Below are 56,961 nucleotides of genomic sequence, written 5' to 3'. Positions count from 1 at the left end.
ATACTTAATAATGAAAATAGATCTATCACTTATATTTCCTCTTTAGTAGATGCCAAACTTTACTCAAAAACGCCCCACTTAGAAGCTAAAAATTGATGGCTAAAATAGCGAGGCACAAGCAATAGCCAGCTGTTTTTTAGTCCTTTGCAGTGACTTGTTATGAGTAACTTACCTTAACTCAAAACACCACACTAATAGTAAACACCCCATTTGTAAATGAACTCTAACTTGAGCTACTAAATACACCTTTACGAACTCATGAATTTGCCTACAAGGTTTTTAAATAGGCAAATTCCATTAGTGACCTTTGATAAACTCTACCTAGCTCAATCCGTATGAAGCGTTCACAAAATTAACTTGTTACCACAACACTGTTTAAAAAATAATTACTGACAAAATTAATGTCAGGTAGCAGACTGGCCTGAACTATTGCTAATGCATCATTTTTGTCTGTTTTTTGATTCTGACGTACCGCCATAACCAAAGATGTCGATATTAATTTAGCCTCGTGACCGACTGAACGACAATACTACACCCAATAATTTGAGCCGCTACATGACTCGAATACGACCTTACATGATGTGTGTTGATATAGGAATTCACTGAATTACTTAGGTGTCAGTTACTTATTGGATTGCACCTTTTTATTGGTGTAAATACACACTTGAATAGCTTTGGTGCCGAAATCAACGCCGATAATTGTCGTATTCATCGTCTTCTCCCAGATTCATTTGCCACCTTTAAGGTTAGCTCCGTATTAGAGCGGGAGTCCAATTATCTTGTTATGTTTGTTATTGGAAATGTCAATTATATATATTGACTTTAGTAACCACAATAAATAATATAGCCAAATGGCTATACAATATAATATTCAATTAAATTATGCCTTCCATGCTCTCGGGGATGAATCTCGGAGAAAAGTACTGGAAGTAATAAACGATAAACAGCAATGCACGGCAGGTGAACTAGTTAATCTCTTTACCTTTTCTCAGCCAACCATTTCAAAGCACCTAAAAGTTTTAGAGAAAGCTAATTTAGTTAGTAGATCAATAGAAGGACGTCATCACGTTTTTTCTATCAACCCTGACGGACTAAAAAATGTAACTTCTTGGTTAGAGCGTCACCAGAATTTATGGAATAGCAGCCTAGATAAATTGGATTTACTACTTAATGAACAGCAGAGTATTAAAAAATGATTGCGGCAAATGATGACAAACCAATAATACTAAAGAAAATATTTAACCATGGGATTGAAGATGTCTTTAATGCTTTCGCTACAGGAGAATCTTTAGAGCAGTGGTTATCACCTGCTAATAATATAAAAGCGAAGACTCTTTTCCACCAATTTAAAGTTGGCAGAGGATATAAAATTTCTTTCACATTACCAGATGAACAAGAACTTATCCTTTCAGGTGAATTCCTTGAAATTAAAAAGCCGACCAAAATTATTTTTACATGGTTGTGGGAAAAACCTGATATTCATGCAGGCATTAATTCCTTAGTAACCGTCGAACTAAAAAAACAAAAAAAAGAAACAGAACTAACTATTACACATCAAAAACTCTTAACTACTGAAGCAATAACTAGGCATTCTCAAGGTTGGGAAGGCACTATTGAACGTTTGCAAAACTGGCTAAATAGGATTAGATCATGACTATATTACTACCAATAACATCAATAGTAGCTGCAATTCTAGCGATATTACTGTTTGTTCTAACACTACTAGTTTCATTACGCCGCGCCACTTTAGGTAAAGCTGCCGGAGATATCGCTAAATATGTTTTTGGCGATGGGGGTGATGAAATACTTAGAAGAAGAGGAAGAGCCTTCGGAAATTTAATTGAATACGCACCAATCTGCGTGATTATGATTGCATTGTTAGAAGGGCAAGGCGCTTCTGCTACTTTACTTTGGTGGCTCGGTGGAGCCTTCATTATTGGAAGAATTGTTCATGCAATTAGTATGCTATTTATACCCCGCAACCCTCTACCTAGGGGGCTAGCAATGATGACAACATATCTTGTGCTGTTAATTTCAGCCGGAAAAATTCTATTTAGTATGATTTAAAACATAACAGACATAATGACTCCCCACTCAGACTGCTGTTCTCCAATCAATCGTGGATGAGCTGAACACTAGAACCATAATAATTTTTATTAACGAAACATAAATTTGGTGATCAGCATGTCAAAACATAACATACTTTTCATCACGGTTTTGAGCTAATGCAGTGGTTCAAGTATCGAACGTGGCACAACCACCGACGGCATTAGGATGGTGATCACGTTTACGGTATTGAACCACGTACATAGACTGAAGACAGGTGCCACGACGGATTATGTAAGGTAGGCGCTACTTATTGAAAGATAAGTAATCCGCGGATATCAGCATGACAACCGACGAATTTACTTGCTTCATCTACTGCGTTTACTCAATTTGTTTGGGGAACAGTACAAAAATAGGCTCAAAGAATTAGGCCGAAACTTTTGCGTTCTACTTGACGTGGGGAGTTATTCCAACGCAGCGAAGCGCGCTTTAGGCAGTCCAGCCACAAAGTGGCGGTGGTTGATGGCTTTGTTATGCATTATTTGAACTTACCTTTAAGTTCTTGAAATAGATTTACTGGCTTATTTTGACTTGATAGCCGTGATAATGCGTCATTTGAAATCTTTATGGCTTCCTTTGTTGGAAGCATTAACACAGAGTAAATAGAGAACAGAAGAGTAGCCACTACGCCTGTATAAAATAACCATTCAATTGTGGATAAGCCTGCGCCCATAGTTATAAGTCCCCAATTGAGAACGACAAAGGGATGAGCCAATGGAAGTTTAGCAACGACTCTCATCAAAATTATTACCACTAAAGGATAGGCAATAAATGCTAATCCTAAGTTTTGCTGGAATTCTTCAGTCATATAATTCTACGTCTCCTTTCTAGTGAGTTGCATAACGCTTGGTTAATTGACAGATTGCTGTGGAGGTGTTTTTTCAACCGTAACAGCAGGCTGTCCTAATGAACCACTTCTTATATCTCGTGGCTCACTCTCTGTACTCTTAAGATGCTCAAATATATAAGATCCTGTGATTGAACCAGCAACCCCTAACGAAAAGGCAAACAGGCTTGAAAGAGTTAAAGCCCAAATTGGGTGGTGCTTAACCTTTTCGAGAATACAAAAGTAAAGATCTTTACGAATCTTTTTAATTTCCTTTTCAGCTGACTCTATATCGTCATTTGAAACTCGATCTCGTCTAAGTTTTTCTTTGCACTCACTACAAATGATTGGATTGTGACATGAAGCAACTAAATCTGATTTAATCCCATTCATATCGAAAATACACCCACGTGTTTCATCATGGGTAAAGTCTGTCATTTCATGAAATTCTGGGATCTTATTCTTGTTTCTTTTATATGCAAAGGTGTAGGCATTGAGGAGGCGATAAATGACATTTTCCAAAGGGACGTTAGCAGTCTGTAATATTTCATTTATTTCGTAAAATGTGAAAACTACTTGATTGTTGCCTAATCTACGGGAGTACCAATTTTCTTCTAGTGGAACATTAACAATTGCAATCATAAAGTCTGCGCCATTTAGGTCGGGCATTTGTTCTCTAACTAGATCATCAGAGAACTCCCAGCCAAAACCATCTGAATTACATCGCAATTCATGATTATCAATTTTTCCAATCACTTCAAATAATGAAGAAGAAAAGTTTTTGATTTTCTTCGATTCAAATTCCAACGGCAAATGACCTATAGATACTAACTTAATCTTAACTTTGCTCACGAACTCTCCTTAAAATATAACGGTTGTTATATGGATATTGTCGCCTAGACAGTGTCCATGTAAGTGATAATATTATTAGTTAATAAACTCTTAACTGATTGATAATAGTAGTAGAAATGAATTAATTCCACATTACCACATAAAAAATAAGGACAATATCGTTATAATAAATTCGAACCATGCTTTGATTGAATTATGTATGTTTACACAGTATAGGTTCTATTATGAAATCACTGTTTTTAACTAGCTTACAAGAACTCATGCTTACACGTCATTATGGGCGCACAACTATCAAGGCCTATCTTTATTGGACAGTTCAATACATCTAGGTAAATTAGGTAAAAGAGGAGCTGAGAGATTGGGAGATAAAAGGCAATTTTCTCGTCATCACCACTTAAATCACAAACAAGCGGCACGACGTGACTAAAATGGCGACTCGCGTCGCCATTGTTATAGCTGTTGTTCTATATGTTTCGCTAATGACAATAACGGAATATCACAACCGTTCGGCATCGTGAGTAAAATGCCTCCAATGGTATCGTTAAGTTTATGCGGTAAACTTATGCTGCAGGCATCAAATACATTCGCCACACTCGTATTACGTAAGCACAGTAAATTTATTCGGTCATAATCTGCATCTTGCTCAAGTTCTGTAAACGTCGGTGCCTGTATTGCGACAGTGGGCATCAATAGAACCGCGTTATTAAATTCGTCATTAAACTTAGCCACCAATCGCTCTCTTTCGGCAATGGTGTTGCTAAATTCTTCAATACTGACGTTCTCTCCTTTCTTAATTCGCGAGCGTACTCTTGGATCAAGCTTGTCACTGTCGAGAGCGAATTTCGATTGGTAGTAATCACGACTTTCAACCGCTGAAAAATGCCAAACAGGGACATTTTTGTAGTGTTCGAGCAGTTCAACCTCTTCTACAATGACCTCATACCCTGCCTGCTTAATCTTAGCCACCGCATTATCGAATAACGCCAAAATCTCTGCATCAATGTCGTCAAAACCAAAATTGGTCGGAACAACAAATCGAATATCATCGACCTTTGCATCACTTAGCTGATTTCCCGACAACACTTCCCACGCCAAGCAACATTCGTTAACCGTTGATGCTATTGTTCCGACGCAGTCCAAATAATCGGATAAAGGTAAGCAACCTTGTCTTGAAACGCTGCTTTGCGAAGGTTTGAAACCGGCTAAACCACAAAATGCAGCTGGAATACGAAGAGAACCTCCGGTATCCGTACCTAACGCGATATCGGCAAACCCTTTTGCGACTGAGACCGCCCCTCCACTGGTCGATCCGCCCGGTATTGTATTTGTGTCTAGTGGATTCGTAGGCGTACCGAAATGTGGGTTTAACCCTAGTCCTGAATAAGCAAGTTCCGTCATGTTAGTGTGCCCAACAAGTGTCGCCCCTGCGGCTCTTAACCGAGCAACCGCTTCAGCATCACTACTGGATGGTTCAAGGCCTAACAACTTTGAACCACCACTGGTGTGATATCCTTTCACATCGAACGTCGCTTTAATGGATACAATCGATCCAGAAAGCGATCCCTTCACTAAAGGTTTTTCCACATCAAACAATTCAGTAAATATTGCTGGGTCGTCACCTTTAATCTGCTCAATAAGTCCACAAAAATCAGTGTTGCGCTGTTGCCATTTCGATTGCACCATCATCTTATCCTTAAGCGACTACTGACAGTTCGATCGCTGTATATTCTTTAATGATACGACGATCCAAAACGGGGTCGTAAGCTTCCATCTTAAACTTAGGCGTTCGACGTACACCACCAATCGCGGCAAAAGTTCCACAAAGCAATGCACCACCATCAGGAAGCACTGATTTCTCAATCAACTCAACGAGAGGTCGAATCGAACTCAAGGTTCCTACTTGGTATTGAACCCATCCTTCGCCTTCATCTAGCCAAGACTTCAGCTCAATTTTCTCCATATGTTCATTGATTTCGCTCAATAGCCACGCTTCAGAGGCCACTGGCTTTGGGCAAACTTGCTTTGAGTGAGCCACCGAAAAAGCTTCGAGATCACGATCGGTGTGATCAGAAGCAATACTAAAGAAATAATCGTCACCATCACGCAATATAATAGGTTCAACTTCACCCGATGTACCAGCGCTTAACACTTCAACGGTACTTGTTTGAGTTAGCATCTGATGCGCGACTTGGTAGAACAGCGGGACAGTAGAAGGAGGAGCAACACCTAACTCTGCCAATTCATCAATATGCTCTTGAACCGCGGCCATATTTCGCCCAGTCCAACCAGCTACAATCAGCTTATTTACTTCAAACGTTTGGGTTTTACCGTTTACTAAAAATTTCATAATACACCTTAAAAATTATTTGGCAGATAGAGAGAAATACTTGGGAACGCAATCAATAAAATAACCATGAGAATCATCACGGCAACGTAAGGCATGCTACCCAAAATGACCTCTTTGATTTTCCCGTTTTTGCGCGCAGAATTGACGACATAAAGATTGAGCCCAACAGGAGGAGTAATCAGCGCCATTTCAACTAGTACGATCATGAGAATACCGAACCAGATTTTGTCGTACCCCAGTTCCACGATAATCGGCACGACAATAGGAATTGTTGCGACCATTAATGAAAGCGTCTCGATAAAGAAACCTAACACCACATACATCAATACGATGATCAATAGAGTCGACAAAGGATCTAGACCCAGACTGTCGATTCCCGACTTCAACACTTGGCCAATACCCGCCGCTGTCATGGCAAAATTGAGGACATAAGCACCGAGTACGATCAACATAATCATTGCGGTGATGCGAATCGTGCCTTTAAGAGCCTCAGTTAACATAACGATCGAATAACTTCGGTTGAAAACAGCAATTAAAAGTGAGAATACAACACCAACGGCTGCAGATTCTGTAGGTGTCGCCCAACCCAAATAAATCGAACCAACGATACTAAGCAGTAAAACCAGAATCGGTAATAACTGAGGCAGCGATTTGATTTTCTCTCCCCAACTACTGAACTGGCGCGGACCACCAAGCTTGGGCCAAATGACACACAATAGAATCGTCGCTAACATAAACATCAGCGCCATACCTAAGCCAGGTACGATTCCGGCTAAGAATAACTTGGGAATAGAGCTCTCAGTTAGAAAGCCATAGACAATCAAGTTGATCGAAGGTGGAATTAAAATACCTAACGTGCCACCTGCTGCAATTGATCCCGTAAACAGCTTCTGGTCGTATCCCAGTTTTGTTGCCTGAGGTGTTGCAACAGTTGCGACGGTCGCGGCAGTAGCAACTGAAGAACCTGAAGTCGCTGAAAACATGGTAGAGGTTGCGATATTGGCATGAATTAAGCCACCCGGTAACCAAGCCACCCATTTATTGAGCGCCATATAAGTTCTTTCTGCGACACCACTACGAAGCAAGATCTCTCCAATCAAGACAAATAAAGGAATCGCAATGAGTGTTGCATGGTTAGACGATGACCAAAGAACTTGCCCTAACCCTTTCATCAAAGGGAAAAAACTGTAGAACTGATCAATCCCAAATGCCAAGAGAAACAAAACAATACCGACAGGTATGGTTAAAGCGAGTAAGCCTAATAATCCGGCCGAGGTAAAAAGAATCATACTCCCGACTCCGTGCCAATAACTTCATTCGCTTTGTCAAAGCGTTGAGTCAGAAATAAAGAAAACCCAATCACAAATAACAGCGTCGAAGAGATTGCAAACCAAATCCAACCCGCAAACCAGATTGATTGAGGAATAAGGAGTGGAGTTTCTAATGCTGTATTTGCCAACGCCCCTGAGCGATAACTCTTTTCGATCACCGATACCGCTTTGGTCGAGACATAAATACCAACAAAAGAAACGGATGCAATTGAAATCAAATCAAATAAACAACGAATACTGGAATTAGCCTTATCACGTAGTATGTCGATTCGTACATGAGCCCGGTTATTTAGCGCATAGCTAATGCCCCAACTAGAAATTGACGCCATAAGGTAACCTGAAATCTCTTCTGAGCCGCTGAAGTGAATATTCATTGCACGCATTAATATTTCGATACAGATTAGGCATACGCCGGCGAGCAATGCCACGCCGGCGATGACCGCAACCCAATCATTAATACGCTTTAACGTAACAATAATAAGGTTCATGTGACTTAACCTTTTTTAGCGGTTAATCCAATGATTTTCCCTACTGAATCATTCCATTGTTTAGTCCACTTCTCTCCAGCACGTTCAGACCAATCTGGAAGTACATTGCTTTCCACCATTTGACGTGCTTTTTCTTTATCCGCATCAGAAGGTTCAACTAAAATCAAATTACGAGTGTCTCCTTTGCTACACTCCCCGTTACCGGTGAGACAAGCAACATCTTCCTTAACCGACATTGCGGCATCGTTCCAGACAGGCTCTTCAAATTTAGTCGTCACTTCTTGTTGCAAGAATGTTTGGTCTTCTTTAGACAACGATGTCCATTTATCCATATTGATTGCTGTAACAACTGGGTCCCAACCACCAACTGGTAAGGTCATCAAATGAGAAGTAACTTCCCACCACCCAGCGCTGTAACCTGAACCTGCTCCTGTTACCGCACAATCAATAACCCCTCGTTGCAATGCACCTGGAACTTCACCAAAACCAATATTCACACTCTGTGCGCCCAGTGCTTCAAGGAATTTAGCGGTCATACGGCCAGAAGCTCGAACTTTTTGACCTGCTAACCCGTCCAATGATTCGATTGGCGTTTTACAGAAAATAACTTGAGGTGGGTATGGAGAAATAGCAAGGACTTTGGAGTTGAACGTAGAAGCATAGATTTCACTTACCATAGGACGAGCGGCATCCACAACTTTCTTAAATTCTTCTACACTGGTAGCAATGAGCGGAACATCAAGCGCTTCGAGCTCCGGCGCGTCAGATACAGCGTAATCAGCCACCGTCATACCGACATCGAAAACACCATCACTAAGCATTCGGAATACATCTCCGCCACCAATTCCCATTTGGTCATGAGTGGTCATTTGAACTGCAAAGTTATTATCGCTATCAGCTGGAATCGTTTCGGTCCAGAATGGCGTTTCGAATTGTTTGTTTAACGTAAGACTGCTCCAACTTCCCACAACGGAAAGTGTTTCAGAAGCATACGTTTGATTAGCGACCCATAACGAAGAGATCGCCAAGGCAAGTACTTTAAAAGATTGTGATTTTGACATAATTTGATTCCTTTCAAATGACCAACCTCTCGTTTAGATCGGTCTGTAGTGTGCAATTTCCGTTCTTTTTTTCATCATCTTCTGAACAACTGATAATGTCCAATTATCATTTTCTTTGTTATCTTATAAAAAAAATTTATCAGCTTATGCTATTTCACATAGCAAAAAACGTAGAAACACAACAAAAACTCACTTGGTATTCATTGATACTATTGTGTTCCCGATACTCAATAAAGTGAGAATGTGGTGCTATAGCTCATATCGGCATCCATATTTGCCACCCCTATCGCGTCACGTTTACAAAAATGCAAACTCACTGTTAAGCCGGTCGGTGATCAGCATCTTGCCCGGAGCATGAGTAATACAAAAAGGAGGTTTGCTGGCTCGCATCACGTTTTGGGGCGTCACGCCACACGCCCAAAAGACTGGTACTTCGCCTGGCTCTATTTCGACGCTGTCACCATAGTCGGGGGAGTTAATATCAGTGATCCCAATAGTTTCTGGTTGGCCAAAATGTACAGGCGCACCATGGGCTTTAGGAAACCGAGTCGTAACTTGGATAGCGCGAATCGCATCCGAAGGTACAAATGGCCGCATCGACACCACCATATTGCCATGGAATCGCCCAGCCGAATGACAAGCAATATTGGTATCATACATCGATACATTGCAGTTTTGCTCAATGTTACGAATACGTAATCCTGTTTGAGTCATCGCATCTTCGAAAGAAAATGAGCACCCCAACACGAACACGACTAAGTCATTTCGCCAATGATTATCTAAATCTGACACACTGCACGAAAATTCACCATCACAGAAAACATGATACTCAGGTACATCACGAGTAATATCAATATCTAACCCTATTTCCGATAAGCGCTTGCTACCCGCTTCTGTCATTCCTATTAATGGGCAGGCAATTGGGTTTCGCTGACAAAAAAGTAGAAACTCATTCGCCCATGCCTCTGGAAGAATGACCAAGTTGGCTTGCAGATAAGATTTAGCGAGACCGCTGGTATATCCGGTGTAGTTGTTGTCACGTATCCGTAGACGTAATTCTGCAAGCGATAATTTAGATATCGGCTGAGACATTTAAACACTCCTTTGCAACCATATTATTCACACTAATTAACAATACGGTTTATAGGCATAATGTCTATTCTTGAATTTTTAGGTATATTGATAAAAATAATTTATCACCTTATAGAATTACCGTGTATACGGCATTGTAGAATTGAGGAGAGCACTATGCTGAACCTAAAACAGCTCGAAACGTTTGTCTGGATCGCGAACCTAGGTAGCTTTCGACTTGCTGCAGAACATTTATGTACCACGCAACCCGCTATTTCTACGCGTATTTCTAATCTTGAACAGACGTTGAATACACCATTATTCCATCGTGATAAAAACTCAATAACACTGACCGCGAAAGGCAGAGAACTACTACCGTTAGCAGAAAACATACTCAATAGCACCACACAGCTTTGCTATAAGGCCAATGCCGCCTCTGCACTCTCAGGATTGCTACGAATAGGCGTATCTGAAACGATTGTGCATACTTGGCTACCCCAGTTTCTCGCCTCCATCAACGAAACGTATCCAGAGGTAGAGGTAGAATTGATCGTAGATCTCACCGTTAACCTAAGTAAAGAGCTGTTAGCACACAATATAGATATCGCGATTTTACTTGGCCCGGTTTCCGAACCTTCGGTTGTTAATCACGTAATTTGTGAATACCCGCTTTACTGGGTCGGTAGCCCAATGCTTGGGTTAAGTAAAACCTGTTCTACTCAAGAGTTCACCCAGTGGCCAATGATCACGTACGCGAGAAACTCAGCACCTTATCAGGAAATCAATCATTACTTTTCCAAGTCAACGAGCGAACCGTTCCGGTTTTACGCGGTCAGCTCACTATCAGCAAGCGTAAAACTGGCGGAAAGCGGGGTCGGTATTGCCTCCCTCCCGAAGGAGGTTATTCAACAGCAACTTGACGAAGGGCTATTAATCGTTATCGAAACAGAGTGGACTCCCAAACCATTAACCTTCACCGCCTCATATATTCTGACTCCCGATAATCTCCTCATCGAAAAAGTCGTGAGTTTAGCGTTTAACATTGTACAAATAGTTGAAAAAAGTAAAAACGTTGAATAAGTAAGTCACTTAACATATATCAGATATGCATTACTTGAAGGATCCTTTGGAATGCACCTTTGATACCGCAACCATGATATCGATAATTTGTGTATTTAAATCACTCGATGTTTTTTGCCAGCTCGCGAATAGTTTTAAGCGTTCAGGTGTGTCAGGACAATTAATAACCGCCAGTTGGTCACTTTCTAGGTCTTCAGTAATTGCTGCTAAAGGCAACGTTGCAATGCCTAATTTATTTTGTACCAGTTTGCTAATAATGGAAATAGACGTAACACAATGGATCTGAGAAGGTTTCGTGTTTACTTTTTCAAATAATGAAATAGTGGATAAATGAGGCTGAGACCCTCGGGTAAACGTAATGACTTGATATTTTCCTAATTCATCTAAAGTAACGGCCCGTTTCGCTAACTCATTATTGGCACAACAAACCCAAACAATTTCGAGCGATTCTAACTCTGTATTGATAACGGTCTCATCAAGTATAGGTTCAGCTTGAATAATGATATCCAAGGCGCCTTTAGCGAAAAGAGCATGGAGTTGAAAACTTGGCTCAGCCGTCAACTCCAGTTCAATTTTAGGATAGGTTTCACGTAGTTGTGCTAGAAAATCATCTAACCAAGTATGAACCACTGACTCGATGAACCCAATACGCAAACGCCTAGTGGTATCGAGCTTATTGTCCATTGTATGTTGTAACGATTGCGTCGCGTGTAATACCCGCTCTGCGCTATCTAACATTATTAACCCTTTATCGGTTAGGCTAATGTCATTGTGCTTACGATCGAACAAGATACAGTTAAAATCCGTTTCTAATTGAGCAATTCGACTGGAGATAGTTGCTTGAGACACATAAAGTTTTTCTGCCGCCGCTCTGAAGCTTTTTAGTCTTGCCACCCAAACAAAGGCTTCAATAAACTTGGTATTCATTCCACTTACTCTCTAAATGATTGTTGTCATTATTTTTATTCGATTTTCAAAGATTCATAATTTTTAATTTCAGCTTAACATTGCGTCAACTTTAAAGTATTTATTCTAAAATATTTCCTATTTTAATTTTTCGTGTACTCATAAAAAATAGTGTTCACTGTTGATTACTTTATATTGTTTGTCAAATTAGTAGATAAAACTTACTGTTTTTATTAGAAGAAAAAGTTCTAAGCAAAATAAAAATAAATCAGGGAGTTTTTACACATGAAAGGAATCAAAACCTTATTACTTATGGGACTTACCGTTAGCATATTTGTTCCTAGTGCTTTCGCCGCCGATAGTCCAATCAAATGGAAAATGGCTGAAACGTGGCCAGCAAATTTTCCAATATATGGGGAAGCAACTAAAGAGTTTGCGAAAAAGGTTAATGAGATGTCTGATGGACGTTTAGTTATTTCAATTGACTCCGCAAACAAGCACAAGGCACCTTTAGGCATCTTTGATTTTGTTAAATCTGGACAATATCAAATGGGCCATTCTGCTTCTTATTATTGGAAAGGAAAAGACATCAACACCTTGTTCTTTACCACAATGCCTTTTGGAATGATTTCTGCGGAACGCGCGGCATGGTTCCAGTACGGCGGTGGCGCTGAGCTAGCAAAAAAAGTATACGATCAGCATGGAATGACCCAATACCCTGCTGGTGCAGGCAGTCAAATGGGTGGTTGGTTTAAAAAAGAGATAAATAGTGTTGATGATCTTCAAGGGTTAAAAATGCGTATTCCTGGTTTCGCAGGCGAAGTGCTTGCTGAAGTCGGAGCTGCTGTTACCAACATCGCACCTGGAGAGCTTTATACTTCTCTTGAACGCAACACTATAGATGCTTTGGAATGGGTTGGTCCTTCATTTGATCTACGCATGGGTTTCCATAAAATTGCCCCGTATTACTATACTGGCTGGCACGAGCCGGGTTCAGAAATTCAATTCCTAGTCAACAATGCAGCCTTCGACAAACTTCCAGCCGATTTGCAAAGCATTGTCAAAACCGCAATACGCGAGTCTGCCGCGAGCGTGACCAATCACGTGTATCATGAGAACGGTAAAAACTGGGAAATCATGAAGAAAGATTACCCAAATATTGAAATAAAAACATTCCCTCCTGAAGTCATGTCCACTTTAAGAGCTGCTAACGAAAAACTCGTTAACCAACTAGAAGAAAAAGGTGGATTAACCGCTGAAATCATTCAGTCTCAGAGAGCATATCGAAAACAAGTTCGTGAATGGACAAATATTTCTGATAAAGCGTACTTAAACAACTAACTTCCATTTTTAATTTAGCCCTCTTATTCGTAAGAGGGCTTTTTAAAAATAGCTATCGTAATTCTTTTGTTTCCATTTACATATTCAACCTTTTAAGAATTAAATTATGCTGCTCAAAATAGAGAATTTGATTAATAGACTCTTAGATATAATCGGCGTCATCGCAGGTGTATTTTTACTCCTTCTGGTATTAATCATCTCTTACAACGTGATAGATCGATATGTATTTAGCTCATCTTCAGTCGCGTTAGAAGAACTAGCATGGCATTTTTATTCAAGTGTCTTTCTTCTTGGAATGTCTTACGCGCTAAGAACTGAGTCTCATGTTCGAGTGGATGTCTTTTTCGAAAACCTTTCAGGTCGCACTCAAGCCATTATTGATATTATTGGAACTCTCGTCTTTTTATTGCCGATGAATTTTATTGTCATTTATTACGGCTGGGACTTTATGGCTCAGGCCTATAGCTTGGGTGAACATAGCGATAGTTTCCCCGGATTAGTCTCTCAGTTGTTCACTACTGGTATTGGCGAAGGGACCTCTAATCCAGGTGGTTTACCTAATCGATTTATCATTAAAGGGCTCATTCCTCTATCGTTCGTGTTATTGGCGCTCAGTAGTATCGGGTTTTTAGTCAAAAAAATTAATGTGTTATTAAATATCGATACAGAAGATGCTTGCAAAGCATCGGTCCGGTGAGTCATACCATCTGATCCTATTCAATTCTCCATGTAACAAACATAGATAATAAAACCATTATTGTTAAGGTACTAAAATGATAGGTGCTTCTTTATTCTTGATAGCATTAGTATTGCTGTTATTAGGCTTTCCAGTTGCTTTTACATTTGCTGGCGTAGGCATTCTCTTCGTCGTGTTATTTGCCGACACTAGTCAACTTGCGCAGATTCCATACCGTATCTATGCCAACATGGGTGACAATGGTGCTGGAATAGTCTTGATGGCGATCCCACTGTTTATTTTTATGGGGCTAATATTACAGCGAACCAAATTAGCTGAGCAATTACTGGAATCAATGGGCCGTTTATTCGGTTCAGTAAGAGGTGGAATTGCAATATCAACGATTCTTGTTGGCTCACTATTAGCGGCATCGACGGGCGTTGTCGGTGCAAGTGTCGTTGCGATGGGATTGATTTCAATGCCAGTGATGATGCGTTATGGATACAGCAAATCCTTATCGGCAGGTACAATTTGCGCAGCAGGAACATTAGGGCAATTGATTCCACCTTCTATCGTATTGATCATTCTCGGAGATGTTCTTAACATTCCCGTTGGCGATCTATTTAGAGCCGCAATCAAGCCAGGCTTAGTATTAATTGGCTGCTATATCGCCTACATCGTTATCGTTTGTTTAATCAAACCAGAAATCGCCCCACCAATACCACTCGAAGACGAAACCTCATCTAAATCGGATATTATTTTCGACGCACTAAAGGCAGTTGTGCCGCCTTTGCTACTGATTCTTGTCGTCTTAGGGTCCATTTTTTATGGTGTCGCAACGCCAACGGAATCATCTGCATTGGGCTGCCTAGGTGCTGTAACATTAGCGTTAATCTATCGAAAATTTTCATTTGAAATGCTTTGGGAGAGCACACTAGAAACAGTAAAAATCACAGCGATGGTGTTCGCAGTCATTATTGGCGCTTCCATCTTCTCTATGGGGTTTGCTTATACAGGAGGTGAAGAGGAAGTTGGTGAGTTATTACTTAACATTCCAGGTGAAAAATGGGGATTTTTGATATTCACCATGGTACTTATTATGTTTCTCGGCTTCTTTCTCGACTATATTGAAATATCTTATATTGTCTTGCCGTTAATTTATGTAGTCGTCGAGGTTTTACAAATTAATACGATTTGGTTCGCAATATTAGTCGCAATGAATTTACAAACATCCTTCTTAACCCCTCCTTTTGGTTTTGCACTTTTCTATCTCAGAGGTGTGGCTCCCGAAGGTGTTAAAACATCCGATATTTATCGCGGCGTAATTCCATTCATTTTGATTCAAATAGGCGTTGTTTTATCGATACTAATTTTTCCAGAGATTTTTGGATTATCAGCTGAGGCACCTACATTATGGTAGTTTCAGAGATGAATATTTGAATAGCCACTGGTTTTTATCATTAAGAATTCGCGAGAGAGAAAATTGAGGGTTGGCGAGTCGAATATAACGAGTTTCACCCTCATCCATCACTGGAAAATTTAACGTCGATCCAGTTTCGCTGGCCGACATCAGGAAGCCGGAAATTTCTAGCTTTAGGGTGCTTTAGTTTTTGGTAGGGACTTATCTTCAGTGTGATGAAGAGGAGTCTATCAAGTCAGTGGCTATTCAGTTTATTTTTGTAAACCTTGCCAGAAAACAGTTAAGAATAGATTAAGTTGTTGATCTAACTCTTCCAGAGAATTACTCGCATTTTTTATACCGTCCACGCTTCGTAATATAATTTTTGCCGCATCCGTGACTTCTACATTTAACCTTTTAAGATCAATTTCATGCTCAGCTACCGCCTTGTCTAATACACAAACGATTTTATTAAAAAGTTGCATCTCAAAGTTCATCATTAACTCCGGCGCTAGCTTTTTAGATAAAGTGAGTAACTCTTTTCCGTTAGGCTTCAAAAAAATAGGACCAAATAACACCTGTTCCATATCTTTTATTCCATGCAACAAACATTCAAAATTATCTTCTGAATGATGAAATCCTTGTATTGCTGCTTGCTCGCCCATATTAAGGGTGTGCTCAACTAAGGCTAAAAATACTGCCTCTTTATTTTTATAATATTGATATAACGCAGGGCGAGAAATATCTAATGCATCAGCAATATCTTGCATTGACGTTTTTTTGTAACCATAGGTGCCAAACACCTCTGTTGCCGCTTGCAGTATTTGGTACTTCTTCTCTTCAATATCCATTTTATAAAAACACTTCTTTAGTCAAAGGCACATGAAATGAATGATCATTTGTGCAAAAAACAATCTTGACATAAATTACAAATATTGTCACTATGTCTTTTCTGACGTTATATGTAATTTATGTCAGACCAAAATCTAACTAATTTACATATGAGGCAAATCATGCAAGAGCAAAACAAAGAAACAGTCGTTGTAACCGGAGTCACTGGTTTTTTAGGCAGCCACACGGCAATTAAATTATTGAAACAGGGTTTTAATGTTAAAGGTACATTACGTTCATTAAAGCGCTCATCTGAGATTGAAAAAATAATCTTAGATCAGGTGGGTGAAACTCAAGGGACTCTTAGTTTTGTTGAGTGTGACTTATCAAAAGACCAAGGCTGGAACGAGGCCATGGAAGGTGCAGATTATGCTATTCATACCGCATCTCCTTTCCTGTCGTATGTACCAAAAGATGAAAATGAAATTATAAAGCCAGCAATAGAAGGCACATTACGTGTATTAAAAGCGGCAAAAAACAATGGTATTAAGCGTGTTGTATTAACTTCATCTATCGCATCTGTATTGTACGGTAATGAAAATGTGCAACAAACAGAAGAGTGTTGGACCGATCCAAATGACGAAAGAGTCACTCCGTATTATAAATCTAAAACATTAGCAGAAAGAGCGGCGTGGGATTTTGCTAATGAAACAGGATTAGAATTGTCGGTTATCAACCCGGGTATTATTTTAGGCCCAGTATTGGAATCTGACTACGGTACTTCTGCAGAAGTAATCATTAAATTGATGGATAAATCGTTACCTGCAATTCCACAAATTGGTTTTACTGTTTCAGATGTTAGAGATGTGGCACAAGCACATATTTTAGCAATGCAATCACCAAATGCAGCGAAAGAAAGGTACATTGCAGCAAGCAAATTTATGTGGATGAGCGATATAGCAGAAGTATTAAGAAAGCAATTCCCTAATCACAAAATACCAAGCCGTTCACTACCAAATTGGTTAGTGAAAACCATGTCTTATTTCGACCCTGCATTAAAAACGGTCGTCAAAGATTTAGGCTTTAAACATAATATGAGTAATGCAAAAGCAAAGCAGCAATTAAACTGGAGTCAGCGCCCAGAAGAAGAAACTATCTTCGACACTGCACAAAGCTTAATTAAGCAAGGTGCAATTAAATTAAAAAAGTAACTTAGAATTATTATATAAAAACCATACAACACTTGAATACAACTAATATATCTAGTTGAGTATGGTTTAAGTATTTAAGTATTTAAGTATTTAAGTATTTAAGTATTTAAGTATTTAAGTATTTAAGTATTTAAGTATTTAAGTGATCTTAACCCGATAAAGTGGACACCTTTCACTTTTCAATTTTCAATTTTCTGCTAATTCAAATTCAAAGTTAGGATGGCAATACCGTTTTACGGTATTGAACCACGTACATAGACTGAAGACAGGTGCCACGACGGATTATGTAAGGTAGGCGCTGCTTATTGAAAGATAAGTAATCCACGGATATCAGCATGACAACCGACGAATTTACTTGCTTCATCTACTGCGTTAACTCAATTCATTTAAGTAACAGAACAAAAATAGGCTTAACGAATTAGGCCGAAATTTTTGCGTCCTAATTGACGCGTTTGTTAGCATTTTAGTACTGCCTATTTCGATAGAGGGTGAGATCATGTTTTTCAGATACATCAATAAGCTTTTTATAAACATTATTATAATCTTCTAACCCTCTCATCTGAGACCACTCGGACAAAAGAATGTCTTTTTCTTTAGGTTCGATATAAGGAGATACGATTCTTATGTGTTGTTTAAAATCTGTTATTGCATTGAGCACGGTTGATTCACCAGCGACATACAACAAACCCCACGCCAGATAAAACCAGACCAACATACGCATTCCAATGAATATGGCAGGAACCCATTTTGGGGGCGACGATTTTTCTTTATTATTTTGTTCTTCTACTTTTTTCTCTGCTTTATCGCTTAAGGTTTTCTTAATAGCTCTAGATATTTCCATCCAAGCAATTACAATAACAACAAAAATCAAAGCGAGTAGTAAATACGAGTAATTGGTTGGTTCCAATGTCGCAGCTTTTGCATACCGAGAATCAATAAATTTAGTCAAAAATCCAAATGTATATTCTCCTACAACGGCCAAACCGGCGGACGAATATTTAATTATTGCTGATGCTAACAGGGAGCCGATTGCTCCATAAAATACAGTTACTATTCGATTATCAGAATACAATTTTTTCCAGAACTCTTTCATTGCTCAATTTCCATTTTGAATACAAACAGTTAAGTATTTATCCGTTGTCGAAGCACAATGGATAAATACCTTGTTGGACTTGGCCGCTTCTTCTAAGGATTTTGCTTTTCTAGCTCATGTACCCCTAACCGCCATCTAATAGGCTGTTTCCGACCAAAATGCCCAACACTCTTGTTTTATCCTAACGCATTTTAAAGTGTTAATGCACCAGTTTCATATGTTTTTTTGAGCTTCATGCAGCATTATACCTCGCTGACTTACAACGATTTTTTCGTCTATCTGTACCTTGTATCGCCTGAGAGTTTTATCTCAGTCGCTCTGAGGTTTCTCTCATTGGAGGCCGTAAATGCAACGCAACCATCACTAACTCAGCAGCTCCACAATAAGGGCAAGTCGGCGGTAACTTCTCTTCATTACGTTTTATCAGCAATAATGGTATTGATAATGACACTCTAATTAATTCCACTGACTTCACTCTTACCGCATTCGCCATAAAATCATAATATCGGATACGCATAAATCCTTTCGGCAGTACATGCAGCAACAGCCGCCTCAGTAATTCACCAGCTCCACACACCATCGAGATCGTCTGGTCATTTAGAGTTACTAACTACGCAACCGACAAATATATTTTTGCCCCAAGGTTTTCGCGTTAAAGTCACCTTAGAATAAACATTAACTTTCACTAACAATTTAAATGATTAATTCGTTGGAATATCGTTCCATATCGCTTAATTTTAGTGTCACATGCACACCGTTGAACCAAAGTCATTATCCCCTGATTTGGAGCTCATTATGCGAATTTCACCATCATTGGCAGGAAGCATACTTCTTTTGCTCTTCTCCACCAGCAATGTTGCCAACGCGGCTATTCAATTTAAAAGCAATACTGGCACCGTGCTACATGCCGAAGCACTCACAGACTTTAATGAGCCTTGGGCCATGACATTTATGCCAGATGGTAATCTTCTGATAACAGAAAAAGCGGGAAACCTAATACTGTTTTCACCCCATAATCATTCAAAAAAAACGATTAGCGGTGTGCCAAAGGTCGCCTACGCGGGGCAAGGTGGTTTAGGAGATATTATTCTTCATCCCGATTATTCAGAAAATAACTGGGTTTATCTATCCTACGCTGAACGAGATACGTCGGGAAAACAAGGTGCTGCAGTGGCACGGGCTCGTCTAAATTCGTCCTCACCAACCCCCAAATTGGAAGAGTTTGAGGTTATTTGGCAGCAAACTCCGAAGGTGAGTGGCAGCGGGCACTATTCTCATCGTCTGGCGTTCAGTCCTGATGGAAAGCTGTTTATCACCTCTGGAGATAGACAGAAAAAAGACCCGGCACAGCGTTGGGATCAAAATCTAGGGAAAGTTATTCGCCTAAATGCCGACGGTACCGTACCACCAGATAACCCATTTCAGGATAAGGGCGAACTTGCCAAAAGCTTCTGGTCACTCGGTCATCGAAATCTACTGGGTATCGCTTTCGATAAACAAGGCCAGCTATGGACACACGAAATGGGACCAAGGCACGGTGATGAATTCAACTTAATTCAACCTGGAGATAACTATGGTTGGCCATTTGTTTCTTGGGGCGACAACTACACATTTATTCCAATTCCAGATCATGATACTCGACCAGAATTTCATACTCCCGAGGCTTACTGGGTTCCCAGCATCGCTCCTTCTGGCCTAATCATTTACGATGGTGATTTGTTTTCAAACTGGCAAGGTAGCGCCTTAATTGGTGGATTGGTCTCTCAGTCATTAGTGCGAGTTAACATTGAGCAAAATAAAGCCGAAGAGGTCGAACGTTTCGACATGGGTAAGAGAATACGCGAAGTGGAACAAGGTCCCAACGGAGCCATCTGGGTTATAGAGGACAGAGACGGCGGGCGACTACTTCGCTTAACACCAGAAAATATTAAAAAGTAGATGACTTGGTAAGCTCGAAACGCCATAACAAACTTGCGAAATGCATTGTTAATCTCATCTAAGCACACGCATCGAGCATAAGACGCGATTTGATTGACGAAGCTATATTCAGATATAGGCGAATAATTCATCAGGATTCCCAGTGACAGAAATGTTAGAATCCAGCGTAAGTTCAAATTGGGCTTAAGCAGATATACATCTATCAAGTACGAAAGTGAACCAATATGTTCGCCATATCGTTCTCCATTTGTGTAAGTCCAATTATTAAAAATATTTAAGGCTATAAAAATCAGATGATTAACAACAATATTCAATGGTTCCCGGGCCACATGCACAAGGCTCGCAAGGAAATTGAAGAAGTCATCCCGCAGATCGATGTGATTATCGAAGTGCTTGATGCTCGGATCCCGTTTAGTAGCGAAAACCCAATGATTGCCCAACTGCGTGGCGATAAGCCGGTGGTGAAAGTGCTCAACAAACGTGATTTAGCCGATCCTGAAATGACTGAGTTGTGGATTGAGCATTTGGAAAAAGAGCAAGGTGTGCGCGCGATGGCAATCACCACGCAAAATACCAGCGAAGTTCAGACCATACTTGAACTGTGCCGTAAACTCGCCCCCCACCGTGAAGAAATTGGTAAAAACATTCGTACCATGATTATGGGGATTCCGAATGTCGGTAAATCGACCATTATCAATATTCTCGCAGGACGCCAAATTGCCGAAACTGGAAACCAACCAGCGGTGACACGTCGCCAGCAACGGATTAACCTGCAAAATGGTATCGTGCTGTCGGACACACCTGGAATCTTATGGCCGAAAGTCGAAAACCCACATAGCGGCTTTCGTCTTGCGGCAACCGGTGCAGTAAAAGATACGGCCATGGAATACGAAGAAGTGGCTTTTTATACGGTTGAATACCTTGGTAACAAATACCCAGACCGCCTAAAAGCACGCTACCAAATTACCGACGATCCTCAATCTGATATTGAATGGATAGAAGCCATCGGTCAGAAACGCGGCGCACTGCGTTCTGGCGGTCGAATCGACCTGCATAAAGCGTCTGAAATATTGCTGCATGAATTGCGTGGTGGCGTTCTTGGACAAATTACCTTAGAACATCCTGAAATGGTAACAGTCGAGTTAGTCGAAGTCGAAAAAGAAGCACTGCGTAAAGCCGAAGAACAGATTCAACGTAAAGAACAGCGCCGTAAGCGTTATCTTCGTAACAAACGCTAACTCTTACATCAAAGCTAGTTGTCACATCAAAGCTGGTTTTCACATAAAAAAGTGCGGAAAGAATCTTCTCTCCGCACTTTTTTGTTTTAACGTTGTAAGGTTGTAATGAAAAGCAATGGCGACTTAATTACTCTTCAATTCCAGCCAGCTTAACCAAAATACCATTAAGCTGATCCCAAGGCATAAGCTGAGAATCAATCACTTCGATTCTCGACTCAAAACCTTCTAAGCTCATTTCGTTAACTGATACAACGCCATTCGATACGTTAAAGGCGTAACACCCTTTTTCAGTATTGACGACCGCTTTAACTCGTTCTGCAGTGATATCGTTAAACAGTGAAAACACCGAATCAAAATCAAAGCTGATTTCGGCTCCAAACAACCAGCCACAACTGTAATAACCTTGGCCAACATTTTCACGACGCAAATACGCTTCACCTGGTGGCAATTCAAATTTCGGCTCTTGGCTAGCGTGGTGGTGATGAATGTCGCCTTCATCAGGTTCTTCAGTATGCGTGCGTGTAATATCGAGCACTTCGGTCGGAATACCGCCCTGCTTCACCAATTGATGAAAAATTTTTGATGGGTTTTGGTCTGTGATCCAATCGTTAAACACATCAATATCTGCGGCAGTAACTTGGTCGATTTTGTTACCAATAACCACATCAGCACAATCAAGTTGATCGATAAAGTTCTGATTGGTTGTGTACTTTGAATTGCTGAGGTTTCTCGGATCCACTAACGTAATCGTCGCTTTAAGATCAACATAAGGCTGATATTGCGATGAGGTTAGCAGTGCAATAATTTCTTTCGGATGACCAAGCCCAGTCGGTTCAATCAATAATCGATCTGGGTTCTGGCGCAGCAGCGCAGTAATCGCGACCGAAGTCGGAACACCGGCCGTACAACACATGCAGCCTCCGGGCACTTCTTTGATGATCGCTCCTTGATCGGCCATCATAGTGCCATCAATACCTATTTCGCCGAATTCATTAACTAAAACGGCCCAATGCTCATCGTTGGGTTTATTTTCAAGTAAGTTTAAAATTGCAGTGGTTTTACCGACACCTAAAAAGCCAGTAATAATATTTGCGGGGATTTTATCTACCATATTGAGCAACTCCTTGGTAAGAAGTACATCTTTATTACAAAGTATATCGTGTTTTAGGCTTAAATTGGTGAGTTGATGTGTGAGGGTAAGGTTAAAACGCTAAAGACGCACTATTGCTAGCGCGTCTTTATTCCCCGGTGCTCATATCGTGAGCTTTGCGATCCAGTTGTAAATCTCTGGTCAGTGTTGGGGGTTTTTCTACTATCTGTTCATGTAACTAAATTACTGTTTCAAATTGTAGGTAAGGCTTCTATCCTCCGTAAGAAACGATTCATTTGCCTTACGCTTTAACTATGATACAGAATTAAAAATACACAAGGTTTATCGGCAGTTTTGTACGCTACTTCACAGTTTAAATTCTGTTCAAATATGCAACTATTGCTAGGTGCAACTCAAAATTCCATTATTGTCTCTATAGTTAGTCTCAAAGATGCGTATAATTCACCCTCCAACTTCCACAACACTTAAAAGAAGGCCAAACCTGAATGTCCAAGCGACAAAAATTTCGACCGTCTAGAATAGCCAGAATGCCCAAGGACGCCATTAATCAATTCCTCTCTAAAGATAAAACACCAGTTTCCGTTCTTTTACTGTCGGTCATCGTTGGCATCTTAGCCGGATTCGTCGGCACGATGTTTGAGATCGCAGTACACTTTGTCTCCGAGTCTCGTACCGATTGGTTACGTAGCGAGTTAGGTAATTTTCTTCCATTAGGTGTTGCAGCTTTTCTGATCAGTGCTGGGTTGGCCTTTATTGGTTACTATCTGGTTCACCGCTTTGCACCAGAAGCTGCGGGTTCAGGTATCCCGGAAATTGAAGGGGCAATGGATGGCATGCGACCAGTGCGTTGGTGGCGTGTACTTCCGGTAAAATTCTTTGGTGGTATGGGTGCGCTTGGGTCAGGTATGGTACTAGGTCGAGAAGGGCCAACCGTTCAAATGGGTGGGGCGATTGGTCGTATGGTATCGGATATTTTTCGCGTGAAAGATGAAGATTCTCGTCATTCCCTATTAGCGTCGGGTGCGGCTGCGGGTTTAGCGGCTGCGTTTAATGCTCCACTTGCTGGAATCATGTTCGTGGTTGAGGAGATGCGCCCTCAATTTCGTTATTCGTTGATCTCGATAAAGGCCGTCATCATTTCCGCCGTGGGCGCAAACATCGTATTTCGTTTGATCAACGGTCAAGCGGCTGTGATCACCATGCCGCAGTACCCAACTCCAGAACTTGGCGCATTGTGGCTATTTTTATTACTCGGCATTCTATTTGGCATATTCGGAGTATTCTTCAACAAACTCGTGACCTTATCACAAGATATGTTTGTAAAAATTCATCGTCAAGAACGCGGGCGCTACCTATTTGTTGGTTCAATGCTGGGTGGATGTTTTGGTTTATTACTACTCTATATCCCAGAATTAACCGGTGGCGGTATTCATTTAATTCCAACGATTACCAATGGTGGTTACACTGCCCAAATATTACTCCTACTTTTCTTAGGAAGAATATTAACCACCTTGCTTTGTTTTGGTTCTGGTGCGCCGGGTGGGATCTTCGCACCGATGCTCGCTTTAGGAACACTATTTGGTTATGCATTTGGCTTAATCGCAGATAGCATGATGCCTGAGTTACAAATCGATCCGGGAATGTTTGCTATCGCTGGAATGGGAGCTTTGTTTTCAGCAACTGTACGAGCACCAATCACAGGTATTATTTTGGTTATTGAAATGACCGATAACTATAACTTAATCCTGCCATTGATTATCACGGCACTAGGCGCGGTTATCTTTGCGCAGTTATTGGGTGGTCAACCCATCTATACTCAGCTGTTACGTCGTAAAATACGTAATGAAAAACTGCATAAACAAGACCTACCTGAGCCTGAAGCAGTGATCGAAGAACAGAAAGAGAAACCTGCTGGCTAATTCATGTGCAGCTAAACCTCTTTGAAAACCCAGAAAAAAGCGGCCAGTGGCCGCTTTTTTTATAACTACTTTCCCATCACACTCCGTTACAGAGCCATTTCCAATTTAACTTGCTCTAACCAAGTAGAAAGACGCTCTTCTGTCATGCTTGATTGGTTATCTTTATCTAGGACAAGGCCAACAAATGCGTCGCCATCAACCGCATTCGACGCGCTAAATTCATAGCCGTCTAATGGCCAGCGACCCACCATTTCACAGCCGCAATTCGCCACGTAATCGTACAATTCGCCAAGACCATCAACAAATTCATTTGGATAATTTACTTGGTCGCCCATACCGTATAAAGCGACTTGCTTACCAGAAAGGTCTAGCTCCGCAAACTGAGGCAAGAACTCTAACCAACTCTCGGTACTACAATCACTCTCTATTCCGGGTAACTGACCCGTTGCGAGCGTTGGTGTGCCCATAATTAAACAATCGTAGCTTGCTAAGTCAGCCGCTTCTACCCGATTGATATTTTTAGGTTTATCGGCAACCTCATCACCTAATTGCTTTTGAATCATCTTAGCAACCTTACGTGTACTGCCCGTATCAGTACCAAAGAAAATCCCTACTTTAGCCATGGTTCACTCCTTGAAATTAATGTTCTTAATTTTTTACTGTTTTCATAATCAATATTGAGTTCTGTACTAGGTCTAAGTTGCAAACCCTAAGCCAAGCTCAACCCTTTGTTTTTTAAACAAATTTTAGAATAGCAAAAAGCCAAAACCGACAATTTGTCGTAAAGCCGACAATCCGATCAATCGTCGTCATCGTCGTCATCCGGGCGCCAGGAAATGGGACGGTAAATCTCAACTCGATCACCTTCTTTTAATTGTGCATCCAGCGAACTTACCTTGCCAAATATGCCTACTTTCTGCTCTTCGAGATTAATTGCGGGAAACATTTCCAAAATCGTGGAACCATGAATCGCGGAGAGCACCGTAGCATGTTCATCAAGGTTAACCGGAAGCCACACCTGTTCACTCGGTATGGCATAGACAACACTTACTTTCATGCTTTACCTCCTTCAGCCAATACTGCTGCTTTCTCCTTCGAGCGCTTGGTCGCTAATTCCCATTTCTGCTTAACCGCAAGAATAGCGCCGAGCATTAAGAACCCACCGGGAGGCAATATCACCAATAACATCCCACGATAATTTGGAATTACGGTTACCTCTAAAAATGAAAAGGAATCACCAAGTAGCAAGCTGGCGTTAGAAAACAGTGTACCGCTTCCAAGCACTTCACGTAGGCCACCTAAAAACGTCAAAAACCACGTAAAACCAAGCCCCATAAACAGCCCATCAACCAATGATGGCATGACACTGTTTTTGCTCGCAAAGGACTCAACACGGCCTAAAATTGCGCAGTTAGTGACGATCAATGGGATAAACAAACCAAGAACTTTGTGCAGCGGATGAAGCCACGCATTTAAGATTGCATCGATTAATGTCACCAATGTCGCAATAATTATGACGTTAACGGGAATGCGCACCGCCTTACTAATGATGTCTTTGGATAACGATGCCAAGATATTTGAAAGCACCATGACCGCGGTTGAGGCGAGCCCTAATCCCAGTCCATTGGTCGCACTGCTGGTGACCGCCAACAATGGACACAAAGCTAATGACTGTTTGAGAACGATATTGTTGTTCCACACACCATTTTTTATGATGTCGGAATAGATCCCTTTATTTGCTTGAGATTGACGACTCATTCCCTGCCTCCTTGTCTTTCGCTAGAGCCAACATGGCTTGATGTACACCACGAACCACACTCCTTGGGGTTATCGTTGCACCGCTAAATTGGTCAAATTCTCCACCATCCTTCTTCACTGCCCACAATGGGGTGTTCGCGATTGAATGTTGATTGAAACTCAGTACCCAAGGGCTTTTGGCTAGTTCTATTTTGTCGCCTAAACCGGGGGTTTCCGTATGACTAATTATGCGAACTCCGGTGATTTCATCGGCCATATTTACTCCGACTAAAAAGACAATTTCGCCGCTATAACCGTCTTGCACACCTTTGATTACATGAGAAATTAGAACGTCTTTTGCATCACGAACCGGAAAAACCTGATAGACAGCACCTTCGAACTCAATATCGTGCCCCTGATTAAACACTTCATTGCTAAACGAAATCCCGTTAAGAACTTCATTTAGTAGCGCATTCTGATCTTCTGCAACACGCAGTTCGATAATCGGTCTGGTGGTCACTTCCGTCATCACCAGCAAAATAGCTGCTAAGCCGCACGTCGTTGCCAGCAGTCCGGTTTGATAGAATAATTTGTCTTTAACTAATTCAATCTTCGCTAACATGTTTATTTCCCCACCGCTGAACGACTACCGAAGATGTTCGGACGCAAATAGTGATCAATAAGTGGACTGGCTGAGTTCATAATTAACACCGCAAATGCCACACCTTCAGGGTAGCTACCAAAGCAGCGAATTAACCAGATTAGCAAGCCACATCCAGCGCCATAAACGAGTTGCCCCTTAATGCTGGTCGGCGATGTAACGAGATCAGTCGCAATGTAAAAGGCTCCGAGCATCGCCCCTCCGCTAAGTACATGAGTCATCACTGGAAGGTAAAGTTCCGGAGCAATCGCGTGTGAAATGAGGGCCGGTATCGCAAGCCCTAGCAGAAAACTCACCGGAATGGCCCAGTGAATTAAACCTCGATAGATAAGAAACAGACCACCTGCCAAAATAAACAGCGAGCAAGTCTCACCCAGACTTCCCGACTGCTCGCCCAATAACAAATTCAGTAAATCAATGGGCTGAGTTCGCTCGCTACTTAACGAAGTCGCTGAAGTCACTCCATCAAATTGAAACCAAGCATCAGGAACCGTCACCAGATTATTGGCAAAATCGATCGACGCTGGATTTGCCCAAGAGGTCATTTCAACGGGGAAGCAAACAATCATCATCACTCGCGCTAACATGGCAGGATTAAACAAGTTTTGCCCTAATCCTCCGTAAATGTGCTTTCCGACGACAATCGCAAACACACTGCCAAACGCCGTGATCCACAGAGGTAATGTTGGCGGCAAACTCATCGCCAGCAATAGCCCGGTCAACATCGCTGAACCATCCATACAGGCCAACGCTCGTTTCTGCATCAAGGCTAAACATCCCCACTCTGCCGCTATCGCAGACGCCATACCAACAAGGAGCACCATCAAACTATTGAGACCGAATTGATATACGCCAAAAATGGCCGCCGGTAACAGCGTTAGAATCACGGTATACATAATCCTGACACTGGTATTGTCATTGTGCGCAAACGGCCCAATCGAGGATTCGTATTTAATCATGGGTCACCTCCGTGACTTTTTCTTCTTTAGCTATTGCTCTCGCGGGACGAGTCGGCCTCACGGGACGCGCTGGTCTTTCTGGTTTATCCGCTGTCGAACTCACATCAGTTAATTTCGGACGTACAGGGCGACTAGGGCGAGCAGGACGCTCTGGTGCGGCACTGGACTCTACGGCTACCGGACTGACTCGGGTTGGACGTTGTGGCCTAGTCGACTCAGTGGCATTCGCTTGTGGGCGTGCTGGTCGAGCAGGTGCACCATTTGCATTTGCTTGATTTCTTACGGGTCGAGAAGGAGCTGCACCTCGAGCTGGGCGCTGAGCTTTAGCCTCACGAGCTTTACGCGCAGCTTCGGCTTCCTTGTCTAAACGGAACTTTCTCGCCTCAGTTAATGCTTTTGCGGTCGCCGATTTTTTCTCTTTAAGGTTATTTGCATTGATAGAACCTTTCGCGTGCATAAAAAACTGCACCAATGGGATATGCGAAGGACAGACGTAACTGCACGCACCACACGACAGGCAACTTAATACACCAAGATCTTCCGCTTTCTTAAATTCATTGACTCGCGTTTGCGCTGCAATTTGAAATGGCATCAAACCCATTGGGCAAGCACGAACACATTGACCACATCGAATACACTCTTGATGCTTAATCTCTGATACGACTTCGTCTTCGGTTAAAGCGAGTAATCCACCAACGGTTTTATCAATGGGCACATGTGGAGAGCACACCACCTGCCCCATCATTGGGCCACCAAAAATAAGTCGCTCTGTGTGATTACTCAAGCCACCACAGTATGCAATAACGTCACTAACCGGTGTTCCAACCGGTACTTCGACATTGCGCGCTTCTGTGATCCCTTGCCCAGAGACGGTGACGATACGCGTGGTTAATGGGTGCTGAAAACGTACCGCATGATAGACAGCACGAGCAGTTGCAATATTGTTCACCAAGATACCGATTTGAGTCGACAATCCACCCGGCGGAACCTCGACTCCAGTGACCGTTTTAATCATGTGTTTTTCCGAACCCATTGGATAAACACTGGGGACGAGTTTTACCTCTATGGATTCATCTTGATTGGCTGCAAGTGCCATCTGCTCATAGGCTTCTCGTTTATTATCTTCAATCCCAACAATGGCAAGCGATGCACCTGATGCTTTCATCATGATCTTGATTCCAGCAATCACTTCTGAAGCATAGGTTTGCATGGTCAAATCATCACAGGTCAAATAAGGCTCACATTCTCCGCCATTTATCACCAAGGTATGAACCGCAGCTTGGCGGGCAAAACGTAACTTGGCGGCAGTTGGAAACCCTGCGCCACCCAAACCGACAATTCCAGCCTCACTAATGCGTTCAATTAATTCATCAGCTTCCAATGCATTAATATTTTCTGCTCGGCTTATTCTGCCCCACGACTGATCTTGATTGGCACGAATCACCACGGTTTCGCACTTCAGTTTGGAAGGGTGAGCGGTAATATGATCGGTTATCGCCGTGACAATTCCATTCACGGGAGAATGGACAGGCGCCACCATATTACTGCGCCCGACCGCGATTTTTTGTCCTCGTTTGACCACATCCCCCGTACTAACCAATGACTTCAAACGAGCACCATTTCGAAGCTGTAACCCCAGATAAACGTTGCGAGGCCAAAATCCGGTGTCGATCTCTTTGTTATTACTGAGCTCTTTGTACGCCTTAGGGTGAATCCCACCACTAAATGGCCGCTTTAGAAGACTTAACATTTTCATCACTCCTATACCGCAACCGGTTGTTTGGGTTTAGGCCAGAACCAAGTTGTGCTATCGGCTTCAATTTCCACGATATCGAGACATTTTTGTGGGCAGACCTGGCTACACAATTGACATCCAGTACAAACATCTTTGATCACGGTGTGCATCTGCTTAGGCGCACCAACAATCGCATCAAATGGGCACGCTTTAAAACAGCGACCGCACCCTGAACAATTCTCTTCGGCTATACTCGCGACAAACTGTTTGTCCTCTTCATTCATTTCGACAGACACGCCCAACATGTCGGCTACTGCGACCGCAAGACTGTTTCCACCTGGCGGACAGCAAGTAGGACTCAGCGTTCCTTCGACCATTTTTTCTGCAGCGGCACGACAGCCCGCTTCTCCGCATTGACCACATTGACCACCGGGTAATAGCGCTTCGATTTTGTCAGCTAGGGGGTTACTTTCCACTTGAAATACAATCGCGGCATAACCGAGAACCAAACCGAGAAATGCCCCCATAAGTACGAAAAAAAGAAGTGATGTAATAAGCATGTTCGATTCCTCCATTAGATCATTCCCGAAAAGCCCATAAAGGCCATTGATAGAATTCCTGCCGTGACAAACGCAATTGGCGTTCCTTCAAATGCCTCCGGCACGCGACTTAATGACAATTGACCGCGCAGCCCTGCAAATAAGGTAATGACAATTAAGAACCCAAACGCCGACCCGACGCTAAACATGATGGTGTTAAAAAATGACAGGTCATCTTGCACGGCCAATAGCGCAACGCCGAGAACGGCACAATTGGTGGTAATTAGAGGAAGGAATACGCCTAATGACTGGTATAACGCTGGAAAGGCTTTTCGAACGTAGAGTTCAGTAAATTGAACTACCGCGGCAATAATTAATATAAAGGCGATAATCCGCATAAATTCCAGCCCGAGCGGTCGTAGAATCGTAAACTCGATAATCCATGTACTCACCGCCGCGAGTGTTAAAACAAACGTCGTCGCAATCCCCATGCCGACTGCGCTATCGATTTTGCTCGATACCCCCATAAAGGGACATAAGCCCAAAAACTTTGCCAATACCACATTATTTACAAACGAAGCACTGAGTAAGATTAATAACCCTTCAGACATACATTTCATCCTTGAAAATGATTTTTTAGGACATTCTGCATTAGGTGTGCCATCACGGGGCGATGCACTAAATTTGGCCACTTAATCCCTTATCAGGGCTACACATTTTTAGTTTTTTATTCTCTTTATTTCTATTGTCAGCTTTGCGACAAAACGAACAAATTTAAGCAACTGCTCAAGTTTTGTCCTAAATCAAACAAACTTTGTATGACAAGGGCTTACGGGGTAATTACATGGGTATTGGAATAAGAAATGCATAGTGGTGCATTACAGGAAGTAAAATGGCTAGGAAGGCATTTATGGCACAATTAGACACACTCATTAGCAATGAGAATACCGCAGTTTTCGGATCTGGTGCATTTGAACAGATTGTACTTAATGCGCCAGTCGCAATTAGTATTACCGACGGCACCGGACAGATACTCTTTGTGAACCAGATGTTCTCTGACATCACCGAGTACAGCGGCGAAGAGATCATTGGCTGTCACTCTTCAATATTATCGTATAAAGCCACCCCGCGGAACGTTTACCAAGCTCTTTGGGAGACCATTAGTTCAGGTCAACATTGGCAAGGGCAATTGGTCAACAAGAAGAAATCGGGAACACCTTATATTGCCGATATATCGATTTCTCGCTTCACCAACAATGAAGGTGAACACTGTTACTACGCCATACAAAAAGACATCACTGAACAACACAAAGTCCAAACGCATCAAGAAAACCAATTTACGATGTTTCAAGCGGTGCTTAACGCAGCCCCCATCGCCATCGCATTAGCTGACGAACACAATAACGTTCTCTTTAATAACGATCGCTTTGCAAAGCTCCAGCAAAGCATCAATGAAGCGCCGGTTGACCTTCTGTTAAAAAATATCCAAATGGAATCTAAGTTTAGATCTATCCACGAGTTTATGGGGAATAAGGTCCAGAAATACAAAGGAATCCACATCGATAACCATGGCCCGGTTCGCGAACGTTGGCTCGACTATATCTTGGTGAAAATTCCGGTTTCCGACACCACAGCCGAGACCTACTTTAAGCCTAATGATGGCTTCTATACGGTGATTGCAATCACTGACCGCACTCGCGAAAAAATGCTAGTCGAAGAACGAAGAATTAATGCGATGAAGTTATTAACGCGCGACAACAAGTACGTTCACGCGATGCAAGAAGCGCTGATGGCGACGCTGCACCAACTGCAAGGCCCATTCAATATGATTGAGTCCGCCGTGAACATCCTCAAGCAAACCAATAATTCATGCCCCGGTTTGATCGCTATGGATGAAGCCATGGGCAATGCGGTCAGTGCTATGGATGAAATTAAGCAAGCGATACCAGAACGAAATGGCGAGGCCTTCCAGCCTGTCAATCTCAATCAGATTATTCGAGACGTCACCTCTATCACCACGGATGATCTGCTCTTTTCATCGACCAAGCTCGACCTCCTACTTTCTAATCGACTCTCTGTTATCAACGGTATGCCGCATCGCTTGGTTTTAGCACTGAAGCAACTTATCGACAATGCCATTGATTCCATTCAATCGTCAAAGGCGAGCGAGCGGATTATCACCATATCATCAATTGAACGGGATTCTGAGATCAACATTATCGTTGAAGACAGTGGTATCGGTATCGATGAAGCCATCCGATTGAAGATATTCCAACCCTTTTATAGCTCAAAGCCTAAACATCAATCTGGCTGCCGCGGTATTGGGTTGTCCATCGTACAACAAGTTCTCAATGAGCACTCTGCAACCATTGCAATTGAAGAGAGCGAACGACTTGGTGGCGCAAAAATTTGCTTAACTTTCCCAAACAGTAACTGGTGAGCTTATGATGCCTATTGAATTTTCAATGCACGACCTTGAACGGCAACTGCTCGCGGCGATGTATCGGATAAGCAGTGTCCTTAATTCTAGCCTCGATTATTGTGAAAGCTCCGATCAAATTCTCAAGGTGCTTCACGATGAATGTCAGTTGCAATGCGGCATGCTAACGATCTTAGATAACAGTAGAGACATTCTATTAATCAAGTCTGTCCACACTCCAAAACCCAACACTGCCGTTGAACAGAAACAGGTTCATTACAAAATCGGCGAAGGGATTGTTGGTGAAGTGCTTCGCCAAGGCAGTTCTGTTGTGATTCGTAATCTAGGAAGTGACCTGCGCTTTGCGGATAAGCTCGCATTATATGACTACGACAAACCTTATATCTGCGTTCCTTTAAAGGATGGAACCCATAAAGTCATTGGGGCATTATCTGCTCAGCCGCCCAATCTAAGTGACGATTGCATTACGATGTTAACCAAGTTTATGGATATGATCGCCAATCTTGTAGCGAAAAATGTTCAGCTTGCTTATAACGTCGAAAAAGAGCAGAAAAAACTGGTTGATGAACGTGATGGGCTCAGACGCAAAGTTCGTAATAATTACAGCTTTAAAAACTTAGTTGGTCACACCAAACCGATGCGGCAGATCTTCGAACAAATTCGTCTGGTTTCTAGGTGGGATTCCACAGTTTTAGTACGCGGAGAATCAGGGACTGGGAAAGAGTTAGTCGCCAATGCGATTCACTATAACTCTCCTCGTGCCGCCAACCCGTTCGTAAAACTTAACTGTGCTGCACTGCCAGATAACCTGCTTGAATCTGAGCTATTTGGGCATGAAAAAGGCGCATTTACTGGTGCGATCAAACAACGAAAAGGACGTTTTGAACTCGCCGATAATGGCACTATTTTCTTAGATGAAATTGGCGAAACTAGTCCGGCTTTTCAAGCGAAGCTGTTACGCGTATTACAAGAGAAGGAATTTGAACGAGTTGGCGGAAGCGGAACCATTTCAGTCAATGTGCGAATTGTGGCGGCGACCAACCGAAATCTCGAGGAAGAAGTCGCAAAGGGTAATTTTCGCGAAGATCTTTACTACCGCTTAAATGTCATGCCGATGAACCTGCCTCCACTGCGTGAACGGATTCAAGATATCCCGGAAATCGCGGAATTTATGATTCAGAAGATCGCCAAAGTTCAGCAACGTAAGCTGTCGCTTTCTGAAAGTGCAATTCGATCGATGATGTCCTACAGTTGGCCGGGCAATGTTCGTGAGCTCGAAAATACACTCGAACGTGCGTCGGTGTTAAGTGAATCTGGAGTGATCGCGCCAGAGCTCATCACCTTTAGTCACGTCGAATCGGCGCCAACCTCAATGCCAGCAATGGCAATGCAAGCTGTCGAAATGCCATCTCACCCAACAATGCCAAATTATAATTCAACGGGCATCAATAACATCGGCAAAGAAAAACACTTTAGCGACGAAAGAGAAATGGTTATCGATGCCTTAGAGCGATCTGGATGGGTGAAAGCCAAAGCCGCTCGATTGCTTAACATGACTCCTCGTCAAATCGCCTACCGGATTCAAATTATGGATATCGACATGAAACAAATCTAACAATTTTTGATTCCTCCTGATGTCGGGTTTGTGACAATTGTTGTAAACCACAGCTCGACACCAGATAACAATCAAATAAAATCAATAACTTATTAAAGGTACATTGTTTGCATCACTTAACCATAAGGCACCACAATTACGAAAGTTATTTATGGAAGAGGTAGACATGGAAAGTCATCAAAATACAGCGCCACCTCACTCTAACGAGTCTGAAACCAACATCAGTCACCTATTTTCAAGGGAGGTGCAAGACAAAATCGCGGCACATCCTTGTTATTCAAAAGACGCCCATCAATATGCAAGAATGCACTTACCCGTCGCGCCAGCATGCAATATTCAATGTAACTACTGCAACCGTAAATACGACTGCAGCAATGAGTCCCGCCCCGGAGTTGTATCGCGTTTGGTCGATCCACCTCAGGCGCTAAAGCAGTATCAAGCCATTAAGAAGCGGGCTCCCAATCTCACCGTGATGGGAATTGCAGGCCCTGGAGATGCATTGGCAAACCCTCAAGCAACATTTGAAACCATGGAAAAAATCAAAGCAGCCGATCCATCCGTTCAACTCTGTATATCGACCAATGGATTGATGCTGGAACCTCATGTCGACCGACTGGCGCAACTTGGTGTCGATCATCTGACAATTACCATCAACTGTATCGACCCAGAGGTTGGGGCGAAGATTTATCCGTGGATCTATTTCAATTATAAGCGACTGCGTGGCATTGAAGCATCCAAAACACTTATTTCTCAACAGATGAAGGGATTGGAAGCTGCTGCGAAAGCGGGAATGATGGTGAAAGTTAATACCGTACTTATTCCAGGAGTGAATGATCACCATATTGAAGCCGTGTCAGCGACTGTAAAACAACGTGGCGCTTTACTGCACAATATCATGCCGTTAATTTCTGATCCGGCTCACGGCACCTATTTTGGTTTAACGGGCCAACGAGGCCCCAGTGAAGAAGAGATTCAACATGCTCGAGCGGCTTCTGGTGACCATATGCCGCAGATGACCCACTGCCAGCAGTGTCGAGCCGATGCAGTCGGAACACTTGGCGGCTGTTCGAGTACTGCCGATGAACAACGCTCGTGTGGCTCAACCGAATCTGACACCAATACGGTAAATGATGGCTATCAAGTCGCGGTTGCCAGCGATGGCAGTGAAATAATCAAAACCCATTTTGGTCATGCGAAAGTATTTGAAGTTTATCGATATTCTTATACCAGCCAACAATTTAATTTCATCGAAGAGCGCAATGTCGCCGCCTACTGCAACGGTCAATCTGAATGCCTAGAGAATGAAGATGAGAAAGAGCAAATCATCAATACGGTAGCAGATTGTCAGTTGGTTCTTTCTGCACGAATGGGAATCGCTCCATGGCGTCAACTCGAAAAGCTCGGAGTAACGCCTAACGTGGACTTTGCTATGGAATACACTGCTGATGCATTGAAGCAGGTTGCGCTCCATATTACCGAGTTTGATTCATCAACACAGCACAAGGAGGCTCTCCATGAAGTATGCCATAACGGATAAATGCGTTGGTTGCCATGCATGCAAACTCGTTTGCCCAAGCCAAGCTGTCTATGCTGATGCCGACGATTCAAATCAGTTCCGAATTCATGCCAAACGCTGTACTGGGTGTGAAGATAAGTTTGACGACCCTCAATGCGCCAGTATTTGCCCAATAGAAGGGGCAATAATCAACGAGAACAGTATCCCAGTAAACCCAATCGGTAGCCTAACCGGTCTTCATATTGAGAGTTGCCGATGATACCAACAAATGCACTTCACTTGTTTTGGCGACCAATTATCAGTCAGTATCTTGCAGGTCACACCGCGCTTCCTCCATTTATTGGCCTCGAGGAAGCCGATTATCATCAAATCCTAGCAAGGTTGGACATCAAGGATATCAGCCGCATTCATGCACTCCCTGCACGTCGAACCCGTGGGGAGTTAATGGAAATGCGCCTAGATGAATGCCAACAGGTGTATGAGTTACTTTATCAACACATCAATGCATCGACACAAGATCTGGCTAACGACGCCGAAACAATGGCCCAAGTGATTACAGCCGCTTGCATGAGTGGGTCACATTTATGGCACGATTTAGGGCTACCAGAGCGCGCAAGGTTAGGTCAGTTGTTTAAATGCTATTTCCCATCGCTATATCAACTTAATAATCAAAATATGCGCTGGAAACGGTTCTTGTATAAGCAGCTGTGTGAGAACGGTGGCGACTATGTGTGCCGCTCTCCAAGTTGCGATACATGCTCCAGCTATAGTGAGTGTTTTATCACCGATGTGGCGGTTGACATTGCCAGTTAACACCCGCACAACAATGCTTAAACATAAAATATATACTGTTACTAAATATTTCCAAAAGCCATTAAATGCCATGAGAAATAAGTCTTAAATTTAACTCCAACTAAAACAAACGTAATAAAATTACTAACAATCTGCGTTAGATCAAATTTTATTCAGTTTTGAATGTTCACTAGTAGAATTTGTTGTTTTTTTCCACAAAAAAGGAGTAAATTTTTCATCATGTGAGCTGGCGCTCGTTTTTGAAATTTAAGGTGACAACATGTATTTAGATACTTCTTCGTATAGCAACCCAATGACCGATAACGCCATCGTTTTTGATAACGTTTCGAATAATGAATTGAACGAAAACGCGAAAAAGAATTGGCTTAGCTACTGGAAGTACTTTAAACGTAGTGAGTTTAATGCATGTTCGGTTAGAGGCTGTAATGGTCACGCTCATCATGGAATTCTCGTCAAAACAAGCCAAAATAACGATAAGTTGTACGTGGTTCCAGTTTGTGCAACGCACAGCACCAGTGATTCAATCCCACTTAAATCAGACAAACACATCGATATTATCTCAGCGGAATTGAGCCTGTAACGATTTATTGACACAAAAAAGCCCCAATGTTTATTCATTCATTAATAAGAATAAACATTGGGGCTATTTTTTATTCTGCGTTTTCGCTCTTTTTCTTCTTTGACGTCCGCACGTAATCCCAGATCAATCCAGCGGTCATCGCAGCGCACAATCCAATAAAGATCCACGTCCCAGTATGACCCAGCTCTTGGTTCGCGTAGAGCAAAATAGACGTAATCCACATCCCTACCGTCATTGAAATCAGGTTTGTTCTCATACTTCTTAGTCCTAAATCAAAATTCATTATTGGGCGCATTGTAACAAAACAATCCTAGAGCGAATACTCAGGTTATCAATGCACCTTGAATTGCGGGAAAAATAGAATGGTTAAGCGTGTTATGGCATGAATAGCTCAAACGCATTCTCAGCCACAATCGTCCCGTTTACCTGTACTTCAATTTTGTGAACTCCTGGGTAATAGGTTCGCGTGGTTATTGGTTTTATGGTGTGCTTTTTATGAACAGTTAACGTTTTTCCTGAAGCCAGGTGAACGCTACGCCATTTAAACACTTTTGGAGAGACAGTCCCGTTCGCTTTTTGATGATACACAATATAATCAATCATTAACTCCTGCGAATGTTTAGCTTTAGAGGGAATCGTCACACTAAGCTGAAGCGAGCCTCCAAAATCTAGCGTTGGCGCTGAAAGCGTTAGAGTACAATCACCAAGCTCCGCATTACCATACCCCAGAGCTTGTAAGGTCTCTGCATGTCCTACTTTTATTAAACTACGGCAAGCATGGCGCACCAATTTTATTCGCGCCTCACTGGCATTAATCATCCAGTCAAGAGCCACACTCGCTACAAGGTCTGGGTGATCTTTACTAATATCGTTTAAATTGTTGGCTACGGATCGCCGAACGTATTCGCTCGAATCATCTTTGAGCTTATCCAATAATGGCAGTAAGGGGCTAGGATCGGTTACAAATTTCTTAAGCCGCATTCCCCAAGGTAAACGAGGCCTAGAGCCTTCACTGGCTAAGCGGCGCACATGTTCGTCTTTATCTTCTGCCCATCGATGGAGAATCTTCATCGTTTGTTCTGTGTTTTGATCCAAAAAAGGTCTAATCGCAAATTCGGAACTTGAGCGTTTGGTCATCTCCCTTAATAGATCCATAGATAAATCAAAATGAGCCATACCATGTTGAGCGACATAATCGGCTAACGGCATTACAGCCCATCCATTAACCCCCGTTTTCCTGCTGGGGTTTGTACGAGTGGCATCTGGCGCTTCAGAATCAATCCGCTCCCCCAATACCGCATGTAACAATTGACCAGTGTGTGCAAAATCTGAAGGCAAGAAGTGATGCAATTGATGACAAATAAGGTCACTGCGCTGTTTTAATTCCAGAGTTTCCAGCTTGCAATTCACCGCAGCGACAAAGGCAGCGTCATCAAACCCTTGGTACACCTGTTTTAATTGGCTAGCAAGGTGCTCGACTAAACTAGTATTAAATATATGTTTAAATGCCTCTGGCATGAACCTATCCCCCCGGTTTATATATCAATGATTGAGCAGTGATACCCAACTTAAATTCACCATAAAAGCGAACCATAAGTATACGGCCATATAGGTCACTGCATGTCATATTAAACCATGCGTTAGCTTACCAAGCTTCATGAGATGAGTATTGAGTAAGAACGGATATAAGATGGCCTTTTTGAACGATAATCTGTGACAAATCCGTGATTAGCCAACTAAAAATTATATTTCAACTTTTTACTTAAATTCGTCACTTTACTCTGTGTAAATACATCTTTACAATGCTGCAAATATGTATCTCTAGTTAAATTAGATATTCTGCATAGCTTTAGTAAAAGCCGCTCAATATATACGACTTGACTGCCATGCCCGATACGAAGACCCTACGGAAAAGACCCTAGGTGTAAATAATAATTAACGTTCATACGGAGAGCGAACAAGAATGGATAAACCGATGAAACTTCTAGTAAAAGCGACAGCGATCGCAGCGCTTTCAGCGTTTGCTTTTACTGCCCAAGCCGCTGACAAAGTCTATCGTCTAACACTTGCTGAAACATGGGGCCCTAACACTCCAATTCTTGGTGATTCAACTAAAGAGATGAAACGCTTGGCTGAAGGCATGTCAAACGGCCGCCTTCAAATTCGAATTGACTCGGCTAATAAACATAAAGCACCACTTGGTGTGTTTGATTTGGTGCGCTCTGGTCAATATGATCTTGGGCATTCTAGCTCTTACTACTGGAAAGGAAAGGTTCCAAACACGCTTTATTTTTCTTCGATGCCCTTTGGTCTAATGACCACAGAACAGTATGCTTGGTTCTACCACGGTGGCGGGATGGAGCTAATGCAAGAAGTGTACGAACCATTTAACCTGCTTTCGTTCCCGGGTGGTAACTCAGACATCCAAATGGGTGGTTGGTTTAGAAAAGAGATTAACTCGATTGACGATCTTCAAGGCCTGAAGATGCGTATTCCGGGCTTTGCTGGTGAGGTTTTTGCTCGCGTTGGGGCCAAGCCTGTTAATATTCCACCGGGTGAACTTTACACCTCTCTAGAGCGTAACACCATCGATGCGCTAGAGTGGGTTGGCCCTGCTTTTGACCTGCGTATGGGCTTTCAAAACATCGCCCCATTCTACTACACAGCATGGCACGAGCCGGGATCTGAAACTCAGTTCCTAGTGAATAAGAAAAAGTGGGACTCGCTTCCTCAAGATCTGCAATTAATCCTAGAAACGGCATTTAAAGCTTCAGCATTTAATATGTACACCCAAGCTATCAATGAAAATGCAGTAGCGTGGGATAAAATGCTAGCCGAAAACCCTGATATCAAAGTTCGTGACTTCCCAGAAGAGGTTCTGAATAAGATGCGCGCGGAAACACAAGCACTACTTAAAGAGTATGCAGAACAAGATCCGCTAGCGAAGAAAATCATTGATTCTCAGGATAACTACCTAGATAAAGTCCGCGCATGGACAGACATTTCAACTAAGTCTTATCTGGAAAATAACTAATCCCAAGTTATCTACCTTCAAGGGGCTCGCACATGCGGGCCTTTTTTATTCCATTACCCCAACTAACATGGAGTCAAGCACAAAGAAATAGTTATTTAAAAATACGTGATAACTCATTTCAATTATTAGCAGAGGGTCCCGCAACCACCTTAATCACTGAAACCTACGCATAGAAAAAGTTCCATGCGTGCCAAAGTGACACATTAATTGCATATTGCACACTTTAAGACCATAATACCTATGTGACATTTTGACACAACAGGAGATAATATAATGGCTACTAACTTGCCTCGCATCACCGCTAGAGTTGATGTCGACACACAAGATTTACTGACTAAAGCTGCCGCGATCGCTGGCATGTCTAGCATAAACTCATTTGTTCTAAGCGCTGCAATTGAAAAAGCGAAACAAGTCATCGAACGTGAACAAGCTTTAAAACTGAGCCAAGCTGACGCTATGTTGCTGATGGAAGCTTTAGACCGTCCTGCAACACAGAACTCAAAACTAAAAGCTGCAGCTGGTCGATACGAGAGCAAAACTCAATGATGAATACGGTGCTTCTAGATAAAGCTAAACACAATAGAAACCGATTCAACTGTGGCACCGAGGCTCTCAATAATTACTTAAAAGTAACGGCGAGTCAGCAAGCAAAGAAAGACAACACCAGAACGTTTGTTTTGGAAGATGATAACGACAACTCACATATCATCGGCTTTTACACGCTAACAATGACGCCAATTGACTTAAAGGCATTGCCCGAGAAGTTACAGAAAAAGCACCAATCATCCACCTCTGGTGGTCTGATTGCTCGTCTTGCTGTCGATGAGCGATATAAAGGGATACGCTTTGGTGAGTGGCTGCTTATCGACGCACTCAGAAAGCTGTTAGCTGCTAGTGATAGCGTTGCATTTCCAGTTGTTATCGTTGATGCCAAAGATGGTGCTAAACATTTTTATGAACACTATGGTTTTCAAGCATTTGAAGACGCTGAAAACAAACTATTCATCACAATTGCTGATGTGAGAGCAAGCTTAGGCTAGTTAACCAGTAGCCTTTAGCAAACCAACCGCCGCGTTAAGGTGTGAGCAACGCAACCACCTAAACCATTGTGCCGTCAACACTAAAGCTGATTCAAACCAAAAGTACCAAGTGTTGCAAATCTTCTTAAATTTATTGTTATGGGTAATTCAAACACACCTGACCATCTTTATATGCGGTACTCCCGTGCTCTTTGCTATATAAGACTCACCTGAAGTCGTAAAACCTAATTTTTCATACATTGATACGGCATGCAGCCTAGCATTTAAATATATCTCTTCAGCCCCCTTTTCTAACGCCATATACGTTAGCTTCGTAAGTACTTTAGTACCCAAGCCCTGTCCTTGCATACTTGGTTGGACTACCATCTGAGAAATCTTAAATAAACGCGAATCTTCTTCGCTTAATCGGCCATAAGCGCATAAAGCACCACTATCTATCATTGCAATATGAAAACTATTTTCTTCGAGTGCATCAAACAATATTTCTCGGGGAAGATCTGGTTCACGGAAGAACAATTCATACCTCAAATCCAGAGCCTGTTTATACAACTCATCTGTGTTTTCTAACTCAATAAGTTCCATTTGGCCTCCTTACCCATAGACATAATGACTCCCCACTCAGACTGCGGATCTCCAATCAATCGTGGTTTAGCTGAACGCTAGAGCCATGCTAGTGGTGACCAGACTACTTTCATTTCTTAATACGCTCCAACACTTGAGCACGAGCGTCTTCATTGGAAACACCTAAGCCTGAAGCTAACTGTGCTTCAGCTGTAAGCATTTCTTCCAGTAACTCGATTTTCTCTTGCATTGCTTCATATTCCGTAACATCAAGGACAAACGCAACACCTTTACCACGCTGTGTGATTACTAGTGGTCTACGAGTTTCGTTAATCTGTTTAATAAATGACGTCACGCCAGCGCGAAATTCAGACAAAGGCTGAATATCTTGATCAAAATTGATGCGGCTCATGCTGAACTCCCAATAGTACAATTTAATGTACAAATAATGGTTCAACTAGCGATTTTGAGCAATAGCCTGATTTTGTGTTCTACTTGACGCGAGGAGTCATACCAACGCCGGGCATAAGGTGCGCGACGACCAACTCACCAAGACCACTGAACTTCATACCAAAGCCGCCGAGTGTAAAGCGTCACCTTGATGCCTTTGTTAGTTGTTTTTTTGTACACGATCAACAATGTAATCTTGAAGAGCTATGCCTTTGTTAGTTGTTTTTTTGTACACGATCAACAATGTAATCTTGAAGAGCTATGCCTTGTAGCTTTTGCTTACACCCATTTACCCTTACCCACGTTTGGCCTGATGAGTTAAAAAATAGTCCGACCGAGTTAGACTTAGGAACATTCACTTCTAGAACATAACCAGCATCAACCTCAGCCACTGAATGGAAAGCAACTTTGATTTTGGTAGGATCAATTGATGGTTCAATCGTATTAATTTTTGCGTTTATTACTTTGTTAATATCATCTTTTTGGCTTGAGGTTAATTTAAGGCTTTTGACAACAGCATCGTCGCATATACCCCAAAAAATACTGCCACCCGAGCTATTTAGGAAAGCGATGACATATTCGTCTACGAGGTTTTGAATAGACTTTGCAGGATTACGCCCCTTAATTTCTTTAAACTCATGAGTCAGATCTTCTTCGATAGAACACTCTTGACCCTCAATAAAGTCATAACCACAGGTCTCACCAACAACCTCTAGCTCATCTGGTAACGATTCAAAAAAAACTCTTAGTTGCTTAATCGTACTTGGGCTCATCCGAACAGCTTTCGACAATTTATTGGTGGAGCCGTATTCTCCAATCAATGAGTCCAACTCAGTAATTGCCTTTGTTTTTCCTACTAATTGCCCCCACGTTTCAATCTGTCGATTTCGTTGTGGACCACTCTGCAAACCGCCGGGATAATAAGCACTATTAATTGCTTCAAAAGCACACTGCAAGTTCCAGTTTTTGTTAATGATCAACTATCTCTCCTTCGAATGATTATGCTAAGAAACAACTAACGAGTCTGTAGAATTTCTCCATTTTCGAGAAAACACAGCAATTTTAAAATTTAATGGTCAAATAAAACAACACGTTAAAGAATACAATTTCTAATGAATTAATAAAAAACGAGTTATTCTACAACCTCAACGCCAAGCTAACCGCGCGTGGCGAAGCCTAATCCGGTTGAGCGGCTTGTTAGAGCATTATGCGATATTGCGAATAACATAATGCTCTGCTTTTTTATATGAGTCTTTGAGGTTACTAGGGAGCAATGATAGAACTGCTTGCTTAATAGATGAACCCGCTATATCAAGACCAGCCGCATCACTTAAGCCCCATGCCGGGTTAGAGCAGCTATTCTTTTTTGCAAAGCGAAAAATTCCCTCAAAGAAAGCTCGAACAGAAGTAAAAGCCTGATCCTTACTCATTGCTTCTAAGTTACACACTATTGCAGAACCAAAATCTAATTTGGCCTCTCCAGTATCATCCTTGATTGCAGACAGTAAAAGTAGCTCTGTTTCCCCACTGTATTGCCACTTTGTTAATTCTTCAACTTCATCAATTACTTGAGAAAAAGCAGCATCACTAAAGAGCCATTCGGTACCATCAATTGATGTAGCTTTACGGGTATCAGGCTGGTAGTTTTCAGGCCAATATGCTCCATAACCGACACAAAAGAAATCTACGGCCTCTCCGGAGCGGTAATGAAATTGATTTAAATGATCAACAATCTCAGATTTTGCTAATGGAGAGTTTGGATGAGCAAACAAAATACCAATAAGCTTTGAACTTCTAGACTCTTCAACACGAACAGTTCTATATCGAGTCGGAGTATTCATATTGAACGAGGTCATATAGTGCATCACTCGTTCAGGCTCTCTCTTTGTAAGAGTCACTTTTCTCGGAAGAACCAAGTCAACTTTACTCACTATTTTACCTAGTGAAAATGCTTCATACATTTCAGATTCCCTCTGAGCCCTAACATTTTAATATCGTGCCAGCACGAATTCATCCATTCAGTATATCTAATGAACCCCTGCTAACCAACGGAACAATATGAACTTAATGTAGTATCGTTAAAAGTTTCTAGTGAAAACTTATAAAAGACGAGGATTAGGATAACGCAACAGACTTAATCTGCGCCCATACAGTAAGGCCTTCTTCTAAACCTAATACCGCAATTGACCGCAAAGTGACTTTAGCCAGTAGTTTTTGACTATTGGATAACTTAAGTACCACCAATGCCTGACCAGAGGCATTGTTCATACCCTCAATGGATGAAATAGTGACGGGGAGTTGGTTTAGCATTGTGGTTAACGATGGTTCTTTGAGAGATAGCGCCACATCGGAGGCGAGAATTCGACAACGATAACGGTCGCCCACTTCCCCTACAGTCCCAGGCGCCCAAATGACCACACCACCAACATCCAACTTTGTGATTTGAGGATCTTGATGCTCGGTGACAGTGGTATCAAAAATACTTCCAATTTCATCACGAAATATCGGTAGATACTCAGGCTTAGACATCACGGTTTGTGCGTTTTCTGAAGCCACAATCTGACCACGATTAAACAGCACAATATGGTCGGCAAGTCGCGCCATTTCTTGGACTGAATGGGTTACGTACACAATGGGAATTTCAAATGTTTGTTGCAGCTTTTCTAAGTAAGGGAGAATTTCCGATTTGAGACCAACATCCAATGCAGAGAGCGGTTCGTCCATTAACAACAGTTTGGGACAAGTCAGTAGTGCTCGTGCTATCGCAATGCGCTGACGTTCACCACCAGAGAGCTGTTCGGTCGAACGTTCTAACAAGTGATCAATGCCCAAAAGCTGACATATCTCTATCACCGAGATCTTACGTTTTTCTTTCGGAGTACGCTTCCAACCAAACTCTAAGTTCTGTTTCACACTCAAATGTGGAAACAAACCAGCCTCTTGAAACACATAACCTAAATCACGTTGGTAAGTAGGAACAAATACACCTTGTTTGGAATCCTGCCACACTTCATTGCCAACGGAAAAATAACCCGAACTTAAATGCTCGAGCCCTGCCATCGCGCGCAAGCAGGTCGTCTTACCCGAGCCCGAATGACCAAACAGCACGGTAATACCTTGAGCCGGTAGCGTTAAACTGACATCAAGACGAAAGCTTGGGTAATCTATAGCAAATTCTGCGTGTAAATCGTGCAATGCATAAGCCTCAGGGTTATTAGGCCATCTGGTAACGACGTCGAGTATTTATCCAATACATCAACAATAAAGAAGCAAATGAAAAAGCGACTAAGCCTCCAGCAAGCACATGAGCTTTGCCGAATTCTAACGCTTCAACATAGTTATATATTTCTACCGACATGACGCGAGTTTTTCCCGGGATATTGCCACCAATCATCAAGACGACTCCGAACTCACCCAAGGTATGGCAGAACCCCATAATAGCCGCAGAAAACACACCCGGCCATGCTAGCGGTAAGGTAACGTGAACAAAGGTATCAAACGGAGATGAGCGAAGTGTTGCAGCAACTTCCATTGGGCGTTTGCCAATCGCTTCAAACGCATTTTTTAATGGCTGAATAACAAATGGGAACGAATGAATAATACAGGCGATGGCGATGCCCGCAAAAGAAAAAGGCAATTGAGAGATACCCAGTTTCGCTAGCCCCTGCCCCACCCAACCGTGAGGCCCAAGTAATAGCAGAAGATAGAAACCCAGTACAGTCGGTGGCAACACTAATGGTAACGAGAAGATCGCTTCGACAACGCCTTTATAACGATACTTGGTAACCGACAGCCACCATGCTGCTGGGATACCCAAAATAAGCAACCAAATCGTGACGACGAAGGCCAGCTTTAACGTTGTTGCAATAACTAACCAGTCTACCGCCATTTGATCTCTCTATTGAGGTTTATTGATACCCATAACTGGTGATGATGCTTTGGGCTTGTTCGGTCTTTAAATACGCAAGAAACGCTTGAGCTGCAGGGTTGTCTTTGCCCATTGTTAACGTAACCGCATCTTGCTTAATTTCCTGATAGTCGTCGCTAGGAACTTCCCAGTACGAACCCGCTTTAAACGCATTGTTAGAGAAAACCTGAGACTTCGCGACTAAGCCAAGTTGGGCGTTTCCAGTGACAATGTATTGATACGTCGGATTCAAGCCTTTTCCCAATACCACTTTAGCGCGCATTTTATCATAAAGGGCTAATTTTTCTAACGCTTGTTGCGCCGCTAAACCATAAGGCGCAAGTTTGGGGTTTGCCATAGAAAAGTATTCAAAGTCGAGATCGGTTAACTGCTTTTTGACATCAATTCCAGCCGTTTCAGACCACAACACCAAAGTGCCTTTTGCATAGGTAAATTTATCACTGGCTAACCCTTCTGCAACCAGCTTTTCTGGCCTAGCGGTATCGGCAGAGAAAAAAAGATCGAAGGGTGCGCCATTAATTATTTGAGCATAGAGTTGACCCGTTGCTCCTGTACTGATTTGAATAACGTGATCAGATTGAGCAGAAAAGTCATTGATTAGCTTTTTCATTGGCCCAGAAAAGTTATTAGCGACAGCCACCGTAGCCTCTTCAGCAGACACGACAAACGGAGTACTCCAAAGCGCTATAAGACTCATCAAGGCGAATTTATTCATTGCATTACCTAAGGCTGTTTTATTAATTGAGCGATCCATTGTTTCTGCAAAAAGTGGCGTGCTCTCGCGGCATGTTTTTCCTGCAAAAAAGGCAACGCTTCTTCGAACGTCGCAACACGAGGCTCTTTTTGATCATGGAACTGCACAATATGAAAGCCTATCTCGGTCTCGATAGGCTGGCTAATCTGACCAGGTTGCAGCGCGTAAAGTGCGTTAGTGATTTCAGGAAAGAGCTTGCCTTCTTCACACCAGCCTAAGTTGCCATTTTCTAGCGCACTGGGGCATTCTGAATGCTCTAATGCAAGTTGAGCGAAATTACGCGACGTCACTTGCTCGGCAATAGAGTGAATCCTTGCCATCGCCGTAGCGCGTGTGTTTTCTGCGTAGTCATCATTAATTGTGATTAGAATCTGGCTCATTTCCCACGTTTTTGCGCGAGAGAACTCTAGGCGATTTTTCTCAAAATACGCCAATGCGTTCGCGGGATCAAGCGGCGGGATCTGTTGTGAGACCAATTCCATTACTTTCTCACATTTAAGTTCATCAGAAAGCGCTAATTTTAACCCTTTCTCACTCAAGCTTTGCGCTTGTAGTGAAGCAAAAAATTCTTCTTTCGATGGAAAACGCTCAACACTCAGCTGGTAAATACCCTGTAGTTCTTCAGATGATATGTCGATCTCGGCCGCTTCCGGTGCATTAAGAATTCTCTGTTGTAAATCATTAACACGTTCCACCCGCTCTTCCACCTCGCCTAGCTGCTGACTGGTTAAATGTTGAGGGTTAAGCTCAAACATTTCCGTGGCAACTTTGATGGTTAGATAACTGCGTTTTTGCTCATCCATTAGCAAATCCTTTTAATATTTGTTTTTATGTGACCGCGTAACTAAAAACCAAGATATCGAACCAATATCCATCTCTTAAGCCGACGCGGCCAATTGCGGAGCAACATGTTTATCATTGAAGGGCACGATCAAATATCGAGAGTCTATGCGAAATAGGTTGTCGTCGACTGAAACTTCATACTCAAGCGCGCCATCTGCAAGATCACGATGAACTCGATAAACTTCGACAGTGTCGCCTTTCTTTGCGATAACTTCTTTGTTCATCGACAGGGAAACCGTTAACTGTGCTATATCCATAGAACGGAATAAGCAAGGTATCCACTCCAAATCAGACTTAATCAACTCAGTATCACGAACACCAACCACTTCATTTAGTCGAGGGACATAGACTTGAAAAATGATTTGGTCTTGAAGAAAGTAACCATAAGTGCGAACAATTCCGGCCTCTCCAGCTTCAATCAATAATTCTCCCTTTGGGACATGTTTAAAACTGCCATCATTTCGAATATTGCGAACAACTCTAACCTCTTCACCTGCTTCAAAGCGTATCCCTAATCCATCCATAGTTCTGATTCCTTTGTTCCCTTAGTCATCACACGAAGTACAACCGTCACAACCACCGCTTGCGAACGCTAGCTCTCGCCCTAATTCAAGTTGCTTATAAGCGGAACATAACGCTTTCTTATAGGCGCTGTAGCTTGGTGTGCCATCGTGTCTATCCAATATCTGTTGAAATAACCGCAATAGTGGAATGTGCTTACGCGTCACCAATTCCGCATCAAATTCGACGTCGAAGAAATGAAGGAAATCTTCCGCCGATTCAAGCTCTTCAATATCGTCTTCAAATGTTGCTGTCGCTATATCATTCATTCTTTACTCCTTCGACTTCACACTCTAGCTCATGGTTTTCTCGATTTTCTTTCCCAATTTCTTTTCCTAGAGCTTAGAAACAACAGCACTTGCTAAGCCAATTAAATCATCCATATTGGGTATGCATTTTTGCGTTTCAGACCATTGTCTCAAAGGATCTTTAAGCTGCTCGCATTGACGTGGAGACAGGGTAATTCCTAGGTCTCGATACACGGTATCAATAGCGTGTACACCAGAGTGTTTTCCTAGTACAAATTGGTGCTCTCGCCCAACGATGCTCGGAGAAAACCCTTGATAATTGTTTATGTCTTTCAGCAAGCCATCGACGTGTATCCCCGATTCATGGGTAAAAACCGAATCTCCAACAATCGCTTTTTGCGGTGAGAAATGTCTTCCTGACGCAAGATAAACGTAATGACATAAATCAGGCAGTTGAGTTAACTCAATGCCGCAGGTTGATTGGGTTAACACTGATATTGCCACCGCGACCTCTTCTAACGGTGCATTCCCTGCTCGCTCTCCAAGCCCGTTAATCGTGGTATTGATAGACGTTGCTCCGGCACGAATCGCTGCAAGGGTATTGGCCGTTGCCAAACCAAGGTCGTTGTGCGCGTGCATTTCAATCGCAATATCCGTTTCACTTCGTAATTCTGAAATGTGAGCGTAGGTAGCAAAAGGGTCAAGGATACCGAGTGTGTCGGCATATCGAATACGTTCCGCTCTTGCATGTTGTGCCATCTCGGCAACTCGAACCAAGGTCTCATGATCAGCTCGTGAAGCATCTTCCATTCCCACGCACACTTTTAGCCCTCTATCTCGCGCTTGCTTAATCACTTGATCCGAATGTTGAAGTAAATCTCGAAGAGGGAGGTTAAGTTTGCTACGACGCTGCTGTGCAGAAACGGGGATAGATAGATCAACCCAATCAAGACCAAGGTCAGTGGCGCTATGCACATCAGCTTCGGTCATCCGACACCATGCCATGGTTGTTGCGCTCGATAAGGATTGGCAAATCGCTTTAATCGTTCTCTGCTCAGACGCGCCCATGGCAGGAATGCCCACTTCTAGTTCAGTAACACCGGCTGATTCAAGCATCTGCGCGATGTGCACTTTTTCTTCCTTGGTAAAGGCAACACCTGGGCTTTGTTCTCCATCTCGAAGTGTGGTGTCGTTAAACACCACGCCGCTTGCTAATGCCCCAGAAGGCAATGACGAGCTATAGGACATAGTGCATACTCCTAAGCGTAAGTGGGATCAAATGCCTCTACCGACCCTTGATTGGTTTCGTTATTCCAATAAGGCGACATCTCTCTTAAACGAGCGACGATTCCCGGTAAATGTTCGAGCACATGGTCAACATCTTCGTCGGTATTGAAACGAGAAAAAGAGAAGCGCAAAGTACCATGAGCCGCAGTAAACGGAATATTCATCGCGCGCATCACATGTGATGGCTCAAGAGAACCCGATGTACATGCCGAGCCAGATGAAGCGGCGATTCCCACATGATTCATCATCAGCAACAGCGCTTCACCTTCCACATATTCGATGGCTATATTCGTAGTATTTGGCACTCGTTTAGCTGGATTACCTGTGACAAAACAGCTTGGAACTCGCGCAAGAATGCCTTGCTCTAAACGGTCACGCATCAATTGAATCCGATGAGTATTTTGCTCTACCGCATCTAAGGCTAATTCTGCTGCTTTACCCAATGCAATGATCGAAGCGGCATTTTCAGTTCCAGCTCGACGGCCACGTTCTTGATGACCACCACGCAATAGTGGACGAAAACGTGTGCCACGACGCAGATACAAAGCGCCAATTCCCTTGGGAGCATGAAATTTGTGCCCAGAAATTGAGAGCATATCTATCTCTGTTTCATCAACATTGATCATACGCTTACCCACCATTTGCACCGCATCAATATGGACTTGTGCTCCCACTGCTTTAGCCATGGTGGTGATTGCTTCAACTGGGAATATCGTGCCGGTTTCGTTGTTTGCCCACATAACCGACACTATCGCGACATTCTCATTTAGCGCTTTCGCGTACGCTTCTAAATTGAAATTACCTTTGTTATCCACATCAATAATATGAATCGTATAGCCTTTGCGTTTAAGGTGCTGGCACAACTCTAATGTGGCGGGATGCTCAACCGCGCTGGTAATGATCTCTTTTTTATCGGGATGCGCTTCTACCGCCGACAAAATTGCTGTAGAAGTTGCTTCTGTTGCGCATGAGGTAAATATCACCTCTGTCGCGTACTTAGCGCCAATCAGCTTTTGAACTTGCTCGCGTGCAATTTCCACAGCCTGACCGACTCGTGCCCCTAATTTATGAATTGAGGACGGATTACCATAATATTGGTCAAGATACGGAATCATGATTTCTAGAACACGAGGATCGATACGGGTTGTCGCGTTATTGTCGAGATAGACAAATTTATCATTTGGATTGATATGTTTAAGCATTGTAAGCCTCCTCTTTTTGCGGTACTACTGAGGTATCTTGTACGGGGAAGACCGTGATCGACTCTCCCAATGCTTTGGATATTTTGTATTCAACATTCGCCAATGTAAGTCCTGATAAGCCACACCCGGTACAGTTACCCGTTAGCGAAACAAACACCATGTCATCTTCAACATCAACTAACTTAATATCGCCGCCGTCTGCGACAATGCTTGGCCTCGCTTCAGAAATAACGGTTTCTATCAGTTCGATCTTATCTTTTAACTCGGCCGATTTTTCTTCGGAAACAAGCTCAATAGTGTTAACAACAGGCTCTGGATTGACGGCCTGACTATGGCAAGCATCAATCGCCATCTCTTTCAGCGTATCTTCGAGGACATATTCGATTTTTTCATGGCAAGCTGAGCAGGCACCACCCGCTTTGGTGTAATTGATCACCTCATCTAAACTTGTAAGCTTATTCGCTTTAACCGTTCGCTTAATCATCAGATCATCGATAGCAAAGCACTTACAAATCAATTCTCCCTCTTCGTGATCGTCTTCAATCACTTCGCCACGAAAATCTGCAATTGCCGCATGTAATGCTTCCATTCCCATAACAGAGCAGTGCATCTTTTCTGGGGGTAATCCATCCAAAAATGCGGCAATATCTTGGTTAGTAACCGCAAGAGCTTGATCAACCGTTTTTCCGATAATCATCTCAGTCAAAGCGGACGAAGAGGCGATTGCACTACCGCAACCAAAGGTTTGAAATCCAGCATCTTTTATCACTTCCGTCACTGGATCAATGTCCAAAGTAAGGCTTAGTGCATCACCACAACTAATCGAACCTACATCGCCTCTCGCGGATGCGTCTGCTAACAGCTTTGCATTCTTTGGATTAAAGAAATGCTCTTTTACTTTTTCAGAATAATCCCACATAAGTTCTCCTTACTTATCGCGCCAACACGTCCATTGCTAACCATGGGTCAAAACGATAAACCCAGTTTATTTGAGCTTTTAACAAAATGGCTGCAATTGTCGCACCACAACAAAAATGTGATGTAAGTCACTGATATTATTCCATTAGAAATTTTACGGGATACCATTCCAAACAAGAAAACAGACAATTAATTCAGTTCTGTGTCGCCTTTGTTATAAAGCGAACAAAAATTGTTGGTTGTAGTGAGGACAACATGTTGTACAAGATCTGACAAATTAAATAACGTGCTATATGGTCAGTTCGCTAATTTAATCTTGATTCATTATTTTTCCGTAATAACTCGAAGGTGAATATTTTGAAGTACATTGGTATTGTTAATGCTTGACCTGTCTGACTGTACTGGTAATGATGTATTAACATTATCATTAATTATTTTTACAGCATCAGAAGGAAAGAAACTTGCCGCTTACTAAGCAAACGAAAATAATCGTTGTCATTGCATTGATATTAGTTACCGCTTCGATGATTACTTTATTTACTGTCGAGAAACCCCCACAAGAAACTGAATTACCCACAATGACTGTCGCAGAGAAAAAAGCACGATTTAACGAGCTGCTTGTTCCGGCAGTGGATCATGTCTACGCCGATTTAATGCAACAATATCTAGAGATCAAACAAAAAATAGACGCTGAGGAAGGCAGCAATAAGATAGAAAAATTAAAATCTCAATACAAGGTGACGACCAACAATGAGCTACTAATGGCATTAAAACCGCACCCAAAAAGTATCGCATTAGCGCAAGCTGCCATGGAAAGTTCGTGGGCAACTTCTCGTTTTTCACGCGAAGCCAACAACTTTTTTGGAGTATGGTCTTTTGATGAGGATGAACCTCGTATTGCAGCATTACAAAAACGTGGTGATAAAACGATTTGGGTAAAAAAATACAGCTCTGTTAAACAATCGGTCTATGACTATTATCGAGTTTTAGCCCAAGGTAATGCCTTTACTGAATTTCGACAAACCAAGATGACGACCGACGATCCATTTGTACTGGTGACCAAATTAGACCGTTACTCAGAAAAAGGGAGCTTATATGGGGAAGAGTTGGCGGTAATAATCAAGGCTAATAAGTTTGATGATCATGATAACAACTAAAATACACTGCTCTTGCTGGATTAAATTGCTAGATAAAGGTGGCCGAATTATAGCCACCTTTGTTTGCTTTAAATTTCCTCTGCTTTATGCTGCCGCAGGTGAAAATGTCTGACAATCTTTTGGACACACTTTGGCACAAGCCATACAACCAATACAGTCGTCTTCATTTTCGATGGTCATCACCATCATCATTTCGTCTTCATCGTAGTAATCGTCGTCTTCATCTTCATCACCTGCTTTCTCGATCAAATTGAAAACGTTACGTGAGCAGACTTTGTAGCAGCGCCCACAGCCAATACAGTTATCTTGATCCACTTCTGAAATAAATTGCGGTTCCCAATCTGCACCACCTTTGGTTTTACCCGTTATGTTTGCCATACTATTGCTTCCTTTCTATTTTAATTTACCAATCTTCATCCATTAAATCAGACAAACGCTGAGCCTTGTCGACAGCCTTTTGTCGTTCATCAACTGTCGTTTTTATTGCACGAGATAACCATCCAGTTGGCCCTTCTATAAGCTCAAGTTGTAAATCACGCATTAAGTCGTGAATATTGCTTCCTTCAGTCACTTTTACCGGGTGAATACCTTTATCAAGCAATTGGCGAATTGCTGACGGTCCACAGGCATTGCAATACACCGCAGAGCAAGCAGATAAATCTCCAATTCGAATCGGCAGTTTATCGTGCGTTTGAGAGTTGGAGTTGCTGTATTCGATGGCTTCTAACAGATGCCATTCGGTCTCATTTAAGCCATAAATCAATACGCATTTCGCGCTACCAAAATGTTGGTCTACACGGTGGCGATCTAAGGTCGTAAAACCCACTTTTATACGGAACAGACTGTCATCTGGAGTGGGTTCCACATGCAATTTGCGCTCGCTCTTAAACATATTATGCGCTCTCCTTCTTCGTAACTTGATCAGAAGAGAAACGGTAAGCACTCACATGAGGCGTCACTTCTTCTTTGTGATTTCTCAGCAGTTGGTTGGCTAAAGCAAATATTCGTTCGCGCGTTCCTTCATAACCAAATTGACGCACATCCATATTGCCGTATTGGTCATGGCATGGGTAACCCGCTCTGACAACAGGCACTTTAGGCTCACATATTTGAGCGGCGTGAGTATTACTGATCACCGCCGACACCGATTCTCCTTTGGGTAGCAACATAGAGAGGTCACCGATAATAATGTCTTGAGCGTCTATTTCTGCCAATTTCGCGGTGTCGAGCGTGGTCACAATTCGCCCTATCCTTGTTCCCATATCGGTTAAAATCTGAGCATAACCACAAGCAAGGTCGGGTTCTAAGCCAAGGTTAACCTTTGCATTCGTCAGCAGAAAATGAGTATCCACCATCGCATCTTGCAAGCGTTTACGAGCTCGTGTGATCCATTCTGGCACCGCAACACCACTTAGGTCGGATAAACACACAATCAGGTCATCAACCACTTCGATCCCCATCCCCATGTTGGAATAGACAAGTGGGATATTGAAGCACTTCTCGAGCCATTTCCCCGTTGGGAGCATCGACTCCCCCACGACAAGGGTTAATGCACTGTCGGACATCATTTCCACTTCTTCCACAGTGGTTCCGCCCATACTGACTGGTGTGAAATCGAGATCGCCCATATGCCCATCGAGAGACTGAGAAATATCAGGCACAATGACCGAATCCAAATCGAACGCATCGAGATAGCGCTTCATAGTTTCGATATCGGCCCCCGTCATACCGACCGAGCACAATACATTGACCTGTTTACGCTGCCTTTTGATTCCTGAAGGTGGGCGAACGAGCTGACGAACAATTCGATCGACAGCATGTGCAAAGCCTGTTTGCATCGTGCCAGTAAAGTCCGGCGTATTCATACTGACAATGCGGGTCGCGTGGTACTGAGGATTGGCGGTCTTGAACTCTAGAATGACACGAGAAATATCAGTCCCTTGCAGCTCTGTTAAACCTGTCGTCATTACTGCAATAAGATCCGGTGAATGCTTATCACACAATAACGCTAATGCTTGTTCAAGATTTTCATCTCCGCCCATCACTGCCGCTATTTGATCGATGGCGGTATTTTGTAGTGGTATCGCCTCTCTAAAATGGGAGATGAGATAGACCTTAGCAAACGCGCTGCATCCCTGAGCACCGTGCATCAATGGTATAGAATGGCGAAATCCTAGACTTGCGACTGTCGCACCGGTAGCTGGGCTGGTTTTTAATGGTTGCGTGGATAAAGGTGAATTAATTCGAGTAATTTTAGTCATGATAAACGCCCTATCCTTTCATTGATGAAGTCACTATGTCTAACGCCGCGGTCTCAATCGTTCTATCCCACGGAGCAGTGCTGCTTGCTTTATTCCATACCGGACTGGTCATGGTTCGCGTCAACTCTTTTGCTAAGGTGATCATTCCTTCATATCCAGCGTAGGCCATTTCTCGTTCTTGATTGATGTGAAGGAAAGGAAGTGGCGCTTTAAGTGCGGTGTACATATTCCGGCCGCCCGCGACCAACACATCGGCATCGTATTTGTCGTAAATATCAAGAAGGTTTCTTGCGCCTCCTTCATCGAGCATCAATGCATCTTCCCCCATAATGTCGATAATTCGGTTTTTATCCGCTTGAGTTGATTTTGTGGTTCCTGTCGCCACGGTTTCAATCCCCAATTCCGATAACGCACTGATCACAGACCAGGATTTCACACCGCCGGTATACAAGAGTGCTTTTTTACCTTTTAATATGTCGGCATAAGGTTTCAGAGCGTCACGCACTCGTTGTTCCTCACGAGCAATCACTTCTTCAGTGTGAGCAATCAGCTTTTCATCACCGATCAATTTGGCGAACTGTCGCAATGCAAATGAGGTATCTTCGATGCCATAAAAGCTGCCTTCAAACCATGGAACGTTCCAACTTTCTTCAAGTTTTCTGGCAACGTTAATTTGCGCTCGAGAACACACCACCATCGCAGCTTGTGCTCGGTGCATGGTTTGAATCTGATGAAATTGCGTATCACCAGACATACAACACAACACCCGCATGCCTAGCTCTTCAAACAATGGGGAGACATACCAGAATTCACCAGCAATGTTGTATTCGCCGATCAATACAATATCGTGAACTTGTTGAGTGGGATCGTGTTTCATCATTGGCTTTGGCGGCGGCTCTGCGGTACCAATCACCTTGTTGACCATCACTTCGCCTGCGATTCGATTGCCGAGATTCTTATTGCCATAAAACCCGGCAGCATCCACGTGAACAACCGGAATTCCATAACGCTCTTGGGCCATTTCACAAATTGCGTCAACGTCATTTCCCTCAAGTGCAGGAACACAGGTCATATAAACAAAAACAGCCGGAGGTTGATGTTCTAAAATCAGTTGCTTGATAGCGTGTAGCAAACGTTTTTCTGCACGCCCCATAATCACATCTTGCTCGTTGAGATCGGTAGTAAAGCCCAACCGAAACAGATTCGTTCCTGTCGCTTTGGTTCCTCGATTGTTCCAACTATTTCCCGCACACCCAATCGGTCCATGAACAAGATGACCAACATCTGCAATCGGTAA

62 protein-coding genes and 2 pseudogenes (2 of these 64 cut by a window edge) are annotated in these 56,961 nt (G+C 42.6%); 22 read left to right on the top strand and 42 right to left on the bottom strand.

The features are described from left to right. Positions 1-29, bottom strand: the start of a protein-coding gene (locus ACWU4D_RS10060; protein WP_456051291.1) for a LysE family translocator. Its footprint begins 619 nt before the window's first position; the window shows 29 of its 648 coding nt (coding positions 1-29); the start codon lies at positions 27-29; the stop codon falls past the left edge of the window. 822 nt (positions 30-851) lie between these two features. Here ACWU4D_RS10060 and ACWU4D_RS10055 point away from each other — a divergent pair. From ACWU4D_RS10055 to ACWU4D_RS10045, 3 genes are read left to right on the top strand one after another with little or no spacing between them, the layout of a single operon-like run. Then, positions 852-1,196: an ArsR/SmtB family transcription factor gene (locus ACWU4D_RS10055; RefSeq protein WP_456051290.1), complete on the top strand. Its 345-nt coding sequence runs from the start codon at positions 852-854 to the stop codon at positions 1,194-1,196. After that, a complete protein-coding gene (locus ACWU4D_RS10050; RefSeq protein ID WP_456051289.1) occupies positions 1,193-1,654 on the top strand; it encodes an SRPBCC family protein in 462 nt (153 codons plus the stop codon). The genes ACWU4D_RS10055 and ACWU4D_RS10050 overlap by 4 nt, the downstream gene beginning before the upstream one ends. Continuing rightward, positions 1,651-2,067 carry an MAPEG family protein gene (locus ACWU4D_RS10045; protein WP_456051288.1) on the top strand — a complete coding sequence of 139 codons (417 nt, stop codon included), beginning with the start codon at positions 1,651-1,653 and terminating at the stop codon, positions 2,065-2,067. Before ACWU4D_RS10050 ends, ACWU4D_RS10045 begins: the two co-directional genes overlap by 4 nt. A 517-nt stretch (positions 2,068-2,584) precedes the next feature. Here the strand turns inward: ACWU4D_RS10045 and ACWU4D_RS10040 are convergent. From ACWU4D_RS10040 to ACWU4D_RS10005, 8 genes are all read right to left on the bottom strand, one after another. After that, positions 2,585-2,914 carry a hypothetical protein gene (locus tag ACWU4D_RS10040; protein ID WP_456051287.1) on the bottom strand — a complete coding sequence of 110 codons (330 nt, stop codon included), beginning with the start codon at positions 2,912-2,914 and terminating at the stop codon, positions 2,585-2,587. 42 nt (positions 2,915-2,956) lie between these two features. Then, positions 2,957-3,784, bottom strand: a complete 828-nt coding sequence (locus tag ACWU4D_RS10035; protein WP_456051286.1) for a hypothetical protein — start codon at positions 3,782-3,784, stop codon at positions 2,957-2,959. A gap of 450 nt (positions 3,785-4,234) precedes the next feature. Further along, positions 4,235-5,470, bottom strand: a complete 1,236-nt coding sequence (locus ACWU4D_RS10030) for an amidase family protein (RefSeq protein WP_456051285.1) — start codon at positions 5,468-5,470, stop codon at positions 4,235-4,237. Positions 5,471-5,477: 7 nt separating this feature from the next. Next, the gene (locus ACWU4D_RS10025) at positions 5,478-6,131 is read right to left on the bottom strand and encodes a DUF2848 domain-containing protein (RefSeq protein ID WP_456051284.1); all 654 of its coding nucleotides are present in this window, start codon (positions 6,129-6,131) and stop codon (positions 5,478-5,480) included. Between the two features lie 8 nt (positions 6,132-6,139). Further along, the gene (locus ACWU4D_RS10020; RefSeq protein WP_456051283.1) at positions 6,140-7,420 is read right to left on the bottom strand and encodes a TRAP transporter large permease; all 1,281 of its coding nucleotides are present in this window, start codon (positions 7,418-7,420) and stop codon (positions 6,140-6,142) included. After that, positions 7,417-7,950, bottom strand: coding sequence for a TRAP transporter small permease subunit (locus ACWU4D_RS10015; protein ID WP_456051282.1), 534 nt, complete (start codon positions 7,948-7,950; stop codon positions 7,417-7,419). Before ACWU4D_RS10015 ends, ACWU4D_RS10020 begins: the two co-directional genes overlap by 4 nt. Positions 7,951-7,955: 5 nt before the next feature. Continuing rightward, the gene (locus ACWU4D_RS10010) at positions 7,956-9,011 is read right to left on the bottom strand and encodes a TRAP transporter substrate-binding protein (protein WP_456051281.1); all 1,056 of its coding nucleotides are present in this window, start codon (positions 9,009-9,011) and stop codon (positions 7,956-7,958) included. 297 nt (positions 9,012-9,308) lie between these two features. Next, positions 9,309-10,103 (bottom strand): putative hydro-lyase, encoded by a 795-nt coding sequence (locus ACWU4D_RS10005; RefSeq protein ID WP_456051280.1) that lies wholly within the window; start codon positions 10,101-10,103, stop codon positions 9,309-9,311. 156 nt (positions 10,104-10,259) lie between these two features. Here ACWU4D_RS10005 and ACWU4D_RS10000 point away from each other — a divergent pair, with 156 nt between their 5' ends. Then, positions 10,260-11,162 (top strand): LysR family transcriptional regulator, encoded by a 903-nt coding sequence (locus ACWU4D_RS10000; RefSeq protein WP_456051279.1) that lies wholly within the window; start codon positions 10,260-10,262, stop codon positions 11,160-11,162. A gap of 30 nt (positions 11,163-11,192) precedes the next feature. Here ACWU4D_RS10000 and ACWU4D_RS09995 read toward each other — a convergent pair whose 3' ends face one another. Continuing rightward, positions 11,193-12,089, bottom strand: coding sequence for a LysR family transcriptional regulator (locus ACWU4D_RS09995; RefSeq protein ID WP_456051278.1), 897 nt, complete (start codon positions 12,087-12,089; stop codon positions 11,193-11,195). Between the two features lie 264 nt (positions 12,090-12,353). Here ACWU4D_RS09995 and ACWU4D_RS09990 point away from each other — a divergent pair, with 264 nt between their 5' ends. From ACWU4D_RS09990 to ACWU4D_RS09975, 4 genes and pseudogenes are all read left to right on the top strand, one after another. After that, positions 12,354-13,409 carry a TRAP transporter substrate-binding protein gene (locus ACWU4D_RS09990; RefSeq protein ID WP_456051277.1) on the top strand — a complete coding sequence of 352 codons (1,056 nt, stop codon included), beginning with the start codon at positions 12,354-12,356 and terminating at the stop codon, positions 13,407-13,409. A gap of 106 nt (positions 13,410-13,515) precedes the next feature. Then, the gene (locus ACWU4D_RS09985; protein WP_456051276.1) at positions 13,516-14,106 is read left to right on the top strand and encodes a TRAP transporter small permease subunit; all 591 of its coding nucleotides are present in this window, start codon (positions 13,516-13,518) and stop codon (positions 14,104-14,106) included. Between the two features lie 76 nt (positions 14,107-14,182). Then, entirely contained in the window at positions 14,183-15,505 is a 1,323-nt protein-coding gene (locus ACWU4D_RS09980; protein WP_456051275.1) for a TRAP transporter large permease, read from the top strand. A gap of 59 nt (positions 15,506-15,564) precedes the next feature. Beyond that, positions 15,565-15,702 (top strand): annotated as a pseudogene (locus ACWU4D_RS09975) (hypothetical protein); the annotation flags it as partial. Between the two features lie 54 nt (positions 15,703-15,756). Here the strand turns inward: ACWU4D_RS09975 and ACWU4D_RS09970 are convergent. Then, positions 15,757-16,335: a TetR/AcrR family transcriptional regulator gene (locus ACWU4D_RS09970; RefSeq protein ID WP_456051274.1), complete on the bottom strand. Its 579-nt coding sequence runs from the start codon at positions 16,333-16,335 to the stop codon at positions 15,757-15,759. A 120-nt stretch (positions 16,336-16,455) separates the two neighbouring features. Between ACWU4D_RS09970 and ACWU4D_RS09965 the strand changes: the two genes are divergently transcribed. Beyond that, positions 16,456-17,526 (top strand): SDR family oxidoreductase, encoded by a 1,071-nt coding sequence (locus tag ACWU4D_RS09965; protein WP_456051273.1) that lies wholly within the window; start codon positions 16,456-16,458, stop codon positions 17,524-17,526. A 214-nt stretch (positions 17,527-17,740) separates the two neighbouring features. Here the strand turns inward: ACWU4D_RS09965 and ACWU4D_RS09960 are convergent, their stop codons facing one another. From ACWU4D_RS09960 to ACWU4D_RS09950, 3 genes and pseudogenes are all read right to left on the bottom strand, one after another. Then, positions 17,741-17,890: a hypothetical protein gene (locus tag ACWU4D_RS09960; RefSeq protein WP_456051272.1), complete on the bottom strand. Its 150-nt coding sequence runs from the start codon at positions 17,888-17,890 to the stop codon at positions 17,741-17,743. A gap of 99 nt (positions 17,891-17,989) precedes the next feature. Then, on the bottom strand, positions 17,990-18,619 hold the full coding sequence (locus tag ACWU4D_RS09955) for a hypothetical protein (RefSeq protein ID WP_456051271.1): 630 nt from the start codon (positions 18,617-18,619) through the stop codon (positions 17,990-17,992). Between the two features lie 471 nt (positions 18,620-19,090). Then, positions 19,091-19,199, bottom strand: a pseudogene (locus ACWU4D_RS09950) (transposase); the annotation flags it as partial. A gap of 215 nt (positions 19,200-19,414) precedes the next feature. On the opposite strand from ACWU4D_RS09950, the gene ACWU4D_RS09945 reads away from it, so the two are divergent. Together ACWU4D_RS09945 and ylqF are read left to right on the top strand one after the other, a co-directional pair. Next, positions 19,415-20,557: a PQQ-dependent sugar dehydrogenase gene (locus ACWU4D_RS09945; protein ID WP_456051270.1), complete on the top strand. Its 1,143-nt coding sequence runs from the start codon at positions 19,415-19,417 to the stop codon at positions 20,555-20,557. Positions 20,558-20,850: 293 nt separating this feature from the next. Next, on the top strand, positions 20,851-21,795 hold the full coding sequence (ylqF, locus tag ACWU4D_RS09940; protein ID WP_456051269.1) for a ribosome biogenesis GTPase YlqF: 945 nt from the start codon (positions 20,851-20,853) through the stop codon (positions 21,793-21,795). Positions 21,796-21,922: 127 nt separating this feature from the next. On the opposite strand, the gene ACWU4D_RS09935 is transcribed toward ylqF, so the two are convergent. Next, positions 21,923-22,906, bottom strand: a complete 984-nt coding sequence (locus tag ACWU4D_RS09935) for a CobW family GTP-binding protein (RefSeq protein ID WP_456051268.1) — start codon at positions 22,904-22,906, stop codon at positions 21,923-21,925. A gap of 485 nt (positions 22,907-23,391) precedes the next feature. On the opposite strand from ACWU4D_RS09935, the gene clcA reads away from it, so the two are divergent. Beyond that, on the top strand, positions 23,392-24,825 hold the full coding sequence (gene clcA, locus ACWU4D_RS09930) for a H(+)/Cl(-) exchange transporter ClcA (protein WP_456051267.1): 1,434 nt from the start codon (positions 23,392-23,394) through the stop codon (positions 24,823-24,825). Positions 24,826-24,911: 86 nt separating this feature from the next. On the opposite strand, the gene ACWU4D_RS09925 is transcribed toward clcA, so the two are convergent. From ACWU4D_RS09925 to rsxA, 8 genes are all read right to left on the bottom strand, one after another. Further along, the gene (locus ACWU4D_RS09925) at positions 24,912-25,448 is read right to left on the bottom strand and encodes a flavodoxin (RefSeq protein ID WP_456051266.1); all 537 of its coding nucleotides are present in this window, start codon (positions 25,446-25,448) and stop codon (positions 24,912-24,914) included. A gap of 176 nt (positions 25,449-25,624) precedes the next feature. Then, positions 25,625-25,882: an RnfH family protein gene (locus ACWU4D_RS09920; protein ID WP_456051265.1), complete on the bottom strand. Its 258-nt coding sequence runs from the start codon at positions 25,880-25,882 to the stop codon at positions 25,625-25,627. Continuing rightward, positions 25,879-26,583, bottom strand: coding sequence for an electron transport complex subunit E (locus ACWU4D_RS09915; RefSeq protein ID WP_456051264.1), 705 nt, complete (start codon positions 26,581-26,583; stop codon positions 25,879-25,881). The genes ACWU4D_RS09920 and ACWU4D_RS09915 overlap by 4 nt, the downstream gene beginning before the upstream one ends. Next, complete coding sequence (locus tag ACWU4D_RS09910; RefSeq protein ID WP_456051263.1) at positions 26,558-27,184, bottom strand: RnfABCDGE type electron transport complex subunit G; 627 nt, start codon at positions 27,182-27,184, stop codon at positions 26,558-26,560. Before ACWU4D_RS09910 ends, ACWU4D_RS09915 begins: the two co-directional genes overlap by 26 nt. A 2-nt stretch (positions 27,185-27,186) precedes the next feature. Then, complete coding sequence (locus ACWU4D_RS09905; RefSeq protein ID WP_456051262.1) at positions 27,187-28,182, bottom strand: RnfABCDGE type electron transport complex subunit D; 996 nt, start codon at positions 28,180-28,182, stop codon at positions 27,187-27,189. Beyond that, positions 28,175-29,932, bottom strand: a complete 1,758-nt coding sequence (gene rsxC / locus ACWU4D_RS09900; RefSeq protein WP_456051261.1) for an electron transport complex subunit RsxC — start codon at positions 29,930-29,932, stop codon at positions 28,175-28,177. The genes ACWU4D_RS09905 and rsxC overlap by 8 nt, the downstream gene beginning before the upstream one ends. A gap of 11 nt (positions 29,933-29,943) precedes the next feature. Further along, positions 29,944-30,477, bottom strand: coding sequence for an RnfABCDGE type electron transport complex subunit B (locus ACWU4D_RS09895; protein ID WP_456051260.1), 534 nt, complete (start codon positions 30,475-30,477; stop codon positions 29,944-29,946). 14 nt (positions 30,478-30,491) lie between these two features. Continuing rightward, complete coding sequence (rsxA, locus tag ACWU4D_RS09890; protein WP_456051259.1) at positions 30,492-31,067, bottom strand: electron transport complex subunit RsxA; 576 nt, start codon at positions 31,065-31,067, stop codon at positions 30,492-30,494. 299 nt (positions 31,068-31,366) lie between these two features. On the opposite strand from rsxA, the gene nifL reads away from it, so the two are divergent. From nifL to ACWU4D_RS09860, 6 genes are all read left to right on the top strand, one after another. Beyond that, positions 31,367-32,896 carry a nitrogen fixation negative regulator NifL gene (gene nifL / locus ACWU4D_RS09885; RefSeq protein WP_456051258.1) on the top strand — a complete coding sequence of 510 codons (1,530 nt, stop codon included), beginning with the start codon at positions 31,367-31,369 and terminating at the stop codon, positions 32,894-32,896. 4 nt (positions 32,897-32,900) lie between these two features. Then, positions 32,901-34,511, top strand: a complete 1,611-nt coding sequence (nifA, locus tag ACWU4D_RS09880) for a nif-specific transcriptional activator NifA (protein WP_456051257.1) — start codon at positions 32,901-32,903, stop codon at positions 34,509-34,511. 166 nt (positions 34,512-34,677) lie between these two features. Then, the gene (gene nifB / locus ACWU4D_RS09875) at positions 34,678-36,048 is read left to right on the top strand and encodes a nitrogenase cofactor biosynthesis protein NifB (RefSeq protein ID WP_456051256.1); all 1,371 of its coding nucleotides are present in this window, start codon (positions 34,678-34,680) and stop codon (positions 36,046-36,048) included. Continuing rightward, on the top strand, positions 36,026-36,286 hold the full coding sequence (locus ACWU4D_RS09870; RefSeq protein WP_456051255.1) for a 4Fe-4S dicluster domain-containing protein: 261 nt from the start codon (positions 36,026-36,028) through the stop codon (positions 36,284-36,286). Before nifB ends, ACWU4D_RS09870 begins: the two co-directional genes overlap by 23 nt. Continuing rightward, positions 36,283-36,840: a nitrogen fixation protein NifQ gene (locus ACWU4D_RS09865; protein ID WP_456051254.1), complete on the top strand. Its 558-nt coding sequence runs from the start codon at positions 36,283-36,285 to the stop codon at positions 36,838-36,840. The genes ACWU4D_RS09870 and ACWU4D_RS09865 overlap by 4 nt, the downstream gene beginning before the upstream one ends. Positions 36,841-37,099: 259 nt before the next feature. Next, positions 37,100-37,420, top strand: coding sequence for a hypothetical protein (locus tag ACWU4D_RS09860; protein WP_456051253.1), 321 nt, complete (start codon positions 37,100-37,102; stop codon positions 37,418-37,420). A 70-nt stretch (positions 37,421-37,490) separates the two neighbouring features. On the opposite strand, the gene ACWU4D_RS09855 is transcribed toward ACWU4D_RS09860, so the two are convergent. Next, positions 37,491-37,676, bottom strand: coding sequence for a hypothetical protein (locus ACWU4D_RS09855; RefSeq protein WP_456051252.1), 186 nt, complete (start codon positions 37,674-37,676; stop codon positions 37,491-37,493). A 119-nt stretch (positions 37,677-37,795) separates the two neighbouring features. After that, positions 37,796-38,938 (bottom strand): DNA alkylation repair protein, encoded by a 1,143-nt coding sequence (locus tag ACWU4D_RS09850; RefSeq protein WP_456051251.1) that lies wholly within the window; start codon positions 38,936-38,938, stop codon positions 37,796-37,798. A 457-nt stretch (positions 38,939-39,395) separates the two neighbouring features. Between ACWU4D_RS09850 and ACWU4D_RS09845 the strand changes: the two genes are divergently transcribed. From ACWU4D_RS09845 to ACWU4D_RS09835, 3 genes are all read left to right on the top strand, one after another. Continuing rightward, on the top strand, positions 39,396-40,454 hold the full coding sequence (locus ACWU4D_RS09845; protein ID WP_456051250.1) for a TRAP transporter substrate-binding protein: 1,059 nt from the start codon (positions 39,396-39,398) through the stop codon (positions 40,452-40,454). Between the two features lie 273 nt (positions 40,455-40,727). Then, the gene (locus ACWU4D_RS09840; RefSeq protein WP_456051249.1) at positions 40,728-41,000 is read left to right on the top strand and encodes a type II toxin-antitoxin system TacA family antitoxin; all 273 of its coding nucleotides are present in this window, start codon (positions 40,728-40,730) and stop codon (positions 40,998-41,000) included. Continuing rightward, positions 40,997-41,494 carry a GNAT family N-acetyltransferase gene (locus ACWU4D_RS09835; RefSeq protein ID WP_456051248.1) on the top strand — a complete coding sequence of 166 codons (498 nt, stop codon included), beginning with the start codon at positions 40,997-40,999 and terminating at the stop codon, positions 41,492-41,494. The genes ACWU4D_RS09840 and ACWU4D_RS09835 overlap by 4 nt, the downstream gene beginning before the upstream one ends. 147 nt (positions 41,495-41,641) lie before the next feature. Here ACWU4D_RS09835 and ACWU4D_RS09830 read toward each other — a convergent pair whose 3' ends face one another. The 13 genes from ACWU4D_RS09830 to nifU form a co-directional block, all read right to left on the bottom strand. After that, entirely contained in the window at positions 41,642-42,076 is a 435-nt protein-coding gene (locus ACWU4D_RS09830) for a GNAT family N-acetyltransferase (protein ID WP_456051247.1), read from the bottom strand. A 109-nt stretch (positions 42,077-42,185) separates the two neighbouring features. Then, on the bottom strand, positions 42,186-42,467 hold the full coding sequence (locus tag ACWU4D_RS09825) for a type II toxin-antitoxin system Phd/YefM family antitoxin (protein WP_456051246.1): 282 nt from the start codon (positions 42,465-42,467) through the stop codon (positions 42,186-42,188). Between the two features lie 253 nt (positions 42,468-42,720). Next, positions 42,721-43,485 (bottom strand): ATP-binding protein, encoded by a 765-nt coding sequence (locus tag ACWU4D_RS09820; RefSeq protein ID WP_456051245.1) that lies wholly within the window; start codon positions 43,483-43,485, stop codon positions 42,721-42,723. Positions 43,486-43,710: 225 nt separating this feature from the next. Further along, a complete protein-coding gene (locus ACWU4D_RS09815; RefSeq protein ID WP_456051244.1) occupies positions 43,711-44,466 on the bottom strand; it encodes a hypothetical protein in 756 nt (251 codons plus the stop codon). A 154-nt stretch (positions 44,467-44,620) separates the two neighbouring features. Beyond that, complete coding sequence (gene modC, locus ACWU4D_RS09810) at positions 44,621-45,700, bottom strand: molybdenum ABC transporter ATP-binding protein (RefSeq protein WP_456051243.1); 1,080 nt, start codon at positions 45,698-45,700, stop codon at positions 44,621-44,623. A 19-nt stretch (positions 45,701-45,719) separates the two neighbouring features. Then, a complete protein-coding gene (gene modB / locus ACWU4D_RS09805) occupies positions 45,720-46,394 on the bottom strand; it encodes a molybdate ABC transporter permease subunit (protein ID WP_456051242.1) in 675 nt (224 codons plus the stop codon). Positions 46,395-46,413: 19 nt separating this feature from the next. Continuing rightward, complete coding sequence (gene modA, locus ACWU4D_RS09800) at positions 46,414-47,148, bottom strand: molybdate ABC transporter substrate-binding protein (protein ID WP_456051241.1); 735 nt, start codon at positions 47,146-47,148, stop codon at positions 46,414-46,416. A gap of 8 nt (positions 47,149-47,156) precedes the next feature. After that, positions 47,157-47,990, bottom strand: a complete 834-nt coding sequence (locus ACWU4D_RS09795) for a peptidylprolyl isomerase (protein WP_456051240.1) — start codon at positions 47,988-47,990, stop codon at positions 47,157-47,159. 75 nt (positions 47,991-48,065) lie between these two features. Continuing rightward, a complete protein-coding gene (locus ACWU4D_RS09790) occupies positions 48,066-48,554 on the bottom strand; it encodes a nitrogen fixation protein NifZ (protein WP_456051239.1) in 489 nt (162 codons plus the stop codon). A 21-nt stretch (positions 48,555-48,575) separates the two neighbouring features. Continuing rightward, complete coding sequence (locus ACWU4D_RS09785) at positions 48,576-48,860, bottom strand: nitrogenase-stabilizing/protective protein NifW (RefSeq protein WP_456051238.1); 285 nt, start codon at positions 48,858-48,860, stop codon at positions 48,576-48,578. Positions 48,861-48,926: 66 nt separating this feature from the next. Continuing rightward, complete coding sequence (gene nifV, locus ACWU4D_RS09780; protein ID WP_456051237.1) at positions 48,927-50,087, bottom strand: homocitrate synthase; 1,161 nt, start codon at positions 50,085-50,087, stop codon at positions 48,927-48,929. An 11-nt stretch (positions 50,088-50,098) separates the two neighbouring features. Further along, a complete protein-coding gene (gene nifS / locus ACWU4D_RS09775; RefSeq protein WP_456051236.1) occupies positions 50,099-51,328 on the bottom strand; it encodes a cysteine desulfurase NifS in 1,230 nt (409 codons plus the stop codon). After that, positions 51,321-52,247, bottom strand: a complete 927-nt coding sequence (gene nifU, locus ACWU4D_RS09770) for a Fe-S cluster assembly protein NifU (RefSeq protein ID WP_456051235.1) — start codon at positions 52,245-52,247, stop codon at positions 51,321-51,323. Before nifU ends, nifS begins: the two co-directional genes overlap by 8 nt. Positions 52,248-52,707: 460 nt before the next feature. Here nifU and ACWU4D_RS09765 point away from each other — a divergent pair, with 460 nt between their 5' ends. After that, on the top strand, positions 52,708-53,403 hold the full coding sequence (locus ACWU4D_RS09765) for a glucosaminidase domain-containing protein (RefSeq protein WP_456051234.1): 696 nt from the start codon (positions 52,708-52,710) through the stop codon (positions 53,401-53,403). 84 nt (positions 53,404-53,487) lie between these two features. Here ACWU4D_RS09765 and fdxB read toward each other — a convergent pair whose 3' ends face one another. The 4 genes in view from fdxB to nifE are tightly spaced (at most 25 nt apart) and all read right to left on the bottom strand, a layout consistent with a single transcriptional unit that may run on beyond the window. Beyond that, positions 53,488-53,781: a ferredoxin III, nif-specific gene (gene fdxB, locus ACWU4D_RS09760; protein ID WP_456051233.1), complete on the bottom strand. Its 294-nt coding sequence runs from the start codon at positions 53,779-53,781 to the stop codon at positions 53,488-53,490. A gap of 25 nt (positions 53,782-53,806) precedes the next feature. After that, positions 53,807-54,295 (bottom strand): NifB/NifX family molybdenum-iron cluster-binding protein, encoded by a 489-nt coding sequence (locus ACWU4D_RS09755; protein WP_456051232.1) that lies wholly within the window; start codon positions 54,293-54,295, stop codon positions 53,807-53,809. Position 54,296: 1 nt separating this feature from the next. Continuing rightward, on the bottom strand, positions 54,297-55,664 hold the full coding sequence (nifN, locus tag ACWU4D_RS09750; protein ID WP_456051231.1) for a nitrogenase iron-molybdenum cofactor biosynthesis protein NifN: 1,368 nt from the start codon (positions 55,662-55,664) through the stop codon (positions 54,297-54,299). 10 nt (positions 55,665-55,674) lie between these two features. Then, positions 55,675-56,961, bottom strand: partial view of a nitrogenase iron-molybdenum cofactor biosynthesis protein NifE gene (gene nifE / locus ACWU4D_RS09745; protein ID WP_456051230.1) — the 3' portion only. 138 nt of this gene lie beyond the right edge of the window; the window shows 1,287 of its 1,425 coding nt (coding positions 139-1,425); its start codon lies beyond the right edge, outside the window; it ends in the stop codon at positions 55,675-55,677.

Source organism: Vibrio phycocola (assembly GCF_053850235.1).
Note: the sequence above shows the minus strand (reverse complement) of the source record. Positions and strands in the feature narration are given on the sequence as shown.

Coding starts and splice junctions, on each gene's coding strand:
- ACWU4D_RS10055 (WP_456051290.1), top strand. CDS start 852: ATGGCTATACAATATAATATTCAATTAAATTATGCCTTCCATGCTCTC.
- ACWU4D_RS10050 (WP_456051289.1), top strand. CDS start 1,193: ATGATTGCGGCAAATGATGACAAACCAATAATACTAAAGAAAATATTT.
- ACWU4D_RS10045 (WP_456051288.1), top strand. CDS start 1,651: ATGACTATATTACTACCAATAACATCAATAGTAGCTGCAATTCTAGCG.
- ACWU4D_RS10040 (WP_456051287.1), bottom strand. CDS start 2,914: ATGACTGAAGAATTCCAGCAAAACTTAGGATTAGCATTTATTGCCTAT.
- ACWU4D_RS10030 (WP_456051285.1), bottom strand. CDS start 5,470: ATGATGGTGCAATCGAAATGGCAACAGCGCAACACTGATTTTTGTGGA.
- ACWU4D_RS10025 (WP_456051284.1), bottom strand. CDS start 6,131: ATGAAATTTTTAGTAAACGGTAAAACCCAAACGTTTGAAGTAAATAAG.
- ACWU4D_RS10020 (WP_456051283.1), bottom strand. CDS start 7,420: ATGATTCTTTTTACCTCGGCCGGATTATTAGGCTTACTCGCTTTAACC.
- ACWU4D_RS10015 (WP_456051282.1), bottom strand. CDS start 7,950: ATGAACCTTATTATTGTTACGTTAAAGCGTATTAATGATTGGGTTGCG.
- ACWU4D_RS10010 (WP_456051281.1), bottom strand. CDS start 9,011: ATGTCAAAATCACAATCTTTTAAAGTACTTGCCTTGGCGATCTCTTCG.
- ACWU4D_RS10005 (WP_456051280.1), bottom strand. CDS start 10,103: ATGTCTCAGCCGATATCTAAATTATCGCTTGCAGAATTACGTCTACGG.
- ACWU4D_RS10000 (WP_456051279.1), top strand. CDS start 10,260: ATGCTGAACCTAAAACAGCTCGAAACGTTTGTCTGGATCGCGAACCTA.
- ACWU4D_RS09995 (WP_456051278.1), bottom strand. CDS start 12,089: ATGAATACCAAGTTTATTGAAGCCTTTGTTTGGGTGGCAAGACTAAAA.
- ACWU4D_RS09990 (WP_456051277.1), top strand. CDS start 12,354: ATGAAAGGAATCAAAACCTTATTACTTATGGGACTTACCGTTAGCATA.
- ACWU4D_RS09985 (WP_456051276.1), top strand. CDS start 13,516: ATGCTGCTCAAAATAGAGAATTTGATTAATAGACTCTTAGATATAATC.
- ACWU4D_RS09980 (WP_456051275.1), top strand. CDS start 14,183: ATGATAGGTGCTTCTTTATTCTTGATAGCATTAGTATTGCTGTTATTA.
- ACWU4D_RS09970 (WP_456051274.1), bottom strand. CDS start 16,335: ATGGATATTGAAGAGAAGAAGTACCAAATACTGCAAGCGGCAACAGAG.
- ACWU4D_RS09965 (WP_456051273.1), top strand. CDS start 16,456: ATGTCAGACCAAAATCTAACTAATTTACATATGAGGCAAATCATGCAA.
- ACWU4D_RS09960 (WP_456051272.1), bottom strand. CDS start 17,890: ATGAAGCAAGTAAATTCGTCGGTTGTCATGCTGATATCCGTGGATTAC.
- ACWU4D_RS09955 (WP_456051271.1), bottom strand. CDS start 18,619: ATGAAAGAGTTCTGGAAAAAATTGTATTCTGATAATCGAATAGTAACT.
- ACWU4D_RS09945 (WP_456051270.1), top strand. CDS start 19,415: ATGCGAATTTCACCATCATTGGCAGGAAGCATACTTCTTTTGCTCTTC.
- ylqF (WP_456051269.1), top strand. CDS start 20,851: ATGATTAACAACAATATTCAATGGTTCCCGGGCCACATGCACAAGGCT.
- ACWU4D_RS09935 (WP_456051268.1), bottom strand. CDS start 22,906: ATGGTAGATAAAATCCCCGCAAATATTATTACTGGCTTTTTAGGTGTC.
- clcA (WP_456051267.1), top strand. CDS start 23,392: ATGTCCAAGCGACAAAAATTTCGACCGTCTAGAATAGCCAGAATGCCC.
- ACWU4D_RS09925 (WP_456051266.1), bottom strand. CDS start 25,448: ATGGCTAAAGTAGGGATTTTCTTTGGTACTGATACGGGCAGTACACGT.
- ACWU4D_RS09920 (WP_456051265.1), bottom strand. CDS start 25,882: ATGAAAGTAAGTGTTGTCTATGCCATACCGAGTGAACAGGTGTGGCTT.
- ACWU4D_RS09915 (WP_456051264.1), bottom strand. CDS start 26,583: ATGAGTCGTCAATCTCAAGCAAATAAAGGGATCTATTCCGACATCATA.
- ACWU4D_RS09910 (WP_456051263.1), bottom strand. CDS start 27,184: ATGTTAGCGAAGATTGAATTAGTTAAAGACAAATTATTCTATCAAACC.
- ACWU4D_RS09905 (WP_456051262.1), bottom strand. CDS start 28,182: ATGATTAAATACGAATCCTCGATTGGGCCGTTTGCGCACAATGACAAT.
- rsxC (WP_456051261.1), bottom strand. CDS start 29,932: ATGTTAAGTCTTCTAAAGCGGCCATTTAGTGGTGGGATTCACCCTAAG.
- ACWU4D_RS09895 (WP_456051260.1), bottom strand. CDS start 30,477: ATGCTTATTACATCACTTCTTTTTTTCGTACTTATGGGGGCATTTCTC.
- rsxA (WP_456051259.1), bottom strand. CDS start 31,067: ATGTCTGAAGGGTTATTAATCTTACTCAGTGCTTCGTTTGTAAATAAT.
- nifL (WP_456051258.1), top strand. CDS start 31,367: ATGGCACAATTAGACACACTCATTAGCAATGAGAATACCGCAGTTTTC.
- nifA (WP_456051257.1), top strand. CDS start 32,901: ATGATGCCTATTGAATTTTCAATGCACGACCTTGAACGGCAACTGCTC.
- nifB (WP_456051256.1), top strand. CDS start 34,678: ATGGAAAGTCATCAAAATACAGCGCCACCTCACTCTAACGAGTCTGAA.
- ACWU4D_RS09870 (WP_456051255.1), top strand. CDS start 36,026: ATGAAGTATGCCATAACGGATAAATGCGTTGGTTGCCATGCATGCAAA.
- ACWU4D_RS09865 (WP_456051254.1), top strand. CDS start 36,283: ATGATACCAACAAATGCACTTCACTTGTTTTGGCGACCAATTATCAGT.
- ACWU4D_RS09860 (WP_456051253.1), top strand. CDS start 37,100: ATGTATTTAGATACTTCTTCGTATAGCAACCCAATGACCGATAACGCC.
- ACWU4D_RS09855 (WP_456051252.1), bottom strand. CDS start 37,676: ATGAGAACAAACCTGATTTCAATGACGGTAGGGATGTGGATTACGTCT.
- ACWU4D_RS09850 (WP_456051251.1), bottom strand. CDS start 38,938: ATGCCAGAGGCATTTAAACATATATTTAATACTAGTTTAGTCGAGCAC.
- ACWU4D_RS09845 (WP_456051250.1), top strand. CDS start 39,396: ATGAAACTTCTAGTAAAAGCGACAGCGATCGCAGCGCTTTCAGCGTTT.
- ACWU4D_RS09840 (WP_456051249.1), top strand. CDS start 40,728: ATGGCTACTAACTTGCCTCGCATCACCGCTAGAGTTGATGTCGACACA.
- ACWU4D_RS09835 (WP_456051248.1), top strand. CDS start 40,997: ATGATGAATACGGTGCTTCTAGATAAAGCTAAACACAATAGAAACCGA.
- ACWU4D_RS09830 (WP_456051247.1), bottom strand. CDS start 42,076: ATGGAACTTATTGAGTTAGAAAACACAGATGAGTTGTATAAACAGGCT.
- ACWU4D_RS09825 (WP_456051246.1), bottom strand. CDS start 42,467: ATGAGCCGCATCAATTTTGATCAAGATATTCAGCCTTTGTCTGAATTT.
- ACWU4D_RS09815 (WP_456051244.1), bottom strand. CDS start 44,466: ATGTATGAAGCATTTTCACTAGGTAAAATAGTGAGTAAAGTTGACTTG.
- modB (WP_456051242.1), bottom strand. CDS start 46,394: ATGGCGGTAGACTGGTTAGTTATTGCAACAACGTTAAAGCTGGCCTTC.
- modA (WP_456051241.1), bottom strand. CDS start 47,148: ATGAATAAATTCGCCTTGATGAGTCTTATAGCGCTTTGGAGTACTCCG.
- ACWU4D_RS09795 (WP_456051240.1), bottom strand. CDS start 47,990: ATGGATGAGCAAAAACGCAGTTATCTAACCATCAAAGTTGCCACGGAA.
- ACWU4D_RS09790 (WP_456051239.1), bottom strand. CDS start 48,554: ATGGATGGATTAGGGATACGCTTTGAAGCAGGTGAAGAGGTTAGAGTT.
- ACWU4D_RS09785 (WP_456051238.1), bottom strand. CDS start 48,860: ATGAATGATATAGCGACAGCAACATTTGAAGACGATATTGAAGAGCTT.
- nifV (WP_456051237.1), bottom strand. CDS start 50,087: ATGTCCTATAGCTCGTCATTGCCTTCTGGGGCATTAGCAAGCGGCGTG.
- nifS (WP_456051236.1), bottom strand. CDS start 51,328: ATGCTTAAACATATCAATCCAAATGATAAATTTGTCTATCTCGACAAT.
- nifU (WP_456051235.1), bottom strand. CDS start 52,247: ATGTGGGATTATTCTGAAAAAGTAAAAGAGCATTTCTTTAATCCAAAG.
- fdxB (WP_456051233.1), bottom strand. CDS start 53,781: ATGGCAAACATAACGGGTAAAACCAAAGGTGGTGCAGATTGGGAACCG.
- ACWU4D_RS09755 (WP_456051232.1), bottom strand. CDS start 54,295: ATGTTTAAGAGCGAGCGCAAATTGCATGTGGAACCCACTCCAGATGAC.
- nifN (WP_456051231.1), bottom strand. CDS start 55,664: ATGACTAAAATTACTCGAATTAATTCACCTTTATCCACGCAACCATTA.